Here is a 55939-nt window from a genome sequence, read left to right on the forward strand (position 1 = left end):
CCGCAGGCGGCCCATGGCGGCGACGGCGCTGGGCCCCGAGCCGGTGACGGAGCCGACGGCCAGCCCGAGGGCGCCCTCGGGCAGCGGCAGCGCGTCGTACCAGTCGCCGCCGCCCCGCGGGCCGGTGCGGTGGCGGGCTGCCAGCCGGACACCGGAGACCCGGGGCAGGCGGCTGGGCAGCAGTTCCTCGGCGATGGTGCGCACCTGGGTGCGGGCCCGCTCCACGGCGACGACGCGGGCAAGGTGCTCGCCCGCGTAGCGGACGTACAGCTCGATCAGGTGGCGCTGGCGCTCGCTGGGCTCGGCATGCTCGTCGTACAGCCAGACGGCGGCGCCGAGCCGGCCTGTGGCCTGCGCGGCGAGGGGGAGGGCGTAGCTGGCGGCGTAGCCGAGGCGGGCCGCGACCTCGCGGAGGCGGGGGTCGACGGGGGCGGCGTGGCCGCCCTGGCCGGGGGTGGCGTCAGGGTCGGGCAGCTGTTCGGTGCCGCCGTGCGCGTCCGGCAGGCCGTCGAGGATGCGGCCGTACGAGGTGGCGCTGCGCGGCACGGTCTCGATGTGCCCGAGGTCCGCGCGGCCGAGACCGAGGCCGATGGTGCTGGCCGGACCGAGGCCGTCCGAGGGTTCGAGGACGACGAGTCCGCGGCGGGCGCCCACCAGTGCGGCGCCTGCGCGCAGCAGTTCCTGGAGGGATTCTTCGAGGTCAGCGGCGCGGGTGAGGCGCTCGGTGAGTTCGTGGAGCGTGGTGAGGTCCGAGACCCAGCCGGCCAGGCGGTCCTGGATGACGGTCCCCGGGGCCGGTGCGGCGGGTGCGGGGGGCGCCGCGCGGGCGGGCGAGGGCGCGACAGTGTGCGGGGGTGCCGGAACCGCTGGATCGATTCCAGCCACTTTCGGCAGGTGCGGGATGCTCATGGCAGCCGCCTTTCCACCTGGTGCGATTCGCCATAAAACATCGCGACCCCCAGATCCCTCTGCGCCGCCGTCAATGGATCCACATCTACACGCAGATGTGGATCGATGTCCAGCATTGCCCAGGTGGGAATCCTGGTGTCCGTGGGACGACAACTCGCCGTACACGTAAGGCTCAAAGTTGGCTGAAAAATGCCCGGAGCGGGCGTCTTTTGCGGTCGACTGAACTGGTTCAGCAGAGCGTCATATCGTGCGTGATGGGTACGTAATCGGTGATGGCCAGGGTCAGTTGGGCGGACCCGTGGAACCAGGCGGCGCCAGTCGCGCGTCGGCCACACCTGGGGGCTCCCCGGCGGTTTGCCGGGGGAGTTACCGGCCCCGTAAGCCAGCAAGAACTGCACGAACCGCGTAAATCTCATCAAAGCGGACAGTGACGCGAAACGTGTACGTGTGGTGAAACACCGGATACATGGTGTGATGTGGCCCTCGACGTTCAACGGAAAGGAACGAGCGCTCATGCGCGAGATCCTCGGAAGGCGTCTCCAGCGGCTTCGGCTCTCCCGGCGCGGCGGACCCCCCGCCCTCCTCGGCACGGCGCTGACCTGCGCGACCGAATGGCAGTGGCCGGTGATCCCCGGCGTCGGCCAGGCCCGCGCGGCCGACGGCCGTCCGGCCGAGGACGCGCGGTGCGCCTGCCCCGACCCCGACTGCGTGGTGCCCGGAGCGCATCCGTACGACCCCGGCCTGCTGGCCGCCACGACCGACGCCCGCATGGTGCGCTGGTGGTGGACGAACCGCCCGACCGCCCCGGTGATCCTCGCGACCGGCGGCAGCGCGCCCTGTGCCGTCAGCCTCCCGGTCGACGCCGGCACCCTGGCTCTCGCGCGGCTCGACCGGATGGGCATGCGGCTGGGGCCGGTCGTGGCGACGCCCACCCGGATGTCGCTGCTCGTGGCCCCGTACTCCCTGGAGACGCTCGGCGAGTTGCTGTACGCGAAGGACTGTGTACCGGCCTCCCTGCGGTTCCACGGTGAGGGTGGCTACCTCCTGCTGCCGCCCTCGGAGGCGGCAGGCGGCCGGGTGCGCTGGGAGCGTGCTCCGCTGGCCGGCTCGGCGCGTCCCTGGCTGCCGGACGTCGAGGCCGTGGTCGACGCGCTCGTCGAGGCGAGCAGCGGGGCGCCGGGCGGCGGCAGCCGGCTCGCGTACTGAGCCGCACGCCGGGCGGCGCACCGGGCCACCCGAGGCCTGCGTCCCTCGCCTTGCGTCCCGCGTGCCGCGCCCTGCGTCCCGCGTCCCTGTGCGCGCGTGGCGTCACTCGAACGGGTGTGAGCGGGGCGCCGTTCCAGGGGAATTGGGCGCGCGGCCGGCCGGCGTCCGTTCCCTCCTCGCTATGTTCGCCGGATGAACCTCCGCTTGACCGGTATCGGCGTCGGTGTGCTGATCGCCCTGGCGCTGCCGCTCGCCGCGGCGACGGCAGGGCCGCTGTCCGACGAGGGGCGGGGTGGTCTCCTCACCTCGCTCGGGCTGCGCGACGACGAGCGCGGGGGCGGGGCGCGGGCGGACGGCGCCCGGCCGGAGCCGAAGGCCCCCGAGGCCGACACCCGGTGCGGACCGGAACTCTCCTCCCCCGAGGGCGTGGAGGCGCAGACCTGCGTGCTGGGCGAGGCGGGCCGGGTCTGGGCGCGAACGTACTACCGCAACGCGACGGGGCGCCCGCTGGACGCCGTACTCACTCTGATGGGCCCGGCCGGGCGGACCGTACAGATCCGCTGCCCGCTCACCGCGGGGGACGAACCGGGGACCTGCGAGACGCCCAAGGAGGCTCCGGCCGGGACGGCGCGGGCAGGCGGGCGGGGGCTGGACGAGTACTCGGCGGTGGCGGAATTTGCCGTACCGGATGTGAACGGCCCGCTGTTGCTCCGCTCCGGCAGCAACTCGGAACCTGTGGCCGAGCGTTGAAATGGAAGGGCCCGGTCGCTGGCGACGGGGGATGCACCAGCGACCGGGCTACAAGAACGGTAACAAGAGATCGCGTGTTCGCAAATTCGATCTCGGATATTCGGACACCGATTTGCCGACCATTAGCGGGAGTTGTGACCCGAGTCACCAAACCGGCTGGTCGGACTGCTGACGCCCGCTGATCAGCTGAGCGTCACCTGGCGGTTGGTGAGGCCGCCGCGCGCCCGGCGCTCCTCGGGAGTCAGCGGGGCGTCCGTGGCCAGGGCGTTCGCCAGCCGCTCCGCGAACTCGGCCGCGGGCTTCTCGACGTCCGCCGCCGTGACCCCGGTGGGCAGGTCCCACACCGGCACCATCAGGCCGTGGGCCCGGAAGGAGCCGACCAGGCGGGTGCCCTCGCCGATCGAGGTCTCGCCCGCCGCGTGCAGTCGCGCCAGCGCGTCCAGCAGCTTCTCCTCGGCGTGGGGCATGACCCAGCGGAGGTGGTTCTTCTCCGGCGTCTCGCACCAGTAGGCGGCGTCCACGCCGGTCAGCTTGACGGTGGGGATGGCGGCGGCGTTGGCGCGTTCCAGCGAGGCGGCGACCTCAGGAGAGGCGTTCGCGGCGTTCTCCGTGTCCGGAATCCAGAATTCGAATCCGGTGTGGACAACCGGCTCGAAAACGCCCTCGGGGTCGAGGAGATCCTGAAGTCGGGGACCCTCGGCGGGCACGCGCCGCGGAGAAACCGGATTACCCGGTTCCGTGGCGAGAGCGCGCTCCAGAGTGTCGGCGAGATCCCGCCCGAGGTCACCCGAAGACGTGTCGTTCTGCAAACCGAGCAGCACCGAACCGTCCTCGCGGCGCAGCGCGGGCCACGCCATCGGCAGTACGGTCGCCAGCGTCACCGACGGCACGCCCTCGGGCAGCCCGCCCTTGAGGGACAGCGGCACGGTCGCGGCCGGCACCAGCTCGCGCAGTGCGACCCAGTCGCACTCGCCCGGCAGCCCCTCGAACGGCCGCTGGACGAGCTCGGTCACGGCGTGCGCCGCGGCCCGCCCGTGACAGGCCTTGTAGCGGCGGCCGGAGCCGCACGGGCAGGGTTCCCGGGCGCCCACCACGGGGATCTCGCCATCCGTGAGCTGCGGCTTTCCGGCCGTGGACTGGGGTCCCTTGGTCTGCGGGCGCTTCTTGGCCATCGTGGGTGTCTCCCGGTTGTGGCGTCGTGCTGAGGCTCTGTCGGCGCGAGCCTAGCCGTTCGTGCCGGGATCTCCGGGATGGCTGGAAGCGGAACGCGTGCCTCGGGTCCGGTCCCGTACCGGGGCCGTCGTCAGCCGTCCCGGGTCAGCGGACAGGACTCCAGATCTTCCAGGGCCGCGATGGCCGAGATGAAGTCCAGCGCCGGCGCGGTGACGCGCGTAGCGAAATCCTCGTGACGGTGTCCTGCCGCGACGGTCACCCACACCGTGACCTCGCCCGCCGCACCGTCGCGCACGCCCCAGTCCTGGGCGAGCGCACTGATGATGTTCAGCCCACGGCCGCCGCGCGCGGTGACCGAGGGCGTCGAGGGAACGGGCCGGGTGGGACCGCCCCCGTCCGTGACCTCGACCGTCAGACGGCCCCGGCCGTCGACCCGCCAAGCGGCCCGTACGTCGCCGTCCCCCACCTCGCCCGAGCCCAGCGGCCTGCCGTGCCGGCAGGCGTTGCTGAGCAGTTCGGAAAGGATCAGGACTGCATCGTCGACGACCGATTCGGACACCCCGCTGAGGCGCAGTTGCGCGCGCATCCGGTGTCTCGCCTCTCCCACGCCCGCAGGACCATGGGGTACGGCCATGCTCGACGACGTGGGCACTTCCTGTGCCACCACCAACGCCACCCCCGGAACCTCCTTAGCCCCACGCCATGGTCTGGATGCCCCAATGGCCTGGACCGGAAACCGCGCAGGCGGAGGCCTCTGACGCATTCATGACGACTGAATGCGGAGCGGATGCGCCGGGGCACACCCTGTCACGGAAGTGGGGGGTGCAACCCATGTGATTAGCGCCCGAGTTGGGACAGAACCCGCCCGGGTCGATTCGTAATGATCGCTTCTACACCCAGATCAGCGCAGAGCTGAACGTCTTCCGGCTCGTTCACGGTCCAGACGTGCACCGAGTGGCCCTGTGCCTGGAGCCGCTTCACGAACCCGGGGTGGTTCCGCACGATCCGCATGCCCGGGCCGGCGATCCGTACACCCGCGGGCAGCCGGCCGTCGCGCATGCGCGGCGAGATGAACTGCATCAGGTACACGGTGGGGATGGTCGGCGCGGCCGCCCGCACGCGGTGCAGGGAGCGGGCTGAGAAGCTCATGATCCGTACCGGCGAGTGGCCGCCGGCCGGGGGCGCGTCCAGGCCGAAGCGCTTGAGCAGGAAGAGCAGCCGCTCCTCCACCTGACCGGCCCAGCGCGTCGGGTGTTTGGTCTCGATCGCCAGGTCCACCGGCCGTCCCGCGTCCGCGACCAGCTCCAGCAGCCGTTCCAGGGTGAGCACCGACGTGCGCTCCGGGTCGGGCTCCCCCGCTTCCTCGGCGTCCCAGTCCGGCGACTCCTCCCGGTCCTTCCACGACCCGAAGTCGAGCGCGGCGAGATCGGCGAGCTCCAGCGCGGAGACCGCTCCGCGGCCGTTCGAGGTGCGGTTGACGCGGCGGTCGTGGACCAGCACGAGGTGGCCGTCCGCGGTCAGCCGCACGTCGCATTCCAGGGCGTCGGCACCCTGCTCGATGGCCATGCGGTACGCGGCCAGGGTGTGCTCGGGAGCCTCCTCCGAGGCCCCGCGGTGGGCGACGACCTGGATGGGCCGCTGGTCGGTCGGGTGCGGTGCGTGGGTCACCGCGTCATGGTGCCATCAGAGGGGGGTGCGGCGCGGCCCCGGATGGGGGAAGGCGCCGGAAATGCCGGAGATAAAGATCGGCGTCGGATACACAGGTCCGGCTTACAGTGCTCTGACAGACCATGGGAAAAGCTTTGCCCGGGAACGTGCGCAGACTGACCGTACCCGACAGACCGTGTTTGACGAGGAGAGAGCCGTGAGCACCGAGAACGAGGGCAACGCGGCCCAGCAGCCCCCCGCGGCCCCGTCCGCACCCCCCGTGCCGGCCGCTCCTGCCCCCGAGCCGGCACCGGAGGCTCCGACGCAGCAGCTGCCGCCCACCCCGGCACCGGAGGCTCCGACGCAGCAGATCCCGCCTGCCCCGGCTCCGGAGGCACCGACCGGGCAGCTGCCGCCCACTCCGGCCGCGCAGGGCGCCCCCGCGGCGCACGCTGCTCCGGCCGCCCACGGTGCCGCGGGCTGGCCGCCGCCTCCCCCGGCCATGCCGGCGTACGGCGCCGGAGGCGCGGGCGGCGGAACCCCCGTCTGGGGCGTCCACCCGGCCCCCGCCCCCAAGCCCAAGGGCCGCGGCGGCCTCGTCGCGGCGGTGCTGGCGGCCGCCCTGCTCGCGGGCGGCATCGGCGGCGGCATCGGCTACTGGGCCGCCGAGCGCAACGACGGGGAGATCTCCTCCACCACCGTCGCCGCCGGCGAGACCCCCAAGGACCTCAAGCGCGAGCCGAACTCGATCGCGGGGCTGGCCGCCCGGGCGCTGCCGAGCGTCGTCACGATCGAGGCGCAGGCCGGCGACGGCGAGGGCGGCACCGGCACCGGCTTCATCTACGACCAGCAGGGCCACATCCTCACCAACAATCACGTGGTGGCCTCCGCTGCCAACGGCGGAAAGCTTTCCGCGACCTTCTCCGACGGCCGCAAGTACGACGCCGAGGTGATCGGCCGTGCCCAGGGCTACGACGTGGCCGTGCTCAAGCTGAAGAACCCGCCCGCCGGGCTGGCCCCGCTCCCGCTGGGCGACTCGGACAAGGTCGCCGTCGGCGACTCGACGATCGCCATCGGCGCGCCCTTCGGGCTCTCGAACACGGTGACCACGGGCATCGTCAGCGCCAAGAACCGTCCGGTGGCCTCCGGTGACGGCGGTGGCGGCAAGAACTCGTACATGAGCGCCCTGCAGACGGACGCCTCGATCAACCCCGGCAACTCGGGCGGCCCGCTCCTCGACGGCCGAGGCGCGGTCATCGGCATCAACTCCGCGATCCAGTCGGCGGGCAGCGGCGGCTTCGGCGCCTCCCAGTCGGGCTCGATCGGCCTCGGCTTCGCCATCCCGATCAACCAGGCCAAGAACGTCGCGCAGCAGCTGATCAAGACCGGCAAGCCGGTCTACCCGATCATCGACGCCTCGGTCGACCTCCAGGCCCGGGCCGACGGCGCGAAGATCTCGGAGCAGGGCGTGGGCGGCGCCGCCCCGGTGGGCCCCAACGGTCCGGCGGCCAAGGCGGGTCTGAAGGCCGGTGACGTGATCACGCAGCTCGACGGCAAGCCGATCGACAGCGGCCCGACCCTGATCAGCGAGATCTGGACGCACAAGCCGGGCGACACCGTCAAGGTCACGTACGTCCGCGACGGCCGCAGCAGCACCGTCGACCTGGTCCTGGGAGCCCGGGAGGGCGACAGCTAGGCGGTCTCCTCCGGCCCCGGGCCGGAGCCGGTCCTGAAGTGGAGGGGTCGTGGGCGGGATTCCGCCTACGACCCCTCCCAACGTCCGCTTATGCTTCGGGCGTGTTCGATTCACGGCACATCAGGACATTCCACGAGGTCGTGACGACCGGCTCGTATTCGGCGGCCGCCCGTGCGCTGGGCTATACCCAGCCCGCGGTCACCCAGCAGATGAAGGCCCTCGAACGCGCCGTCGGCACCCCGCTGTTCACCCGGGTCGGCCGGCGGATGCAGCTCACGGACGCCGGACAGTCCCTGGCCCGGCACGCGGAGACCATCCTCGGCAGCCTCTCCGCCGCCCAGCAGCAGATGAAGGCGTACGCGCGCCTGCGCACCGGCCGCGTGCGCCTGTGCGGCTTCCCCAGCGCCAACGCCACCCTGGTGCCGGAGGCCTTGAGCCGACTGGCCAAGGACCATCCCGGCATCACGGTCGAGCTGCTGGAGGGCGAGCCGCCGGATTCCCTGCACCGGCTCCAGCGGGGCGAGTGCGACATCACCCTCGCCTTCACCTACCCCGGGCTGCACGAGGAGGTGCCGGACGAGGTCACCGAGGTCCGGCTCCTGGAGGACCAGCTGACCGTCCTGCTGCCGCACGGGCACCGGCTGGCCCGGCGCAGGGCCGTACACCTCGCGGACCTCGCCGAGGAGAAGTGGATAGCGGGGTGCCCGCGCTGCCGCGCGAACCTGCTGCACGAGTGCGCCGAGCTGGGCTTCGTCCCCGACATCGTGTTCGCGACGGACGACAACCTGGTGGTGCAGAGCCTGGTCGCCCAGGGGCTGGGCGTGGCGATGACCCCCGCCCTGGTCCTGCCGTCACTCTCGCTGAGCAGGGTCTGCGGTCGCGCGCTCCTGCCCGCCGCGCGCCGGCACATCTCCGCGTACGTTCACGCCGACCATCTGAGGATCCCCGCGACCTCGGTGGTGCTGGAGGAGCTGCGCCGGGTGGCGGCGAACCGGGTCGGATGCTGAGCCCGGCTGCCCCCGATCCATAAGCACCGCTTGGGAATTCAGGTCAAAACTGGCGTTGGACGTGATGGAAGGGGCGCAGGACGCTGCCCACATGACCATCACCACGGCATCCCCGGCCTACCGGCCCGCGGCCCGCGTCACCGCGCGGATGGCTGCCCTGATCGGTGAGATCCGCACGGTCGCCGACCGCGGCCTGGCCCCCGACCTCACCGCGTACCTGGTCGGCGAGCGGCTCGCGCCCCATCTGGGCGCGCAGGACCTGCTCACCGCGGAACAGCAGGAGGGTGACCCTGACCGCTACCGGCAGCACATCGTGCACGCCGAGGCGGACGGCAGCTTCTCCGTGGTGGCGCTGGTCTGGCTGCCCGGACAGGAGACCGCGATCCACGACCATGTGTCGTGGTGCGTGGCCGGGGTCCACCAGGGCCAGGAGAGCGAGCGGCGCTACCGGCTGGCGCCCGGGGCGGGCACGGCCGCCCGGCTGGTCGCGACCGAGGAAGTGGTCAACGGCCAGGGGGAGGTCTGCGGCTTCGCGCCGCCCGGAGACATCCACAAGGTGTGCAACTCCTGCGCCGCCACCGCGATATCCATTCACGTGTACGGCGCGGACATAGCCCGCCTGGGCAGCAGCGTCCGCCGCGTCTACACCCTCCCGGCCGACTGATGGCGCTGCTGAACCGTCCGCGCGCCGAAGCGGCCGACCGGGTGCCGGCGGTTGTTTCACGTGAAACACGAAGCTGGCCAGGGCTGTTGACCGCGGTGCTGGGTGCTGGGCTGGCCTTCGGGGTGCACGCGCTGGTGCCTGCCGTGCCGATGCTGACTGCTGCGGTGGTGCTGGGCATCACGGCCGCCCATCTGCCGCGGGTGCGGGCCTTCGTACGGGGCCGCGGCAGGCCCGGGCTCTCGCTGGCGGGGCGCCGGCTGATGCGCATCGGCATCGTGCTGCTCGGCCTCGGGCTCGGGCTGGACCAGGTGCTGCGGCTCGGGTGGGGGACGGTCGCGATGGTGTTCGCAGTGGTGGCGGCCACCTTCTTCGGCACCCTGTGGCTGGGCCGGCGGCTCGGGCTGCGGGGGGATCAGCCGCTGCTGATCGCGACCGGGTACTCGATCTGCGGGGCCTCCGCCATCGGTGCGGTGAGCGAGGTGTCCGGGAGCGACGAGGAGGACGTGGCTTCGTCCGTGGCGCTGGTGACGCTGTGCGGGACCCTGGCGATCGCCGTACTGCCGCTGCTCCAGACGCCGCTGGGGCTCGGGGATCTGGCCTTCGGCCGCTGGGTGGGGGCCAGTGTGCACGACGTCGGCCAGGTGGTGGCCACGGCGCAGACCGCGGGGGCGGGTGCGCTGGGGGAGGCGGTGCTGGTCAAGCTGATGCGGGTGGCGATGCTCGCCCCGCTGGTGGCCGCGGTGGCCTTCGCGATGCGGGCCCGGCGGGCAGGGGTGCGTACGGCTTCGGGGAAGCGTCCGGCGCCGGTGCCGCTGTTCGTGGCGGGCTTCCTGGTCGCCGCGCTCGTACGGGCGACGGGGGTGCTGCCGCCGCTCGCGCTGGAGGTGGCCCACCGTGCCCAGGAGGGGCTGCTGGCCGCTGCGCTGTTCGGGCTGGGGAGCGCGGTGCACCTGCCGACGCTGGTGCGGACGGGTGGCCGGGCCGCGCTGCTGGGACTCAGTGCCTGGGTGGTCGTCGCCGGGGTCTCGTACGCGGGCGTCCTTCTGACCGTATGACCGCGGAGATCCGGCCAATCCCTGGCCGGATCTCAAAGACTGAGACGACGTGCTCCTGACAAGCGACGCGTCGCCGTGGCACGCTGCCGAGCGCAGTACCGCACGCCGATCCGCACCGCTCTTCATCCCCCACCCTGCCCGGACCGCTCCGGTCCCCGGGCACGGCCGAAGGAGTCATGCGTGAGACGCCATCGCACTGCCGCATCCGTCCTGCTCGCCGCCGGCGCACTGATCGCGGGCATCGTCTCGGCCGCGCCGGCCGGTGCCGCCGATGCGCCCACGTCCTTCCGCCCGCAGCACACCGCGGGCTTCTGGACGGCCGAACGGATGCGCGCCGCCAAGCCGCTGGACCTGACGCTCGCGCCCGGGACGGTCCTCAAGAGCCCGAAGACCGCGGGCGTACCGACCACGATCGGCCCCACCTCGGCTGCCGCCGCCTCTCCGACCGCGTTCCCGCAGGCGGGCGGCGCGTGGACGGGCGGCGGGGCGGTCGTACGCACCTCGGGCCGCGTGTTCTTCACCTTCCAGGGGCGTACGGCCTCCTGCTCGGGCGACTCGGTCACCAGCCAGAACGGCAGCACGGTGATCACCGCCGGGCACTGCGTGAAGTACCAGGGCGCCTGGCACACCAACTGGGTCTTCGTGCCGGCGTACGACAACGGCAACGCACCCTACGGCCAGTGGTCGGCGACGAAGACCTTCGCGACCCCCCAGTGGGTCGCCAGCGAGGACATCAACTACGACGTCGGCCTGGCGGTGGTCGCGCCGCTGAACGGACAGAAGCTCAGCGCGGTCGTCGGGGCCCAGGGCATCCAGTTCAACGGCGGCTACAACAAGCCGATGTACGCCTTCGGCTTCCCGGCTGCCTCCCCGTACGACGGGTCCAAGCTGGTGTACTGCTCGGGCAACAGCGGCAAGGACTTCCTGTTCTCGAAGGACCACAGCCTGGGCTGCAACATGACCGGCGGCTCCAGCGGCGGCCCCTGGTTCTCGAACTTCAACGAGTCGACGGGCACCGGCCTCCAGGTCTCGGTGAACAGCTTCGGCTACACCTTCCTCCCGAACCGCATGTTCGGCCCGTACTTCGGTCCCGAGGCGCAGGCGATCTACAACACGGCCCAGACCTCCTGAGCCCCCAAGACCCTCCCCGGACCCGTTAGGCTGTAGCCCGCTCCGCCCCACCGGCGGCGCACGGGTGGGTTGCCCGAGCGGCCTAAGGGAACGGTCTTGAAAACCGTCGTGGCGCAAGTCACCGTGGGTTCAAATCCCACACCCACCGCACCAGGCCAGAGAACGTGCTGGTCAGAAGGGGTGCCCCTCGTGGAGGGGCACCCCTTCGTCGTTCACCGTGTCTCACCCTGAGTCGGCGGTGTACCCCCTCCGACCAGTGCGTGTGGGCCAGCCGTGGGCCAGGATCGCGGCTACTCCTCCGCCTGGAGCCCCTGCTCGATCAGCCGGTTGGCGTGCGCCGAACCGCCCTTGAGGAGCTTGGCGTAGAAGCGGTACAGCACGGCCAGGCTGTGGCCGGCCCGGTAGGCGACCTCCACGGGATCGACGCCCACCGTGATCCACAGGGAGATCCCGGCGTGCCGCAGGCAGTACGGCACTTCCGCGAGCGCCGTCTCGACTTCGTGCGCGGTGAGAACTGCCCGACGGGCCGTCTCCCAGGCCTCGCTGTACTCCGTCGAGGCGAGGCGCCCGCCGCGTGCGGCCCGGAAAAAGAGGCGTCCGTCGTCCGCGACCCCGAACCGGGTGATGTGTGAACGGACCATCCGGACGTAGACCGGCGGGAGCGGTACGGCCCGCACGGTCTTCCGTGCGCGGTGCTACAGGCCGCGCACGTCGTGGGACTTCCCGCTGTCCGTCCACCCCTTCCCGACCTCGGCGTGGCTCTCCGATACGAGGACCTCGCCCCACGCCTCTGGATCGTCCTCCGGCGGGAGTACGAAGTCCTTCTCGCGCAGTGCCGCAGCTTCGCCCGGTCGTCTGCCGGCGTGGTAGACGCAGCCGCAGAAGGCCTCGAGGTGCTCGCCGCGCGGACCCTGGCCGGCCACCGCGGCCAGCAGGCGGCGAGTGAGCGCGGGACCGGGGACGAATCTGAAGTCGACCTCGTCCGAGGTCTCAGGGGCCGCCCAGTCGACCGCGAGGAACGGGTGGCGGACGAGCAGGGCTCGTTCCTCAGCGGCGTACCGAAAGGCGTTGCTCAGCACCATGCGCTTCCGGTTGGCGGTGTTCTCGGCGGCAGGCTGCCGTTCAGCAGCGTGGACAGGGCGGTCAGCGCGGCGCGCACGTGCTCCGGTCGCGCGGCTGCGGCGACCTTCAGGGAATGGCCGGCGACCCAGTCCAGGGCACGCCGGATGTCGCTGGGGGCGTCCTCGACATCGCACCGCGGGGCCAGGTCGCCGTCCGGGCCGACGGCGGCACGGAAAGCCCGCTGACGTGGCCCGGGTCCAGCCCGGCCTCGTCACGCACACGGGCCCCCGGCGTGCGGGCATGAGGAGGACGCAGCAGTGATCACAGGCTGTTCCCTTGTCGAAGCTAAACACCAACTCCAGGTGCCAGAGGGCTGGTTGCTCTCCGACGCCCACTTAAGCGAAACCGAGTCCGAATCACTCATCCCCGTTCCGAGAACTTTCACCGAGCGCCTCAGGGCGGCCACGCAGCCCAAGATCAAGAGCGGGACTGACCGCCTCTGATCAGGCGTAACCCTCAGGGAGGAATAGTCGAATGCCCGCCCGCCGCGGCGAGCTTGTAGCGCACATCACATCCAGGTCATGGCGGGTCCAGCGCTTGGAGCTCTGTGCTCGCAGGCGTGTAGCGGCCGTCGGCGAGCGATGGCCTACGCCTGAGCTGCTGCTCGCGGCGGGGCGAACCGGGGCCCGTCCGAGTCCTGCGCATTGCTCGCTGAAGTGTGGGGAGTGGTCGGCGGCCGCGCTGGGGGTGCGGGCGAAAGGCTCCCTCGGTGGCATCACCTACACGGGGCCTGCTGTGTGGTTTTGGGTGGGTTCATTCTTTCTGTTCTGACCAATATGAGACAGTAAAGATTTGGGAAAGCTCCCAGCTCAGACCCTCAGGCGAACCTCAAATGCGACTACTCAGAGATCTATAAATGGGACCATTCGGACGGGCCTTGGCGAGAAATCGACTACGGGGGTTCCGGTAAAGCCCCTGGCGTCCAAGATCGCCTCGTGCTCTCATGTCTCGCCGGCGCGCTCTATTCGCTGCCGCTTAGGGGAGGGGAACATGACATATAGGGGTGAGTCTTTTATGCCCGGGAAATCTATTCGCGTGTTGCTGACGGCCGCACTCGCGCTAGGTGTCCTGGCAGCACCAGCAGTAGCGGATCAGTCCACCGCATCTGCTGCGACATGTCCGTCCAGGGTGGACACGTATGCGGTGGAGACCAGCACCGCGTCTCCGTATCGATATCTGCACAAGTATCTCGACTGGACCCCGAAGGCGGGTAGTATCGACGATCCACTTGTCGATATGGGACAGAAGGCTTCCATTTCCCGTACCGCCAAATTCTTCGGCGGCGGCAGGGGCGTCTTCTACACCATCGACAATGGTGTGCTCCAGTCCTACAAGGACAACACGGCGACTGGCGGGGCCTTGCTGACGCCGGTCCGCAGTTACGGGGCCGGTTGGGGAACGTACGGGCGGACCTGGTCCAGTGGCGGCGGCTCTCGGATCTTCGCGGTCACGTCTGAGGGCGCCGTCGAGGCCTTCAGCCAGAGCGCACCCACCATGGGCGATGGGACTGTCGCCAAGGGAGACCAGCCCATCGCGGCCACCACCGCATTCGCTGTAGCCCTCAAGACGGCAGACGATGTATGGGGGTTCAACGGTGCCTTCTACACCCTCTCCGACGAGAAGGTGACAAGGTGGAACTACAGCGAGAAAGCGACCGCTAACGGCTTCATCCCCCAGGTGGGATCCCCGACGGTTATCGCTAGCGGCCTCACTGGTGCTACCCAAGCCTGGATGCCGGGCCCCGATACGCTCTATGCCAATGCCGCGGACACGGTCAAGAGCTACACGGGATCACCCCTGGCCCTGGCGGATTCCAAGGTGCAGGCAGCCCTTCCAGCCACCGACATCCTGCCTGACGCATATACCTGCCTTAGTGACCAGACCGTCGACAAGCCACTCGGCGACCTGCCGCAGGATCCGGTGCCGTTGGCCACGATGGAGCCGGCCCCGACCCCCACCGCACCCAGCGGGCCGACGAAGGTGTCCGGCACGTTCACGCTAGGCAATGGCCAGCCCGCCGCGGGGATCACGGTCCGTGTGGAGGCTGCCGACCCGGCTCTCATGAAGGCCGAAGGGTCGGCGACCGATCTTCCCGACCTCGGCACGACGAAGACGGCTGGGGACGGCTCGTGGTCGCTGACGCTCCCTGCACAGCTGCCTGCGGCAGTGCAAGCTGCTGCTGATGCCAACGGTGGCATCGTGCAGGTGTCGGCGAGCGCGGCCGGGCAGACCACCTCCGGCGTCCACATGTTCGGCGTAGACATGATGTCGGCTGCGGCATCCGAATCCGTCAAGACGAGCTCCATCGCCGCGACGTTCCCGGCTCCTCGTAAGGTGGCGCTTCTTCCTGAAGGCAGGCAGGAAGCGGCGCCGACGCAGGCGGGGATGGATAACTCATCCCCCGCGCAGGTCGAAAGTGATGCGGCATCCGGCGATTCGGTTCCTGAATGGCAGAGCGACAGCGGTCCGGAGCCGACGAATTTCAATCCGTACCTGGTGGACGGTGTCGATGTTCGTTCGCAGCAGGTAAGTGACTACGCCGGCTCTGCGAGTGGCGAATGCGAATGGGTCACAACGAATCTTGGTTCTGAAGCTCGCTATACGACGGTTGGTGAGGCCCACGCGAATTGGGACGCCTACGCGAGCTTCGAATATGAAACCAAGGTAAGTTCTGTAATTGACTGGGCCGTCAAGGCGAATGGCAACTGGACGCTCGGAGGGTCTTGGACCCTTAATGGTCCAGCTTCGTCCAGCAGTGGTTACGCCAACCGGGGGCCCTATTTTGCGAAGGCCTGGCGTATTCCTATTCTCTACCTCAAGCAGAGGCGGACGTGGTACTGCGGAGGAATACCTCGGGGCTCCCACGAACGTATTGTTCCTTCGCGCTTCTGGATTCCCGCTGGAGGGGCTCCAGGTATCTTTGGGCACGATGTGAGCCACCTCGATGGGGCCGCTGCATATGATCGATCCAACCCTGCTTTCCGTGGATATGTGGTACCGGGGTCGTTCTTCCAGCAGGCTGTTGGGCGGAGTTATAAGCAGTCCATTGCGGCTACCGCATTCAACGTTTCGCTCGGCGCATACACGCAATATGATCAAGATCACAAGCAGCGCATCACGACAGGAACTAAGAATGGCAGGCACGATATCTGGGGGTTCAAGGCAAGGCCCGGCCAGCCCGGCACCCTCGTCTTCTACTCGTGGTAGGGCGAGGTTCCGTGGGTTCGTCGTCGCCGTGGCCGTCTTCGCGACAGGATGCTCTGGTGGTGCTGCCGAAGCCCCTGCCATCGGAACGGCGCTTGGGCCGGGGGCGTCGTACGAGACCGGTATAGAGAAGGCGCAAGCGGGCGACAGCTTGTGGTTCGCGTTCCCTGTTCTGGTGAACACGTCATCGGACGACATAGAGGTCGTGGGGGCCGAGGTCACGGAGGTCCCCGACTCCATCAAGATCACTCGCTATGCGGCGTTCGACAAGAATGACACCGACGGACTCGCACTGAACCTCCGAGACGCGGACCTGGCCCGCCTCGACCCCAAGGACCAGTGGGGCGAGACGATACGGGTGAAGGCGCACAGCGAGAGCAATATCTTCTACATGGCACGTTTGGCCATGGTGAAGAGCCGGCCCTCGATCGTCGCAGGGTGTCGCGTCAAGTACCGGCAGGGCGGGCGTCTTTACGTACAGGACCAGAGGTGCAAGTTCCTCATGGGCACCACGGGGTGAAAGGCTGGCGCTCGCGCTGAGCGTGAAGCAGGGAGGGCGGTCCGGTGGGCAGGTTTTCGGATCCGCCGGTCCGCCCTTCCGGAGCTGCTGTGGGCCATGCGCGGGCCAGTGAAGTCAATCGGGGTGTGACTAGCCGCTTCTTCCCAGGTCAGGGCCTAGGTCGGGTGAGTCCCGGAGCGCTCTTGAAAACCGTCGTGGCGCAAGCCACCGTGGGTTCAAATCCCACACCCACCGCAGCACACCGGCGCCCGCGCCGGTCCGGAAGGGGTGCTCCTCGTCGAGGGGCGCCCCTTCTTCGTTTCAGGCCGGCGGGGTGTCGGTCGTGCGGTCCGACGGGCTGGTGGGGGTGTTGTGGGCCGTGCGGGTGGTGTTTGTCGGAAGATCGGGGTGGGGGGCGGGGGCGGGCGGGTTGCGGGCACATCATGACGAATGTATGCAGATCCGCCCGTCGGAATTTGGGACCCGAGGAGCAGTCATGACCAGCAGCCGTGCCACCTCGTTCTGGACCGCCTTCTTCGCCGCCGTCGCCGCCGTTCTCCTCGGTCTCTTCCGTGGACGGTCGCGCGGGGCGGAGGCGGCCGCCGTCGCCCCGGCCCCCGCGGCCCGCGTCGCCGCCGGCGTCCCCTCCGTACGGGTCCCGTCGTCCCGGCGCTCCCGCCGCTCCCGTGCCGGCCGCACCGCGCTGCCCCCGACCATCAAGCAGCGGATCCGCGCCGAGGCCCACGGCGCCTCCCCCGCGGTGCGCCGCAGCAGCTCGGGTGTGTCGTCCGACGCGGAGCGGTACGAACTGACCGCCTAGCGGTGCGCCGGGGCGCACAGGGGGCGCATCCCTTACGGGGCGCGGTCCGCAGGCGGTCGCCGGGAGCCATGCCGGGACGAGCGCCGAGGCCCTGGGAGCAGGACGCCGACGGAACGCTTCACCTCTTGCCGCACAAGGGTTTCGAGCACTCGACCGCCCAGGAAGTGCCGGTTTGGGGGCGTGACCGGGGTTTATCCGATGTTGCTCATGCTTGAGAGGGAATCGGGGACAACGGGGTGGTTCGCCGGGGATTCGGTGGGCAACTCTGGTCTCGCGACGTCGTCAGCACGGAAAGACAGCAGGGCGGTCGGCCAACTGCCTTGCGCCACACCGTACTTACGCTCCCTGGAGGATCAAGAACATGGCAAGCATCCGTACCGCCCGCGTCATCGCCGCCGTAGCCTCGCTGCCCCTCGCCGCCGCTCTCTTCACCGGCGTCGCGCAGGCCGACATCGGGGTCGGCTCGTACGCGGACAACGGATCGAACGCGAGCGTCGCGGGCATCCTCGGCAGTGGTGTGGGTGGCGACAACAACGGCAACTCGTCCACCTCGCAGCAGGTCGCGACCGGCTCCGGTGCCTCCAACCAGAACAACACGGCTCAGGTGAACGGCTCCGCGTTCACCGCGATCCACCAGAACAACTCCAACGTGGCGGTCAACTTCCACCCCTGGTGGTAACCCTGTCCCAGCCGTGAGCGCCTGCGGGACCGGACTGGCTGGGGTCCGGTCCCGCGGGCGTTTCCGCGTGCCCGCCTCCGCATGCCCCGGGGCTGCGGGACGGGGAGACTCCTTGACAGCCGGACGGGATCTGACGGAGAGTCAGAAATCCACACCCGTACGTCCGGGAGGCCGCCCGCCGTGCACCTCGCCCCGACCGAGCAGCAGCTGTCCCTGCGCGCGGAACTGCGCTCGTACTTCCGTGAGCTGATGCCGGAAGGTCCCCCTCCGGCCGACGACCCCGAGCGCCAGCGCGCGATCCTGCGCCGGATCGGCGCGGACGGGCTGCTCGGCCTCGGCTGGCCCGTGGAGTACGGCGGCCAGGGCCGTGGCCCCGACGAGCAGTTCGTCTTCTTCGACGAGGCGTACCGCGCGGGCGCGCCCGTCTCGATGGTCACGCTCAACACCGTCGGCCCGACCCTGATGAAGTTCGGGACCGATGAGCAGAAGGCCTACTTCCTCCCCCGGATCCTCAGCGGCGAGATCGTCTTCGCCATCGGCTACAGCGAGCCCGAGGCCGGCACCGACCTCGCCTCGCTGCGCACCAGGGCCGTCCGCGAGGGGGAGAACTGGCTGGTCGACGGCCAGAAGATCTTCACCTCCAACGCCCAGAACGCCGACTGGATCTGGCTCGCCTGCCGCACCGACCCCAACGCGCCCAAGCACAAGGGCATATCGATCATCCTCGTCCCCACCGAGGACCCCGGCTTCTCCTGGACCCCGATCGACACCGTCGGCGGCCTCACCACGACCGCCACGTACTACGACGGGATCCGCGTCCCCGCCACTAACCTCGTCGGCGCCGAGAACCAGGGCTGGGGCCTGATCACCAACCAGCTCAACCACGAGCGCGTCGCACTGGCCGCCATCGGGATGCAGTCCGAGGAGTTCTACGAGGCCGCGCTCGCCCACGCGCGCACCCCCGACCCGGTCACCGGCGAGCGCCCGGCCGACCGCCCCTGGGTGCGGTCCCGGCTGGCCGAGGCGCACGCCCGGCTCGCCGCGGTACGGCTGCTCAACTGGCGCCTCGTCCAGGACGTGGGCGCGGGCACCCTGGCGCCGGGGGACGCGAGCGGGGTGAAGTTCCTGGGCACCGAGTCCACGGTCGAGGTCTACCGGATCTGCCAGGAGATCACGGGCGAGGCCGGCCTCATCCGGGCCGGATCGCCGGGGGCGACCGCCGGCGGCGAGCTGGAGCGCATGAACCGGGCCGCCCAGATCAACACCTTCGGCGGCGGAGTGAGCGAGGTCCAGCGCGAGATCGTCGCCATGATGCGGCTCGGCATGAAGGGGAGGAAGCGGTGAGCGGCGGGGAGCGAGCGGTGCGTCCGCAGGGGGAGACGGGCGGCCCCGGCGGCCTCCACGACCTCCTCAAGGAGTTCGAGGGCAGGCCCGCGGCGGAATCGGGCCGGGGCAAGGACCCCGTCAACGCGGCCATGATCCGCCACTGGTGCGAGGCGATGGGCGACACCAACCCCGCGTACTCCGGGGCCGACGCCATCGCCCCGCCCACGATGCTCCAGGCCTGGACGATGGGCGGCCTGTCCGGCCACACCGACCGTTCCTCCGCCTACGACGAGCTGTTCGCGCTGCTGGACGCCGCCGGGTACACGTCGGTCGTCGCCACCGACTGCGAGCAGGAGTACCTGCGCCCGCTGCGGCCCGGAGACGAGATCACCTTCCACGCGGTGATCGAGTCCGTGTCCCCGCTCAAGACGACCAAGCTCGGCAGCGGGCACTTCGTGACCACCCGCATGGACGTGAGCGCCGGCGGCGAGCCGGCAGGCACCCACCGCTTCCGCATCCTCAAGTACGCCCCCGCACGCCCGAAGGCCCGGGCGGAGCAGGCCACCGAGACCGCCCCAACCGAGGCCGCCCGGGCCACTCCGGAGGACACCCCCCGGCCCCGCCGCCCCCGCCCCGTCGTCAACCGCGACAACCAGGGCTTCTGGGACGGGGTCCGCGAGCACCGGCTGCTCATCCAGCGCTGCACCGGCTGCCGCACCCTCCGCTTCCCCTGGCTGCCGGGGTGCAACGCCTGCGGCTCCCCGGACTGGGACACCGTCGAGGCCGGCGGGACGGGCACGGTCTTCTCGTACGTCGTCATGCACCACCCGCCCTTCCCGGCCTTCGCCCCGCCCTACGCGGTGGGCCTGGTCGAACTCGCCGAGGGCGTCCGGATCATCAGCAACATCACCGGCGTCCCCTACGACAAGGTCCGCATCGGCATGCCCGTCCGGCTGGAGTTCCTGCGCGTGGACGACGACCTCGAACTGCCCGTCTTCCGAGGGAGCGAAGGCTGATGGACTTCACGCCGACCGAGGAGCAGCGCGCCGCCGCGGAGCTCGCCGCGCAGATCTTCGGCGACCTCTCCAGCCACGAGCGCCTTGGTGCCGCCGGCACAGCCACCGACGCGGAACTCTGGAAGGCCCTGTGCACCTCCGGCCTCGTCGCGGCCGTCGAGGAGGTCGGCCTGCTCGGCCTGGTCCTCCTGCTGGAGGAGCAGGGCCGCACCACCGCCCAGGTCCCCCTCGCCGCCACCGCCGTGTACGGGATCCTCGCCCTCGCCCGCCACGGCAGCGAGGCGCAGCGCGCCGAGCTGCTGCCCGCCCTGGGCGACGGCACGGCCGTGGCCACCGGCGCCTTCCCCGCGCGCGGTACGGTCCGCGCCGCAGACGGCCGGCTCACCGGCACGGTCCCGGCCGTACCCTGGCTGCGCGACGCGACGCACGTGCTGGTCCCGGACGACGACCGGGCGCTGTGGCTCGTACGGACCGCCGACGCGCGGACCGAGCCGGTGGAGACGACCGCCCCGTGGGCCGCCGGACGGCTCACCCTGGACGGCACCGCGGCGGAGCCCTTCGGTGGCCCGGGCGCCTACGACGAGGTGCTCGCGACAGCCCGGACCGCCTTCGCCGGCCTCCAGGCGGGCGTCTGCGCCGGATCGCTGGCCCGGGCCGTCGCGTACACCTCGACCCGGGAGCAGTTCGGCCGCCCGCTCTCCTCGAACCAGGGCGTCATGCTGCGCGCCGCCGACGCCCACATGGACACCGAGGCCATCCGGGTCACGGCGTACGAGGCCGGCTGGCGCACCGACGCGGGGCTGCCGGCCCGGGAGCACGCGCTGACCGCGGCCTGGTGGGCGGCGGAGGCGGGCGTCCGCGTGGTCCACGCGGGCCAGCACCTGCACGGCGGCATGGGCGCCGACCTGGACCATCCGGTCCACCGGCACTTCCTCTGGGGCCGCCAGCTGGCCGCCCACCTGGGCTGCGGCGCCGAGCTGCTTGCCGAACTCGGCGAGGTCCTCGCCGCCGCCCCCACCCCCGCGAAGGAGCAGGCATGAAGGTCGGCGACACCCTGCCGCCCCTGGAGATACCGGTCACCCGCACGCTGATCGTGGCCGGCGCGATCGCCTCCCGCGACTACCAGGACGTGCACCACGACGCGGAGCTCGCCAGGGAGAAGGGCTCCCCGGACGTCTTCATGAACATCCTGACGACGAACGGCCTGGTCGGCCGGTACGTCACCGACCACCTCGGCCCCCGCGCCGTGCTGCGCAGGGTCGCCATCCGCCTCGGCGCCCCCAACTACCCCGGGGACACGATGACGCTCACCGGCACGGTGACCGCCGTCCAGGACCGCACGGTGGAGATCAGGATCGTCGGCGCGAACGGCATCGGCCACCACGTCACGGGCACCGTCACGGCCGAGGTGACCGCATGAGCGTCCGCAACCGCGACTCACTCGGCGGCCGCGCCGCCATCGTCGGGATCGGTGCCACCGAGTTCTCCAAGGACTCCGGCCGATCCGAACTCAAGCTCGCCGTCGAGGCCGTGCACGCGGCTCTGGACGACGCGGGCCTGACCCCCGGCGAGGTCGACGGCATGGTCACCTTCACGATGGACACCAGCCCCGAGATCACCGTCGCCCAGGCGGCCGGGATCGGCGAGCTGTCCTTCTTCTCCCGCATCCACTACGGAGGCGGCGCGGCCTGCGCCACCGTCCAGCAGGCCGCCCTCGCCGTCGCGACCGGGGTCGCCGACGTCGTGGTCTGCTACCGGGCCTTCAACGAGCGCTCGGGCCGCCGCTTCGGTTCGGGCGTGCAGCACCGGGAGGCGTCGGCGGAGGGAGCGGCACTGGGCTGGTCCCTGCCCTGGGGACTGCTCACCCCGGCCTCGTGGGTCGCCATGGCCGCACAGCGCTACCTGCACACGTACGGCCTGACACCCGAGGCCTTCGGGCACGTCGCCGTCACCGACCGCCGCCACGCGGCCAACAACCCCGCCGCCTATTTCCACGGGAAGCCGATCACCCTCGCCGACCACGCCGCCTCGCGCTGGATCGTCGAGCCGCTGCGCCTGCTCGACTGCTGCCAGGAGACGGACGGCGGACAGGCCCTGGTCGTCACCTCGGTCGAGCGCGCCCGGGACCTGCGCCGGAAGCCGGCCGTCATCACCGCCGCCGCCCAGGGCGCGGGCCGCCGGCAGGAGGGCATGACCAGCTTCTACCGCGACGACCTCACCGGCCTGCCGGAGATGGACGTGGTCGCCCGTCAGTTGTGGCGGACCAGCGGGTTGCGGGCCTCCGACATCGACGTCGGCATCCTCTACGACCACTTCACGCCGTTCGTGCTGATGCAGCTGGAGACGTTCGGCTTCTGCGGCCCGGGCGAGGCCGCCGACTACGTCGCCGCGGACGCCCTCCCCCTCAACACCCACGGCGGGCAGCTCGGCGAGGCGTACCTGCACGGCATGAACGGCATCGCCGAAGCCGTCCGGCAGCTCAGGGGCACCTCGGTCAACCAGGTCCGGGGCGCCGCCACCACCCTGGTGACCGCGGGCACCGGCGTCCCCACCTCGGGCCTGATCCTGGGCGCGGACGGCTGAAGGCACCGGGACCCTCCCGGCCTCCTCCACCTTCAGGAGGTCGGGAGAGCCCCACCCCTACAACCTGAGACGGACACGGCTTCGGCACTTCGGGCCGATCCCCGCGCGCCTGCCCGCTCCTAGCGTTGAGACATGACCACCCCTGTCTGCACGACCGCCTCCTACCCGTCGTTCTCGTCGTACGTACGAACCCGGGGCACGGCGCTGATGCGGACCGCGCGCTCGCTCACCGCCAACCCGTGCGACGCCGAGGACCTGTTCCAGACCGCGCTCACCAAGACGTACGTGGCCTGGGAGCGCATCGAGGACCACCGCGCCCTCGACGGATACGTCCGCCGGGCCCTGGTCAACACCCGGACCTCGCAGTGGCGCAAGCGCAAGGTCGACGAGTTCGCCTGCGACGAGCTGCCCGAGCCCGAGGTGCTGCCCGCCGCCGATCCGGCCGAGGCCCAGGCGCTGCGCGATGCGATGTGGCGCGCGGTCACCCGGCTGCCCGACCGGCAGCGCGCCATGGTCGTGCTGCGCTACTACGAGGACCTCAGCGAGGCGCAGACCGCCGAACTGCTCGGGGTCTCCGTCGGCACGGTGAAGAGCGCCGTCTCCCGCGCCCTGGTCAAGCTGCGCGAGGACCCGGAGCTGACGCCGGTCCGCTGAGCCGGTCCGCTCCGCCGGCCCCGTTCGCCGAATCCGGGGTCGCCCGATCTACACGGGTGTTTCACGTGAAACACCCCGGCGGGATCGAACGGACGTTTCACGTGAAACATGCGTGACGCGACGTCCCCCGCTGTGCGCCGTGCACCGTCTGAACAGGCCCGATCTGTGCACGGAACCACACATGCTTTCCCGTCGCCGTTTGTACTCCCGGGTAGTGACAGGCCGCGCGCCGCGTGCGCAGAATCGGCAGCATCCACTCTGCCGCCCGCGCAGCGCCCACGGGAGGACGCTTTGCTGAGCACCATGCAGGACGTACAGCTGACGGTGACCCGCATCCTCAAGCACGGGATGACGATCCACGGCCGTTCGCAGGTCACCACCTGGACCGGTGAGGCGGAGCCGCACCGCCGCAGCTTCGCCGAGATCGGCGCCCGCGCCGGACGGCTCGCCCACGCCCTGCGTGACGAGCTCGGGGTCCAGCAGGACGACCGCGTCGCCACCCTGATGTGGAACAACGCGGAGCACGTCGAGGCCTACTTCGCCATTCCCTCCATGGGCGCGGTGCTGCACACCCTCAACCTGCGGCTCCCCCCGGAGCAGCTGGTCTTCATCGTGAACCACGCGGCCGACAAGGTCGTCATCGCGAACGGCACCCTGCTGCCGCTGCTGGTCCCGCTCCTCCCCCACCTGCCCACCATCGAGCACGTCGTGGTGGCCGGCCCCGGCGACCGCTCGGGTCTGGAGGGCCTGAACGTCCGAGTCCACGACTACGAGGAGCTGCTGGCCGGACGCTCGGAGGCGTACCCGTGGCCCGAGCTGGACGAGCGTCAGGCCGCGGCCATGTGCTACACCTCCGGCACCACCGGTGACCCGAAGGGCGTGGTGTACTCCCACCGCTCCATCTACCTGCACTCCATGCAGGTCAACATGGCCGAGTCCATGGGTCTGACGGACGCCGACACCACGCTGGTGGTCGTACCGCAGTTCCACGTCAACGCCTGGGGCCTGCCGCACGCGACCTTCATGACCGGCATCAACATGCTGATGCCGGACCGCTTCCTCCAGCCGGGCCCGATCGCCGACATGATCGTCGCCGAGCAGCCCACGCACGCCGCGGCCGTTCCCACCATCTGGCAGGGGCTGCTGGCCGAACTGTCCGCCAACCCGCGCGACATCTCCTGCATGAAGCAGGTCACCATCGGCGGCTCGGCCTGCCCGCCCTCGCTGATGGAGGCGTACGACCGGCTCGGCGTCCGCCTCTGCCACGCCTGGGGCATGACCGAGACCTCGCCGCTCGGCACCATGGCCCACCCTCCGGCCGGGCTCGGCGCGGACGAGGAGTGGCCGTACCGCATCACGCAGGGCCGCTTCCCGGCCGGCGTCGAGGCGCGCCTGATCGGCCCGGGCGGCGACGTCCTGCCCTGGGACGGGGAGTCGGCCGGCGAGCTGGAGGTCCGCGGCACCTGGATCGCCGGCTCCTACTACGGCGGCGCCTCCGGAGAGCCGCACCGGCCCGAGGACAAGTTCAGCGCCGACGGCTGGCTCAAGACCGGTGACGTCGGCGTGATCAGCACCGACGGCTACCTGACGCTGACCGACCGGGCCAAGGACGTCATCAAGTCCGGCGGCGAGTGGATCTCCAGCGTCGAGCTGGAGAACGCGCTGATGGCCCACCCCGAGGTCGCCGAGGCGGCGGTCGTCGCCGTCCCCGACGACAAGTGGGGTGAGCGCCCGCTGGCCACCGTCGTCCTCGCGGAGGGCGCCACCGTCGACTACAACTCCCTGCGCTCCTTCCTCGGCGAGTCGATCGCCAAGTGGCAGCTGCCGGAGCGCTGGGCCCTCGTCCCGGCCGTCCCGAAGACCAGCGTCGGCAAGTTCGACAAGAAGGTGATCCGCAAGCAGTACGCGGACGGCGAGCTGGAGGTCACCCTGGTCGAGGGCTGACCGCCGGGCGCGGGGACGCGGCTCGGCCCGACGGCCCCGGGTGCCGGGGTCACGAAGGGCTGAGCCAGCCCCGCAGCAGTCTGCTCACCGCAGGCATGGCCACATAGGTCATCAGGGTGCTGAACACGGCGGCGAAGGCCGCCGTGCGCAGCACGAAGTGCAGGTCCACCAGGACCGGCCCGAGCACCGCGTTGCCCACCAGCGAGATCGGGAAGATGGCCAGCCCCGAGCTGATCGCCATCTTCCAGCGGGGCGGCGCGGGCCGGGTCGTGCCCGGCTTCGCGAACCAGGTCTCCATGCCGGTCAGTTCCCGCCGGGCTATCTCGGTGTGGTGGTGGCCCTCGCAGTTCGCGAACCAGCGCGCCCGCTCCGGGGACTCCTGCCACCGCTCGAACGCCGCGTCGTCCACGAACCGGTGGACGAGGAACCAGGGCGCGCCCTCCGACGCCGGGCGGAACAGCCCGTACCCCAGGTGTCCCTCGAACTGCGTCGCGGTCTCCAGGATCCCGCGCGCCCACTCCTCGAAGGCCGCCTCGTACCCCGGCTCCACCTGCCGCGCGATCAGCAGGGTCACCTCGCCGTTGTCGGCGGGCACGGTCGTCGGCAGCTCCTCCCGCGACCCGGTCCGCGCCGTGCCGCGGGCTCCGCCCGGTACGCCGTCCTGCGTCTTGCCCAAGGTCTTCGCCATGGGAGCAGGGTGGCTAATTCGTGCCGATCTTGGCCAGCAGGTCCACGATGCGACCCTGCACCTCGGCGGCCGTCGACCGCTCGGCCAGGAAGAGCACCGTCTCGCCGGAGACCAGGCCCGACAGGTCGTCCTTGTCGATGCCGACGGACGTGTAGACGACCAGCGGGGTGCGGTTCAACTGCCCGTTCGCCCGCAGCCAGTCCACGATCCCGGCCCGGCGGCGGCGCACCTGCATCAGGTCCATCACCACCAGGTTCGGCCGCAGCTGCGTCGCCAGCTGGACCGCATCGGTGTCCGCGCCGGCCCGCGCGACCTGAAGGCCGCGCCGCTCCAGCGCGGCCGCCAGGGCCCCGGCGATCTCGTCGTGCTCCTCGATGAGCAGCACGCGCGACGGGTGCTGCTCGCTGTCACGCGGCGCCAGCGCCTTCAGGAGCACGGCCGGGTCCGCGCCGTACGCGGCCTCGCGGGTGGCCTGACCGAGGCCGGCCGTCACCAGCACCGGCACCTCCGCGGCCACCGCGGCCTGGCGCAGCGACTGCAGCGCGGTACGGGTGATCGGCCCGGTGAGCGGGTCGACGAACAGCGCGGCGGGGAACGCGGCGATCTGCGCGTCTACCTCCTCGCGGGAGTGCACGATCACCGGCCGGTAGCCGCGGTCGCTGAGCGCCTGCTGGGTCTGCACGTCGGGCGCCGGCCACACCAGGAGGCGGCGCGGGTTGTCCAGCGGCTCGGGGGGCAGCTCGTCGTCCACGGGCTGCGGCACGGGCCGGTTGACCACCTCTACGGCTCCACCGGGCCCGTCGAGCGGCTCGGGGCCCTCGGCCGCGCCCGCCTCCGGTGCTCCTATGGCGAAGGCGCGCCCGGGCTCGGACTGCTCGGCCAGCCGGCGGCGCCGGCCCGACCCGGTGTCCTGGGTGCCGACGGGGGCCGGGGTGTCGGCGGTGGCCGGCTGGGCCAGGGCCACGCCCTGCCCCAGCGTGCGCACGCTGATGGGACCGGCCGGGGTGTCCTGCGCCTGCCGGGCGCCGGGCAGCGGTACGGGACCACTGGCATCAGCGTCCTCGGGCGCGGTACGGGCGGCGGGCACCGGCCAGGCCGGGGTTGCGGGCAGCGCGCGGCGCCGCCCAATCGCCGGGGCGGTCCCCGGCTCGGGCAGCGGATGCGGCTGCGGCGGCGTGTGGTCGTCCTCGGCCGGCGCGGTGCCGTGGCTCTCCTGGTTCGGGCTGCCCAGGGCACGGCGGGCCCGGCGCCCGGAGGGCTGCCCGGCACCGGCGGCGACCGGCGCGCCGCGGTCGGCCTCGACGGCCTCGGCGGTGGGCTGCGTCGGCACCGGGATGCCGGGGACGGGGGAGCCGTCGGCCGCGACGCCCGGAACCGGAACGCCGGGCGCGGGGGTGCCTTCGGCGGGCGTGGCGGGCGTACCGGCGGCCTGCTGGGGGGGCAGCGCGAAGCCCCCGCCGGGCGGCGCCGGGGCACCGGGCGGTACGGGCGTTCCGGGCGGTACGGGAACACCGGGCGGCACCGGGGCACCGGCGGGCCCGGATGCGCCCGGAACCGGAATGCCGGCGGGAGGAACCGGAGCACCCGGCGGCACCGGGGCGGGGGGCGCCTGCGGCGCGGACGCGGCCTCCTGGCCACCCGCGTTCCGCACGGCGGGAGTTGCAGGGCCACCGGGCACCGCGAGGCCGGGCGGTACGGGAACACCGCCGGCCGGGACCACCGGCGCGCCCGGGGCGTTCGTACCCTCGGCGCCCTCCGCACGGGGTGTGTTGTAGCCGGCCGGCACCCGCGTGCCCGGGCCCGCACCGTTCGGCGGCACCGGGCCGACACCGTTCGGCGGCACCGGCCCCACACCGGCAGCCGGCACCGGGCCGACACCGCTCGGCGGCACCGGCCCCACACCGGCCGGCGGCACCGGCGTCGGAGCGGCAGCGGAAGGCCCGCCCGGCAGCGCGAAGCCGCCCGGCGGAGCCACCGGCTGCGGGGGTTCGGGCCGCTGCGGCGGGGCCAGGGCCCGGCGGCGGCCACGGGGTTCGTCCTGCGGCGTCTCCGGCTCACCGGAGGACAGGGCCAGCGCCCGGCGCCGCCCGCTGCCACCGGCGGGCACCGCGTCGCCGCCGGCCGCGGGGAGCGCGGGCAGCTGCGGTCCCGCCTCGGCCTCGTCACCGGCGCGGCCCCGGCGCCGACCGGTCGCGAGACCGGCGGGGTTCACGGGCGACTGGGCCAGCTCGGCCGGACCGGAGGCCGCGGCCGGCGCGCCGGGCGCCCGGCGGCGGCCGGAGGGCAGCTCCAGGGCACCGCCCTCCGCGGGGGCCGGCGGCTCGTCCTCCAGGAAGGCGTCGACGCCGCGCCGCGCCCGCTTGCCCTTCGGCTCCGCAGGGGCGGCGGGCTCGGGCTCCGGGTCGGGCAGCGTGACGGTGCCCGCGCCGGCGCCCAGCGGGACCTCCAGCACGTACGCGCCGCCCGGCGCGCCCGGCACCTCGACGGTCTGCAGCACGCCGCCGTGCGCGGCGACGATGCCCCGCACGATCGGCTCGTGCACCGGGTTCCCGCCGGAGTAGGGCCCGCGGACCTCGATCCGCACGACCTTGCCGCGCTGCGCCGCGGCCACGACCACGGTGGAGTCCATGTAGCCCCCGGCGGCCACCGGGGCGTTGCCGGTGGAGTCCACCCCGGCCACGTCGGCGACCAGGTGGGCGAGGGCGGTCGCCAGCCGGCCCGCGTCGACCTCGGCCTCGATCGTCGGTGCGTGGACGGCGAACTGGGCCCGTCCCGGCCCGATCAGCTCGACGGCACCCTCGACACCGGCCGCGACGACCCCGTCGAGCAGCACCTTCTTCTTGGTGAGCTTCTCCATGCCCGCGTCGAGCCGCTGGAAGCCCAGCACGTTGTCGACCAGGGTCGTCATCCGGGAGTAGCCGGCGGCCAGATGGTGCAGCAGCTGGTTCGCCTCGGGCCACAGCTGCCCGGCGTCGTCCGCCGCCAGCGTGGCCAGCTCCCCGCGCAGCTCCTCCAACGGGCCGCGCAGCGCGTCGCCGAGGACCGCCAGAAGCTGGGCGTGCCGGGCGGCTAGGGCGTCGTAGGGACGCCGGTCGGTGAACGTCATCACCGCTCCGACCAGCTGGTCCCCGTCCCGGACGGGCGAGGTGGTCAGGTCGACGGGCACGGCCTGCCCGGCCTTGTTCCACAGCACCTGGCCGCGCACGCGGTGCTTGCGTCCGGAGCGCAGGGTGTCGGCGAGCGGGGACTCCTCGTACGGGAACGGCGAGCCGTCGGCGCGCGAATGGATCGCGAGGGAGTGCAGCTCGCGGTTGCCGAGCTCGGTGGCGCGGTAGCCGAGGATCTGCGCGGCGGCCGGGTTCGCCAGCACGACGCGCCCGTCGGTGTCCGTGCCCACGACGCCCTCGGCCGCGGCGCGCAGGATCATCTCGGTCTGCCGCTGCGAACGGGCAAGCTCCGCTTCGGTGTCCACGGTGCCCGAAAGGTCCCGTACGACCAGCATGAGCAGTTCGTCGCCGGTGTAGCGGTGCTGGTCGGCGTACGCGTCCCGGCCGTCCTCCAGGCCCGCGCTGGTGACCTCGACCGGGAACTCGCTGCCGTCCGTGCGCCGCGCGGTCATCCGCTTCGGCTTGGTGCGGCCGGGCTCCTCGTCGCCGGGGCGGCGCATCGAACCGGGGATCAGCTTGGAGTCGAACTCGGGCAGCAGCGACAGGAGCCCGCGCCCGACCAGACCGGTGCCGGGGGACTCGAAGACCTCGAGCGCGATGGAGTTCGCGTTGACGACCGTGCCGTTGGCGTTGACGAGCAGGAGCGCGTCCGGCAGTGCGTCGAGTATCGCTGCGAGGCGAGCAGCGCCTCGGGATGGCCTGCTGCTCACGTGGACGGTTCCTCCCTGACTACCGGCATGTCACGGGAGGAGTCTAAGGGCACCCGCCCGGCGGGCGGCGGCGGATGAGGGGGAGCTCTCACCGGATCGGCCGGCTTCCGCGCGCCGTGCCTGGTCAGGAGCGCGCCGTCGGAAGGACAGGTTCCAATTCCCTCCACCGATTGATCTCGCAACCGTTCTTCCGGTCGTACGAGGCGTCGATCCGCTTGCCCCGCCAGGTGCCGGTGATCCGGGCCCGGGCCGGCCCGCCGTCGACCATCGTGCAGAACTGACGCTTCGAGACGGGGGCGAAGGGATCCGCCTTCTCGCCCGACAGCCGGTCGAGCCGCGCACAGGCCTCGGCGGCCTTGGGGTGGCTGCCCCCGGGCGGGGCGCATTCCAGGGTGTACGTGCCGTCCAGCGAGCTCCCGCTCCCGGACACGGCGACGGTCAGCTCGTCGGGCGGAGGCTCCAGCAGCCCGAGCGACGGCAGCGGCGGCAGGGGCCCGGCGGCTACGGCGGACGCGAAGGCGGCGAGGGCGAGGTGGCGCAGCATGACGCTCCCGGAGGGCAGGCGGTCGTACGCGTGCCCAACGAGCCGGCGCGGTGGACGTTGCGCGGCGCCCCGCCGCACGCCCCGCCGCGCTTCCGCACCGCCCGGACCCGGCCCGCACTCACCCGCCTAAGGCTTTGCTCTGATCGGCCCGCGCCTAGTACCGTGGGGGTGGATTGGTGACCAGCCAGTGAGCTGTGTCATCATCTGCACGCACCCCCGTACGCGAGGGTGAGCTGGAGGCGTCGCCTAGTCCGGTCTATGGCGCCGCACTGCTAATGCGGTTTGGGTCTTAAAGCCCATCGAGGGTTCAAATCCCTCCGCCTCCGCGCTGTGATCACCGAAGCCCCGGTCCCCAGGACCGGGGCTTCGGTCGTTCCCGGCCACGCGAGTCCGCCCGCGGCTCCGCCGGGTTCACACCTTGACGGCGCTCTGTGGCGCAACCGGCCCCGTCCCATCACCCGTCCGGCGGCGGCCCGGGCCCGCCCCCACATCCGCTCGGTTTGGCGTTTCCGCAGGTCAGGGGTGGTTTGGATAACGGATTTCGCGTCCCGGCGAGGTCCATGTATTGTTGTTCTCGCAAGGCCAACGGGGCGAAAAACCCCGGGAAGCACAAGCACTCGTAGCTTAACGGATAGAGCATCTGACTACGGATCAGAAGGTTGCAGGTTCGAATCCTGCCGAGTGCACCAGCTCAAGAGCCCCCCGGGATCACCCGGGGGGCTCTTGACATCAGCGGGTGACATCAGCGCACCCCTGGCCCGCTCAGGCGGCCGTCGGCTCCGCCGACTCGTCGGTCCCCTCTTCGGGTGGATCATCGAGCCCCAGAGCGTCTTCCATGCGGTCCGCTGCGGCCTTCAGGGTCGCCTGCATGACGTGGGCGTAGGTGTCCAGCGTCATCGTGATCGTGCTGTGCCCCAGCGTCTCCATGATCGTGCGGGCGTCGACCCCCTGCGCGAGCAGCAGCGACGCGCACGTGTGCCGCAGGTCGTGTACCCGTACCCGCCGGACCTTAGCCTTGGCGCACAGCAGCGTGAGCATGCGGTTCAGGCTCCGCGGATCGGTCGGCCGACCGGTCGGGGTGGTGAAGATCAGCCCACTCGGCTGCTGCCCCAGCGGCTGCCACTTCTTCCCTGCGATCTTGTGTTCGCGTTCCTGCGCGGCCCTGTGCACCTTCAGGGCCTCCACGCACCGCTTCGGCAGCGAGACGGTCCGCAGGGACCGGGCGGTCTTGGGCGTGCCGAAGATCAGCTCTCGTCGGATCCGCTGGAGGTTCCGGCGGACCCGAAGCTGACCGGCGGCAAGGTCGATGTCCGACCAGGTGAGCGCCAGCGCTTCCCCGCGGCGCAGTCCGGTGGAGACCAGCAGCAGCCACAGGGCGTACAGGCGGTGCGGCTGCGCGGCCTTGAGGAGCAATCGGGCCTCACCTGCGTTCAGCGGCTGCACTTCTTCCCTCTTCACGGTCGGGGTCTCCACGATCCGGGCGACGTTGCGCGCGATGAGCTCTTCACGGATGGCGTGCTGAAGTGCGGAGCGCAGCACGGCGTGGACGTACTGTACGGTCCGGGCGGAGGGGCTGCGCTTGCAGCACCGGTTCACCGCACAGCAGTTCCGCTCCCCCTCGGGGCGCTCTGCGTCAGCTCCGCGCAGGCAGCACAGGCAGCCGTTCCGGAAGTCGGTCAGGAACAGCCGTACGTCCGCGGGCGACAGCCGGTTTAGCTTCTTCTTGCCGAGTGCCGGCCGGATGTAGAGCCGGGTCAGTCCCTCGTAGCTGCTGAGGGTCGCGGGCTTCAGGCGGTTCGGCGCTACTGCGGAGATCCAGTAGGTCAGGTAGTCCCCGAACGCCATCGTGGACGTGGCGGCAGGGATGCCCTTATGGGTCTTCTCCTGCATCTCGATGAGCTTGGCGTTCACCTCCTCGCGGGTCTTGCCGTAGGCGAACTTCCGTACGCGCGTGCCGTCGGGCCGGAAGACGTAGGCAGCCGCCTGGTAACGGCCGTCGCTGCGCTTCGTGATGGTGCCCTCGCCGTTGGCGCGTCGCTTGGCCATCAGGCAGCCTCCTCAAGTCGTGTGCGGATGTACGTATGCAGGGAATCGGCGGGGATGCGGCGGGCGCGCCCCTCGGTGAAGCTGGCCAGCGCTCCCGAGCGGATCAGGTCGTAGACCTTGCTGCGGCTGTACCGCAGGGCGGCCATCGCCTCGGGGACGGTGAGCGCTTGATGGGTCGTGGGCAGGGCAGAAAGCACGGCTGCCTCCTGGAGATGGATCCGCCGGGGTGGTGGGCGTGGGGCAGGGCTGCGGCGCGTGTGTCCGAGGTTGGGATTTCTGCGTCATGGCGTCACTAGCGTCATTGGGGGCGCTGACCTGCGGGTTTGCGTGACGCAGGGTCCTGGGCGCTGTGTCACCGGTGACGGAGTCGTCTGTCACGGCGTGACGCAGGTGACGAAGCGTGACGCACAAATCTGGGCTCTGCGTCACGCCTGTTGATACAGGTCAGGCCCGGTTTTCGGGGTGGTCGTGACGCAGGTGACGCAGCGTCTTCCTACTTAGGAAAAAGAGGGGGCCTGGGTCTGTTGTTGTGCGCGCCTCGGGCGTGAATGCGGAGCCGCAAGCGGCACGCCCTTTGGGCGGCGGCGCGGCCGCCGAACAGCAAGAGGAGCACCGCCCGCGCCGGGGCGGGGGTGCTCCTCTTGCTTGTGCGGCTGAGCCCTGTGGGGCGCGGGGGCTAGAAGAGGTCCGTCTGCTGGTCCTGCGGGGGCGTGGGGCGAGTCATGGCGATGTAGCGGGCGGCGCGGGTGCGGCCCCAGTCGACGAGTACGCCGCGTGCGGCGAGGACGGGTTGGAGGCGCTTGAGGCGGTCGGAGAGGACTTTTCCGGTGGTGGGCCACCCCTTGGGGAGGGGCCGGCAGTCCTCGCCCGTGTAGAGCTGAGTCAGCGCATGCAGCCACTCTGCCGACGTCATGCGGGTTTCGGTGCCCGGTTGGGTGTCGGCGGCGTGCTTGAGGACGGTCTGGGCGAGGAGGTCGCCTTCGATGACGTCGTCGTTGAGGTCGTCCAGGCTGGCCCGGTAGGCGTCCAGCGCACCGAAGCTGCGTGCGGCATCCAGTTGCGCGCACAGGTGGGCGAAGTCGGCCATGCGCAGGTCGGTGGGGATGTCGGCCTGGGCGGCGCGGACGCTGACGGCGAGGTCGAGCACGGATCCGAGGATCACGGGCAGGTCCCGCGCGAACTCCGTCCATAGCTCTTCTTCGGTCCGCCGCATGCGGGGGCGTTCGAGGCGGAGGGGGAGGAGGCGTTCGGCGAGGTCGGGGCGGATCACGCCCACGTCGATACCGGTCAGGAGGAGCGGGCGGCGGTAGCGGGCGCGGACGACGTCGCCGTCGGTGAACAGGGCGCGTTTGATGTTCTCGGCGCCGGTGACGATGCAGCACATGAGGTCGGAGAGGTCCGGGCCGAGGTGGGAGAGGTTATCCAGCCCGGTGATCCACCCCGCGGCCACCGCGGTGATCAGGTTCTCCTCGTCCTTGGGCGGGCGGCGCAGGTCCCCGCTCATGCCCTCGATGATCCGCACGAGCATCTTGCCCGCGGTGGACTTGCCCGCCCCCTGGGGGCCGGTGAGGAACGGGGCCGGGACGGGGACGTCAGGGCCGAGGCAGCCGACGAGCCAGGCCAGGGCCAGGCCCTCGCTCTGCGCGGAGGAGAAGTTGACCAGGCGCATCAGCAGGTCGATGCCCTTGCCGTCGGTGTCCTTGGCCGGGAGGGGGAGTTCGCCGGTGAGCTGGGTACGGCGCCAGCAGACCTCGCGGGGGTCGGGCGTGCGAATGTCCCAGCCGTTGGGGTGGATGCGCACCGACTGGCCGTCGTCGCGGCCCAGGTCCAGCCAGGTTGCCCCGTCGTATCCGGGGGCGACGCGGATGTGGACGGGTTGGACGTCCTCGGTGAGTGCGAGTGCTTCGATCAAGTCCAGTGCCTCTTTCAGGGCGGTTCCGTTGAAGACGCCGACCCCGTCGCGGAACAGGCCGACCATGAGTTCCTGTCGGTGGCTGCCGGTGGTGCCCTGGGAGCGGATCGGGCGGGCCACGGGGTGGCCGTTGCGCTGGGCGTAGACGGTGCCGTCGACGGTGCGGAAGTACCGGAAGTGGGCTTGGGCGTAGTCGGTGATGACCTCGCGAGCGGGGTTCTTCTCTTCCTCAGGCATGTCACATCCCCAGAGCTGCGGCGGCGTTGGACCAGGCGTCCTCGCAGTGCCGCAGGGATTCACCCCGGGTCTGCGCGGCGGTGAACAAGCGCTTGATGTGGGCGTCGGTGAGGCAGCCGCACCGGCCGTGCGCGGACAGCACCGCCAGGAACGTCCCGTACACCGTGCTGTGCACCCCGCTCCCGGCGTCGGTGATGCGCTGCTCTGCCATGGCGATACCCCGCTCCAAGTAGACGGGCGAACGGTGCCGGCACTCCCCGCCCCCGACCGGCAGGGGTACGGAGCTGGGTGCCGGTCGGACCGCGGCGGGCTCCTTCACGACCAGGGCGCGCACCGCATCCGGCAGCTCTGTGATCGTTCCGGTGCCGGGGCCGCGCCAGCGGGCGTACGCCATGGTCGACTTGAGGTCGACGCCGGGGCGGACGCCGTTGGCCGATCGCATGGCGCCTCGGTAGATCCAGTGCTCCCCGCGGGTGGTGGCCACGGTTTTGGTCGCGGGGAGGTTCTCGCGGGCCCACGCCACAGCGGCGGTGTTGTCGAGGTCGACGACGGTGAGTCCGGCGCCGCCGGGGTGGTAGGCGACCGCATGGGCCTGTCGCCAGGCTCCCGCCCACGCGGCGGAGGTGAGGACGTCCGCGTTGGTGGTGGCTGCGGCCCAGCCGTGGCAGGGGGCGGGGCACTGGCAGGGGCCGGCTGCCTTCATGTGCGGGCGGTCCCCGCACGCGGAGCGGGTGCAGGCCCGGCAGTTCCCGAAGGGGCCTTTGCCCTCTCGCAGCGGCAGGACGGGCAGGCCGATCCCGGCGAGCCAGAGCGCGGTGCGCAGGTGGGCGGGTAAGGCCGTGCGGTGGGGGTCTCGCGGGTTGTCGGTGGGTTGGGTCATGCTGGTTGCCTCCAGTTGTGCTGGATGAGAGCGGCCCCGGTCATTGGCGTGAGGGGGGCCGCTCTCGGCTTGTCTGGGGTGAAACGGAATCTCTTCCGGGTGGCACTCAGGGAGTTGGGCCACCCCCTGCCGGAGTGGCTGTGGAGGGGGTTTCGGGGGTCTGACCTGCGGCGCCTCCCTGCCTCCCTGGCGGATCATTCGCGCAGGTCAGTGCCAGGGAGGCGGCTCAGGGAGCCTGTCAGGGAGTTCTCCCTGCCTCCCTGCTCTGTCGGGGTGCGGATCCCTCTACTCGGCAGCGGAAGCGGAACCGTCGTCCCCGCGGTTGGTGAGCGCGCGGGCGATGCGGTCACGGCCGATGACCATGCGGCCGTCGGACTTGTAGGGCTCGGCGCCGGTGCCGTCCAGGACGCGCTTGAGGTCGATGAACGACCAACGCCCGTACGCCTTCTCGTTCAGCGCGGCGAGCCGCTTGAGGACCTCCTGCGTGAGCACGCGGGCCTCGGCGCCCAGGACGGTCGCGATGTCCGCGAGCGGGTCGTACTCAGCAGCGTCCGCCACCGTGTGGACGGTGACGATGCCGTTGCGCAGGGCCTTGGCCCGGTGGGCCACCTCGCCAGCCTGGTCGGTGTCGATGTAGTGCGTGCGGACCGTGATGGAGGCCTGCCCGGCCGGGATCTTGATGCCGTCGGAGGCGACGACCACAATCCCCTTGTCCAGCCCCTGGCGCAGCAGGTGCGGGGCCGCTCCGCCGTCGACGGCCTTGTCCCCCAGCGCCATGCGGGCCTGAGACTCGGTGCCCAGGGCGAGAGAAATCCGGGTGTGGGCGCCCTCGCGGACCAGCTTGGGGAGGTTCTGGTCGGTGGGGTCCTGCGTGCCCTCCCACAGCAGCACATCCACAGCACGGCCCTGGTTGTGGATCTTCCGCGCGGCCATGAAGTAGCGCGAGGTGGCCTTGGACCCGCCGTAGGGCCGCTTGTCGGCGCCGACGGCCGGGCACATGAACGCCACCTGCGCCTCATCCACGATCAGGACCAGCGGCGGGAACACCGTGCCGGCCGGGGCCTGGATGCGGCGTTCCATCTCCGCGACCCCGGCCTCCAGCATTTCGGTGGCGTCGATGACGTGCTCGTCGGTCGGCCCTTGGATGAGGGTGGTGGCGAGTCCGTCGAACATGCCCCAGTCCCCGACGCCCTTGAGGTCAGCGATCCGGAACTCCACCGTCTTGTCCAGTGCCAGCCATAGGGCCAGTGCGCGGAGGGCGGCGGTCTTGCCTTGGTTGGATAGGCCGGTGATCAGCAGCATCCGCTGATACAGGCTGATCAGCGCGCCGTCCCCGCGCAGGTCCTGACCCCACGGGGCGCGGCCCGACTTGTAGTCGGCCTTCAGGGTGTCGTCGAGGACGAGCGGGGAGGGGCCGATCGGCTCGTCGAGCGCGCCGGAATCGGCGATCCACAGCCGCACGGTGCGGGCGGCGGCCGGCAGGGTGATGAACACTTCGTGCTCGTGCCGGGCCAGGTTCTCGGCAAGCTTCCTGCGCCGTCCCTGCACCTCAGCCGTCGATACTCCCGAGGGGAGGGTGACGTCGACTTCTACGCCGCATCCGGCGATCCGGATCGGCCCGAGCATCGCGGCACCCGCGTCGCCCATGTCCTTGATCGCCTTACGCAGCGGTCCGATGCCCAGGTCCCGCAGCGCGGTGACGACGATGGAGGGGGTGATCGGAGCGCCGGCGTCGTCGCGCTGCTGGGCGGGCAGGGCCCACTGAGGTGCGGTCTGCTGGTGGCGACCCAAGCCCCACAGGGCACCGAGCACGGCCCACGGGCCGACCGTCACCAGCGGCCCCCACACCACCGTGCCGACCACGGTGACCCAGCGGATCAGCTCGATGGCCGCCAGCAGCGGGCCGACCGTGTAGGCGGCGTCCTTGTTCGCTATGGCCAGCACGATCCCCAGCCCCAGCAGACCGCCGACGGCCGTGAGCAGGGCGTAGAGGGCGTTGCGGGCGACGTCCTGGGGTGCCTTGATCAGGTCCATGCGGCGGCGGTGGCGGTCGGAGCGGAAGCGGTGCAGGCGGTCCTCCCACTCCTTGGCCTCCTCCCAGTTCCCCGCCGCTTCCGCGGCCCGGATCATCCGCTGGTAGCGAGACCCGGTCCGCCCGTCCCACGCGCGGCGGAACGCGATCCGGGCGCCGCCCAGGACGTAGAGGCCGTGGCGGACGAACATGCGGGCCGCGGTCTGGGTCCGGTCGTTGACGACCGCGTCGCGCATCGCGGCCAGGGTGCGCTTGAACACCCGCACCGAACGCGCACCGAACGACGACTCCGGGGCGGGCGGAACGAGGGTAAGGGGCTCGGCGGCAGGCTCGGTGGGGGTCTTGAAGAGGGGGACGACGTTCTCGGGCATGCTGAATGTCCTGTCGTGTCTCGTGATGAGCGGGGCAGGGCCCGGGGCGGCCGGCTTCCTTGGCCGGGTGACGGCCGCCCCGGGGCACAGCTAGCGGGACCTACGGCCCTTGTCGGCCTGCGCGGCTTCGCGCTCCTCGCGCTCGCGGGCGCCGTCGATGATGCGCTCGACCCTGCGCTCCAAGTCGCCCTGATAGACGGTCTGCGAGGCGATACCGCGCTTGGCCATCCGGGCGATGTACCAGGCGAGCTGGGCCTTCTCGCGGGCGGTGAACTGCGGGTCCTTCTGGGCCTTACCGGTCATGAGGACTCCCTGAGGGGCAGCGTCCGGTCTTCTTCAGTTCATGGGCGTGGCACAGCACCGGGGCGATCAGCCAACTGATCCCGGCGACGGTCCAGCGGCCGCCGGTCAGCGGGCCCGGGGGAACCTCATCGAGGATCCGGCCCGTGCGGCCCACGGCCCGCGGGTCGTCCTCGCAGGCCACGATCAGCACCCGGTCTCCGGCGGCGAACACGCTCACCGCCGCTTCCGGGATCGGGCCTTGGCCAGGTTCTTGGCCGCGGCCTTGCCCTCGGTACCGCCGACGCTGCGAACGACGGTGACCACGCCCCAGCACAGGACCGCAGCCAGGAACGCGAGCATGGCCAGATTGGCCGCGATCGCAGTGAGTGCGCCGACGAGGAGGGGGCCGAAGTAGACCCCGGCCGCGACCGCGCCGGCACCGACCCCGGAGCCCAGCGCGATGCGCTGAACGGTGCGGTCGGGCGGGGCCTGGTGGATGTGCTGGTGCACCACCTGCTGCCCGCTGTAGGCGGCAGGGAGCTGGTCGGCGTAGGTGTAAGTGCCGTCCGGGAGGCGGACGACCGAAGCGGGTTCAGGCAGGTGATTCACGACGGGCTCCCTTCGGGGTACGCGCAGGTCACGCACATGCCGAGCGAGGTGGGGATGACGTATCCGGCGTCACGCCGGCAGGCGGGGCAGGTACGGCGGGCGAGCATCGCCAGCGCCAGAGCGCCCCACTTGCGGGCGGTCATCGGCCGTACCGGCAGTGCCTGGTCGACGCGGTAGAGGTAGGCGACCAGCGGTGGCCGCCGGTAGCGGGGCCGCTCCACCTGCCCCACCACCGGCTGACCGCCCGGCCGCAGGCCCAGGGCACGCAGTTGGCGGCGGGTGGCCAGGCCGTCCGGAGCTAGGCGCCAGGTGTAGACGGGTATCGCGCTCACGAGACGGCCACCGCCTCAGCCGCGGCGTTCCGCTCACGCTCCGCCCGGAGGGTGTCGCGCAGCATCCGACCGTTCGCCGGAGACGTACGCAGCGTCTGCCGCAGCCGGTCCGCGGTCAGCTCCTTCACCGACCACGACTCCGTCAACGCCCGAGCCTCAGCCAGCAGTTCATCCGCCGTACGGACCGTGCGTGTTGTGCGGGCCGACTCCGGCACCCGACCCGTCGCCCGACGAGGACGCGGCCGATCGGCAGCAGCCACCCGATCCGACTTCATCACCGCAACCGGCACGCCCCCGTCCATGACGAACACCTCGTCGTCACCCAACTCAGGCAGCGCGGGCTCCGGCGCCGGGGCGGGTCCTGCGGGGGCCGACTCGGGCAGGTCAGACATGGACTGATTTGCGGGATCCTGTGTCGATTCCTCCACATCCGATCCGGTGGGCGGTCGGTGGTGGAGGACTTTGCCGACGAGGTCGGATCCGAAGTAGATCGACCCGACCGGCAGCGACGCGGCAAGCAGCACCAGCGCCCAGTTCAGCGCATCCGACTCCGCCAGCCGCGCCCACTCACCCGACGTGCCGTGCAGACCGTGCACGTAGTTCAGCACCAGCGACGCGGCCGTATAGGCGGCCAGCACCCGCAGCGCGAACCGCCGACCGTCGCCGGTCAACACGAGCGCGGCCACGAGTGCGAGGGCCATCAGGCCGTCGACCACGAACGGGTACAGCATGGCGGCGGTGTCATCGGCGCCGATCGTTCGAGCCACATCCCGCAGCGCATTCCACGACACCCGGAACGCCATCAGCACCACGACGACGAGCGCCCCCACAAGGAGATTCCGGCCGCCGCGCCCCAGGGGCTTACCAGTGGCGCTCATACGCCACCGCCCTCGTGCTCGTCGGCCCGGATCAGCAGGTAGTTGACGCCGATGACGATGGCCTCGGCGATGACACCCAGGCTGACGAGGTCCTGGTTACCGTTGAGCGCACCCCAGACCACCGCCACCACGCACGGCGCGACAAGCGCCCAAAAGACGATGCGGTTCACGCGACACCGCCCGGGGCCGCCGCGGCCCGGTTCTCCAGCGCCGTGCGGGCCGCCAGCACCCGCCGGCGCGCCCTCCGCAGCCGGGTGAGGTCCACCTCGGACGGCACCCGGTCCAGCACCATGATCTGCGCGTCCAGCTCATCGCGCTCCGCCAGGATCAGCGGCAGCTCCAGCTCAATCGCGTCCAGCTCCGCGGCCGTCGGCTCAAGGCCGGCCGGCAGCGCGGTAACACCCATGTGACGTGCAACGATGGACTCCATCGGGTCTTGCTCCTCTCACCAGGAACGGGACCGAACAGCGCCCCCGGTGTTCCAGCACCGGGGGCGCACTTCGTAGGTGAAGCAGGTCAAACACCGGCTCCCCTCAACCCCGCCCGTACAGCGCCGACGGCACCAGACGGGCAGAGGAGGCAACCAGCCGCGGCTGATGAGCCGCGGGGGGTTGAACACATTGCTTGTCGTCTCTTTCCGAGAACACGGGCTCTCGTTGGTAGGCAGAGACTGCCGTCCGGTTGCCAAGGGATTCCGGCGCCCTCGACCCCTCTGTGGGGCCTCTTGTCGTGCAAGTTTCAGCAGGTCAACGGCCGCATAGAGTCCCTCGGCAATCGCTGCCTAGGGGGTCTATGCGCTGACCTGGTAGCCAAGGTAGGGACTCCTTGCCGTGGTCGTCAAGCCCCCCTCGCGGTATGGTTGCTAGACCCCCTAAGCGCGGAGGTTCTAGGTGCACGTAGAGATCGAGCAGGTGGCTCAGGTCGAGGTCCCCGTCGAGCGAGCCAAGGCGGCGATTGCCCTGATGGCCGACTACCAGGGCCGAGTCACGGAGTTGTCCCGCATCCGGCGAGAGGCCATTGAGGAGGCCGCTGCTGCGGGCATGTCTCAGTCGGAGATCGCGGCTCTACTGGGCGTCAGCCGCGGACGAGTGGGTCAGCTGGCCGCCCAGGGGCCGCCGCCTGAGCGCGCCTTCTTCGGGACGGACCTCATGACTATTTCCCTAGGTGGGAAGTACGAGGCCGGAAAAGCCCCGGATGAAATGGGTGAGGTGGTCGCTCGCGAAGATCTCGACAATTTCGAGCACCTGCGCAAGCTGTTCGGCACCCTGAAGCTGGACGCGCAGTACGAGGTGATTCCGCCCACGGGAATCGTCAACCTGAATCGGGACAATCACGTCGTGGTCTGCGGCCCGCGGCTCTCGCCGATCGTGGCGCAGGTGCTTGAAGGTGACGACAATCTGCGCTTTCAGAAGGACCGAGCGTGGCACCTGGTGGACCTGAAGACCGAGGAGGTCTACAGATCACCAATGGATGAGGACGGTTCGGCAGGTGATGTCGGGTACCTGGCCCGTCTTCCGCGACTGGACGGGAAGGGAACCTTCATCTACATCGCGGGGATTCACGCGATTGGAGCCAATGGGGTAGTTCATTACCTCGAAAACCATCTTCCGGAGCTTTACCGCGACGTTCGCACCCGCCGCTTCTCTACGCTGATTTCATGCCGCTACGACCCCAAGACACTTGAGGTCCTGGAGAGCACGCGAGTCAGTCCGATCTACCGACACGAGGCGTGACATGTACGTCAGCGTTGCGACCGAAGCTGGGGGGCTGGCGCCCAATGAAGATTGGGTAGCCGGCACCCCAACCCTTGCCGTGGTGCTCGATGGCCTCAGCACCGCCGGGCTGGACACCGGCTGTCGACATGGTGTGCCGTGGTACGTCGCCCAGCTCGGCGGCCATCTCGTGGCGGCGCTGGCGGAGTCCGACCGGCAGTTGACGGATGGGCTGGCCGATGCGCTGGACAGGGTGGCCCGGCTTCACCCGGAGTGCGACCTGAAGAACCCCGGTACTCCGTCCGCGACGGTGGCCATCCTGCGAGAGCGGACGGGTAGCTTCGATCACCTCGTTCTTGCGGACTCGCCCGTGATCCTTGAAGGCGACAGCGGCGTGACGGTACTGACTGACCTTCGGGTGGACGACGTGTGCCGCGACCTGCGCACGGAGACAGAGCAATTCCAGACTGGGACGCCGGAACATCGGGCGAGCGTAGCCAGGCTGGTGGCTGCGCAACGGGCGATCCGGAACACGGAGGACGGTTACTGGGTGGCGGCGTCGACTCCCGAAGCCGCTCTTCATGCGTTGGTTGGCACCACTCCTGCGGACGGCGTCCGGTCCGCTGCCGTCATGTCGGACGGCGTCTCCCGGCTTGTTACCGAGTATCGGATGGCTACCTGGGAAGGGGTTCTCGACAAGCTGCGCGAGGAGGGGCCTGTGTCCCTGATCCGCAGCGTACGAGAGGTGGAGGCGATGGACCCGCACGGCCAGCGCTGGCCCCGCTATAAGGCGGGGGATGACGCGGCCATCGCCTTTTGCCGGCGTGTCTAGCGGGGCGTTGGCAATGGCCGCAGGGATCAGCATCGGAGTGCACCCAGGAAAGTGACACAGTGAGATGCAGCGGCCCACGCGCCACGCGAGCCTCATCAATTCAATTTGTATCTCCGCGACCGTCATTGAGGTAGGTGCGAGCGGCGGTGACGAATTGGCGTTCCGCCCTCTCGTAGTCTTGCCAAAACTGGTCATGGAGGATGGCTGCGGGGCTACTCAATACGTCGACAGGTAGGATATGGGCGCCGTAAACCATCGCCCCAAATCGGTTAAAGGGTTCGAGGAGAGGTGTCAGATCGTCTGGCCCTTCTAGGGCCACTGTGGCCATTGCGTCGTTGAGCGTCTTATACGCAGCGCCCACACTCTCGGCGCGGCTACTCCTCGCCTCTTCTGCGTCGGCCCGCTGTGCATCGGTCACTTCTCTACTTGACAGAACGCGATCCCATCGGTGCGCGTCAGCTCTCACTCTGGCGTAAGTATCGCGCAGGTTGCGAATTGCCCGAAGCAGATCAAGATAGGCCGTACGTTGCGCCGCCAGTCGAGCCTGGGCATGCTGAGCGCGGGCAGTAATATCGGCTGCCGCCACTGGCACGTGTACCGCTTTGGCCGCGTTCCTCGCCTGCCAATAGATGGCTGGGACGCCCACAGCGGTGATAGCGGCCGAAGCCAAGGACGCGAGCTCCGTAGCGTTCATGACAGCTATCCTGCCCAGGCTTCACGGTCTCGTGGGCCTCCATCCTGAAACTCACACCTGACGAGCAAGCAGGTGGGTTGGCCTGTCTGACATCAGTTGCTGACATCAACGTCGGCGGACACGGGCGTACCCTGGTGGGCGTGGGACCTGCGGAGTTCGGCCGCAGACACTTCCCAGAGCGCTCAGGGCGGTAGTGGGCACCCGCCTACGGATCAGAAGGTTGCAGGTTCGAATCCTGCCGAGTGCACCAGCCAGAGGGCCCCGGACGAAAGTCCGGGGCCCTCTGTCGTTGCCGTCAGGCGCGCGTGATCGCCGGGACGGGGGGAGAGATCCGAATGTGGTGGTGCACCGGAATGCGCTGGACGGCGGCCGGACCGGCCCTGACCTGGTCCGCTCCGGGGCGCGGCACCCGCGAGAGCCCGCTCGCCGCCGGACGGCGGCTGGCCTTCACCGCCGAGGGCGCCCGGCGCTGCGTGGGGGTCTGGCGGGCCGGCCGGTGGACGCCCTGCCCGGGCGCGCGGGAGATCCCGGCGGGCGCGGGGCGCGACCAGTGCACCGAGTGCGCGCGGCTGGACCGGTCCTTCTCCGTGGCGGCGGACACCAATGCCGCGGACCCGCGGACGTACCGCGTCTACCTGGCCTGGTTCGGCCCCGGGATGACCAAGGTCGGGATCACCGCGGAGGAGCGGGGCGCCGCCCGGCTGCTGGAGCAGGGGGCCGTCGCGTACACCTGGCTCGGGCGCGGCCCGCTGATGGCGGCCCGGCGTACGGAGGAGCTGCTGCGGGCGGCCCTCGGGGTGCCGGACCGGATCCCGTACGCGCGCAAGCGGGCGGTACGGGCCGTGCTGCCGCCGTTCGCCGAGCGGGCGGCCGAGGTTGCCGGCCTGCACGGGCGGGCCACCGCGCTGCCCGGCTGGGCCGAGACCCTGGAGCGGCTGCCCTGCGAAGTGGCCGACCACACCGACGCGTTCGGGCTCGACGGGCTGCCGCGGCCCACCGGGGTCGTGGCGGGGCTCGTGCCGGGCGGAGCGGTCGCCGGGTGGCTTGCCGGTGCCGCCGGGCCGGACCTGCATTTCGCGGACGGGCTCGTCGTGGACACCCGGCTGCTCAGCGGCTGGGTGCTGGCCGCGGCCGGGGAGGGGGCGCGGACGTCCGTACCGGTGCGGCCTGCCGAGGAGGCGAGGGAGGAGCAGGAGGGGCTGTTCTGAGCGGCAAGGTCAAATCTTGGATCCCTTCGGGCGGCGACCGTGGACACCGGGATCTTCCGCACCGGAAGGTGGTCGGCATGAGCATCCAGCCGCTTCCCGCCTTCGAACCCCCTACCTGATGGCCGTGTTCACCTCGGTCCGCACCGAGGAGCCCGTCGGCTACGCCGAGACCTCGACCCGGATGGGCGAGCTGGTCAGGGCCATACCCGGCTACCTCGGTCACGAGAACGCCCACACGCCCGGCGGCCTCAGCATCACCGTCGGGTACTTCCGCGACGAGCAGGCCCTGCAGCAGTGGCGCACGGATCTGGAGCACCGGCAGGCGCAGAAGCGCGGCCGCGACGAGTGGTACGAGAGCTACACCCTGCACGTCGGCACGGTCGAACGGAGCCACGGCTTTGTGCGGGAGCGCTGAGCCTGCGGACGACCCGGCCGGGTCCACCGCCGGGGCGGTGCGCCGCTTCCGCGACCGCCTCGGGATCCCCGGCCTGGTCGACGTCCACACGCACTTCATGCCCGAGCGGGTGCTGGCCAAGGTCTGGGACTACTTCGACTCCGCCGGGCCGCTGACCGGCGTCGAGTGGCCCATCACCTACCGCCACGAGGAGGACGAACGCGTCGCGCTGCTGCGCCGGTTCGGGGTGCGCGCCTTCACCTCCATGCTCTACCCGCACAAGCCCGACATGGCCGCCTGGCTGAACTCCTGGGCCGCCGGGTTCGCCGCCCGGACCCCCGACTGCCTCCACACCGCGACCTTCTTCCCGGAGGCCGGGGCGGCGGCGTACGTGCGGGGAGCCGTGGAGCAGGGCGCCCGGGTCTTCAAGGCGCACCTCCAGGTCGGCGGCTACGACCCCAACGACGACCTGCTGGAGCCCGTCTGGGGTCTGCTCGCCGAGGCCGGCCTGCCCGTCGTGATCCACTGCGGTTCCGGCCCGGCCCCGGGCAAGCACACCGGCCCCGGGCCGGTCGCCCGGCTGCTCGCCCGCCACCCTCGGCTGCCCCTGGTGATCGCGCACATGGGCATGCCGGAGTACGAGGACTTCCTGGCCCTCGCCGGGGCGTACCCGGAGGTCCGGCTGGACACCACCATGGCCTTCACCGACTTCGCCGAGCGGCTGGCCGGCTTCCCGCCGGGGGCGCGGGACAGGCTGGCCGACCTCGGGGACCGGATCCTGCTCGGCACCGACTTCCCCAACATCCCGTACCCGTACGAGCACCAGCTGGCGGCCCTCGAACGCCTGGGGCTCGGGGACGACTGGCTGCGTGCCGTCTGCCACGACAACGGCGCCCGCCTCTTCGGCCTGCCCGGCGCGGGAGGCCGCTGAGGGCTTTCTCAGGAAATTCACAGACTGGCGCAAGAGGGCTCTCAGCGGCCCGGGCCAGCCTGGGCATCATGACCGCGACCACGCACACCACGTCCGCGTCCCGCGCCACGCAGCTCGTCCGCCCCGACGGCGGGCCCTGCAGGGTCCTCGTCGTCGACGACGAGGCCGCGCTCTCCGAGCTGCTCTCCATGGCCCTGCGCTACGAGGGCTGCGACGTGCGCAGCGCCGGGGACGGCGCCGGTGCGGTACGCGCGGCCCGCGAGTTCCGGCCCGACGTGGTGGTCCTGGACATCATGCTGCCGGACATGGACGGCCTGACGGTGCTCGGCAGGCTGCGCCGGGAGCTGCCGCACGTGCCGGTCCTCTTCCTGACGGCCAAGGACGCGGTCGAGGACCGCATCGCCGGCCTGACCGCCGGCGGCGACGACTACGTGACCAAGCCCTTCAGCCTGGAGGAGGTCGTCGCCCGGCTGCGCGGCCTGGTCCGGAGGTCGGGTGCGGCGGCCGCGGCCCGCAGCGAGTCCGTACTGGTCGTCGGGGACCTCACGCTGGACGAGGACAGTCACGAGGTGACGCGGGGCGGGGACGAGATCCACCTGACCGCCACCGAGTTCGAGCTGCTGCGCTACCTGATGCGCAACCCGAGGCGCGTGCTGAGCAAGGCGCAGATCCTGGACCGGGTGTGGTCGTACGACTTCGGCGGCCAGGCCAACGTGGTCGAGCTGTACATCTCCTACCTGCGGCGCAAGCTGGAGACCGGACGCACTCCCATGATCCACACCAGGCGCGGGGCCGGTTATCTGATCAAGCCGGGGGAGTAGTGCCCGCGAGACCGCGTTCCCGCACGTCACAGGGCCGCTGGGCCGCACGTGCCCGGCGGCCCTGGCCGCTGCGCGCCCGGGGGCCGTGGTCCCTGCGGACCCGTCTGGTGGTCTCCGCCGTGGCGCTGATCGCGGTGGTCGGCGCGGCCATCGGCACGGTCACCACCCTCGCCCTGCGCACCTACCTGGAGAGCCGGCTCGACGAGCAGCTGCGGATCGCCGTCGAGATGTCGTCCCGCGACCGGGACCCCGACCGCCCCCCGCTCCGCTTCGTCTCCGCCCCGGGCAGCCCCCTGGACACCGTGGGCGCACGCCTGGCGGCCGATGGAACGGTCACCGAGGACGGCCGCAGCGTGGCCCGGGGGCCCGCCCCCGGCAGCCTGGTGGCCCTCACCCGGGCCCAGGCCGATGCGCTCAGGGAGGCCGCGGCCCAGGCCGACACCCGGGCGGCCACGGTCAGCCTCCCCGGACTGGGCGACTACCGGGTGCTCACCGCCGCCGACGGCAGCTTCGTGCTCGGCTTCCCGCTCTCCGGCGTCCAGTCCACCGTCACCACGCTCATCGTGGTCGAGGTGTGCGTCACGGCCGCCGGTCTCCTCGCGGCCGGACTCGCCGGCCAGGCCCTGGTCTCGGTCGCCCTGCGCCCGCTCCGCCGGGTGGCGGCCACCGCCACCCGGGTCTCCGAACTCCCCCTGCACAGCGGCGAGGTGGCGCTCCACGAGCGAGTCCCGGCCGCCGAGGCGGATCCGCGCACCGAGGTGGGGCAGGTCGGCGCCGCTCTCAACAGGATGCTGGGGCACGTGGGTTCGGCGCTCACCGCGCGCCAGGAGAGCGAGACCCGGGTACGCCAGTTCGTCGCGGACGCCTCCCACGAACTGCGCACCCCCCTGGCCTCGATCCGCGGTTACGCCGAACTCACCCGGCGCGGCCGCGAGGAGGTGGGCCCGGACACCCGGCACGCCCTCGGGCGGATCGAGTCGGAGGCCACCCGCATGACCGGACTGGTCGAGGACCTGCTGCTGCTCGCACGCCTCGACGCGGGCCGCCCGCTCCAGCACGAGGACACCGATCTCGTCCCCCTGGTGCTGGACGCCGTCAGCGACGCCCGCGCGGCCGGCCCGGAGCACCGCTGGCGCCTGGAACTCCCGGACGAGCCCGCCGAAGTACGGGCGGACGCGGCCCGGATCCAGCAGGTGCTGGTCAACCTGCTCGCCAACGCCCGGACGCACACGCCGCCCAACACCACGGTGCTGGCGCGTGTTTCACGTGAAACGACGGTTTCACGTGAAACATCCACCCGGACTCACGCCGTGCTGCTGGAGATCGAGGACAACGGCCCCGGCATCCCGCCCGACCTCCTGCCCCACGTCTTCGAGCGTTTCGCGCGGGGTGACGCCTCCCGCTCCCGCCAGGCCGGATCCACCGGCCTGGGGCTGGCCATCGTGCAGGCCGTGGTCGGGGCGCACGGGGGCCGGGTCGACGTGCAGAGCGAGCCGGGCCGGACCCGCTTCCAGGTGCGGCTGCCGGCCGCGGACTGCCGCCCGTACTCACAGGCGGGCCACAGTCTCACCACACAGGGGTGACAGCGGGTCTGGCGAGGGTCGGACCATGCGAACCGAACCGGCCGCAGCGGCCCTCTCCCCCGGTACCCTTCCGGCCCGGCGTCACCTGCCCGCCCACCTGCCGGGCGCGCCCGTGCTGGACGTGGTGATCCCGGTCTACAACGAGGAGCGGGACCTCGGGGCCAGCGTCCGCCGGCTCCACGAGCACCTGGCGAACACCTTCCCGTACGCCTTCCGGATCACCATCGCCGACAACGCGAGCACGGACAGCACCCCGGAGGTGGCCGCCCGCCTCGCCGCGACGGTGCCCGGCGTCCGCGTCCACCGCCTGGAGCAGAAGGGCCGCGGGCGGGCGCTGCGCACCGTCTGGTCGCAGTCCGAGGCCCCGGTGCTGGCCTACATGGACGTGGACCTCTCCACGGACCTCAACGCCCTGCTGCCGCTGGTCGCCCCGCTGATCTCGGGCCACTCCGACCTCGCGATCGGCACCCGGCTCGCGGCGTCCTCGCGCGTGGTGCGCGGCCCCAAGCGGGAGTTCATCTCCCGGGCCTACAACCTGATCCTGCGCTCCTCGCTCGCCGCCCGCTTCAGCGACGCCCAGTGCGGCTTCAAGGCCATCCGGCGCGAGGTCGCCGAGCGGCTGCTGCCGCTGGTCGAGGACTCCGGCTGGTTCTTCGACACCGAGATGCTGGTCCTGGCGGAGCGTGCCGGGCTGCGGATCCACGAGGTGCCGGTCGACTGGGTCGACGACCCCGACTCCACCGTCCACATCGTCCGGACGGCGACCGAGGACCTGAAGGGCGTCTGGCGGGTGGGCCGGGCCCTGGCCGTCGGCGCGCTGCCCCTGGACCGCCTCGCCCGGCCCTTCGGGGACGACCCCCGCGACCGGGCGCTGGAGGGCGTACCGCGCGGACTGGCCCGGCAGCTCGTCGGCTTCTGCGTGGTCGGGGCCCTGAGCACGCTGGCCTACCTGCTGCTGTACTCCGCCTTCCGCACCGCCCTGGACCCGCAGGCCGCCAACGCGGCGGCCCTCCTTCTCTCGGCCATCGGCAACACGGCAGCCAACCGCAGGCTCACCTTCGGCGTCCGTGGCCGGGAACGCGCCGTACGTCACCAGGCCCAGGGACTGGTCGTGTTCGGCATCGGCCTGGCCCTCACCAGCGGCTCCCTCGCCGCGCTCGGCGCCGCGACCAGCACCCCCGCCCACGGCACCGAGCTGGCCGTCCTCATCACGGCGAACCTCGCCGCGACGGTCCTGCGCTTCCTGCTCTTCCGCGCCTGGGTCTTCCCCGAGCGCCGCACCACCGACGTGAAGGACTCGATCCGATGACCGCAGTGCTCACCGCACCCCTGCCCGTCCGGGCCGCCCCGGCGGCCGCACGGACCCGCTGGGAGCGGCCGGCGCTGGCCGCGCTCCTGCTGGCCACCGCCGCGCTCTACCTCTGGAACCTCAGCTCCTCCGGCTACGCCAACTCCTTCTACTCGGCCGCCGTCCAGGCCGGCAGCGAGAGCTGGAAGGCCTTCTTCTTCGGCTCCTCCGACGCCGCGAACTCCATCACCGTCGACAAGCCCCCGGCCGCCCTGTGGCCGATGGCCCTGTCGGTACGGCTGTTCGGCCTCGGCTCGTGGCAGATCCTCCTCCCGCAGGTCCTGATGGCCGTGGCCACCGTGGGCGTCCTGTACGCCTCCGTGAAGCGGCAGTTCGGGTCGGCGGCCGGCCTGATCGCGGGCACGGTCTTCGCGCTGACGCCGGTGGCCGCGCTGATGTTCCGCTTCAACAACCCCGACGCCCTCCTCACGCTGCTGATGGCGGTCACCGTCCACTGCGTGCTGCGCGCGCTGGAGGGCGCGTACACGAAGTGGCTGGTCTGGGCCGGCGTCGCGCTCGGCTTCGCCTTCCTCGCCAAGACCCTCCAGGCCTTCGTGATCCTGCCGCCGCTCGCCGTGCTGTACGCCGTCTGCGCGCCCACCCCGCTCCGGCGCAGGCTGGGGCAGCTGGCGCTGGCCGGCCTGGCGATGGTGGCCGCGGGCGGCTGGTGGGTCGCGATCGTGGAACTCTGGCCGGCGTCGTCCCGCCCGTACATCGGCGGCTCGCAGAACAACTCCTTCCTTGAGCTGACCTTCGGCTACAACGGCCTCGGCCGGATCAACGGCAACGAGACCGGCAGCGTCGGCGGTGGCGGCCGCGGCGGCGGTCAGGGCGGCGGTCAGGGCGGCGGCTGGGGCGAGACCGGCATCGACCGGCTCTTCTCCTCCGACATCGGCGGCCAGATCTCCTGGCTGCTTCCGGCGGCCCTGGTGCTGCTGGTGGCCGGCCTGGTGGTGACCTGGCGGGCCGAGCGGGCGACCGACGCGCTCGACTCCATGGCCCGTGCGGCCTTCCTGGCCTGGGGCGGGGCGCTGCTGATCACCGTGGTGGTGTTCAGTTTCATGCAGGGGATCTTCCACGAGTACTACACGGTGGCGCTGGCTCCGTACGTCGCGGCGCTCGTCGCGATGGGGGCGAGCGTGCTGTGGGAGGAGCGCGCGGCCGTGGCCGCCCGGCTGACGCTCGCCGGCACCGTCCTGCTGACCGCCGGATGGTCGTACGTGCTCCTCGGCCGCTCCTCCGACTACCTGCCCTGGCTGCGCTGGGCCGTCCTGGTGGGCGGCGCGTTCGCGGCGGCCGGTCTGCTGCTGCGCCGCACCGGCCTGGCCGCCGGCGCGCTGGGTCTGGCGGTGGCGTTGGCGGGCCCGCTGGCGTACACCCTGACCACGGTGAACACGGGGCACACCGGCTCCATCGTGACCGCGGGCCCGGCGGTGGCCGGCGGCCGGGGCGGCCCCGGCGGCTTCGGCGGCCCGCGCGGTGACGACGGCCGCTTCGCCATGCCCCCGAACTTCCGGGGCGGCCCGCAGGGCCAGAACCAGGGCCGGAACCAGTTCCCCGGCGGCGGCACGGGCGCCATGCCCCCCGGCATGAACCAGGGCGGCCAGAACCAGGGCGGCCCCCAGGGCGGCCTCCCGATGGGCCAGCCCCCCACCGGCACCGGCACCGGCCCCACCGGCACCTTCCCCGGCACCGCGGACCGCGGCGGCGCCGGCGGCCCCGGCGGCGGCATGGGCGGCCTGCTCAACGGCGCGAACGTCAGCGCCGCGGCCAAGGCGGCGCTGAGCAAGGACGCCGGCAGCTACACCTGGGTCGCGGCCGCCATCGGCTCCCAGAACGCGGCGAGCTACCAGCTGGCCACCGAGAAGCCGGTGATGGCCATCGGCGGCTTCAACGGCAGCGACCCCTCCCCGACCCTGGAGCAGTTCAAGAAGTACGTCGAGGACGGCCGCATCCACTACTTCATCGCCGGCGGCGGGATGGGCGGAGGCATGGGCGGCGGCCCCGGAGGCGGCGGCACCAGCAGCTCCGTGAGCGCCTGGGTGACCGAGAACTTCACCCAGGTCACCATCGGCGGCGCCACCTTCTACGACCTGACGTCCCCGAAGGCCTGACGGCACCCGGGCCCCACCCGAAAGCCGCCCCTTCACCTGGGGCACCCTCTAGCATCAAGACGGGCGGACCGGGCATTCCGGGCCGGGCCGGTCCTCCCCGGACCGCACCCGGGTGACCCGCAGGACGGAGGGTGCCTCATGGTGACCGCGGCCGACCGCACCAGCGTGTGGCTGGCGTCCAAACCAGCCGCCGGGACCAGACGCCGCAGCGAGCAGCCCACCGGGCTGGACCGCGAGAAGATCACGGCGGCCTCCGTCCGGCTGCTCGACGCGGAGGGCCTCGCAGGGTTCTCCATGCGCCGCCTGGCCGCCGACCTGGGGGTCACCGCGATGTCCCTGTACTGGTACGTCGACACCAAGGACGACCTGCTCGAACTGGCCCTGGACGCCGCCCTCGGCGAGCTCCCCCTGCCTCCCGAGCCCGGGTCCCCCGCAAGCCCCGTCCCGAGCGCCCGCAGCTGGTCCGACCGGCTGCGGGCGCTCGCCTGTGGGTACCGCCGCCTGCTGGCCGTACACCCGTGGCTGCCGGCCCTGTCGGCCGAGTACCCCAACATCGGGCCGCACGCCCGCGCCTTCGACACCGCCCTGATGCGGTTGCTCGGCGCGACCGGGCTGGCCGCGCCGCGGCGGTCCGGCGCGCACCTCGCGGTCAGCCGGTTCCTGCACGGCTGCGGCACGGTCCGTCAGGCCCCGGAAGGCGACTTCCACTTCGCCCTGGACCTGCTGGTGGCGGGCATCGAGGCGCACGCGAGACCGGCCTGACCCCGCGTGCACCCCCTGGCTAGGCCCGCCGCATCCGCTGGAGCACCCGCGCGCTCTCCCGCTCCACGGCGACCTTCCCGTACTTGTTCACCAGCGCCAGGTAGAAGAGCCCCGGAGCGGTCGGGGACCACAGCCCCGTCCGCTCCTCGTCGAAGATGAACCGCGTCACCGGATCGATCTCGAAGTCGACCAGCTCGTGCCGGTCGTGCTCCCACTTGTCCGAGACCCCGCGCGAGCGGCGGGCGATGAACTCGTCCGAGGTCACCCGCCGCAGCCGCGCCATGAACAGCGCACCCCACTGGTGCGTGCCCTTGTCGATGGTCAGCGCCAGCATGTTCAGCCGGTACTCGTCGGGGCTGAGGGCCAGCTCCTCGCTGAGCCCGCGCCGCGCCACGTTGAAGATGTTCGGCGCCTGCCGGGCCGAGTTGTCCACCACCCTCGACAGCGCCTCGTTCGCCGAGGAGTTCCAGGTGCCCGGGTGCGAGCCGACCATGTTGCTGCGCCGGGAGACGATCAGCTTCTCGTCCCGGGTGATCACCGCGACGTTCGTGCCGAAGGACGAGCCCATGAAGGCGGGCACGTCCAGCGGGTCGTACGGGTCGACGTACTTGGCCCGGACCGTCAGGCCGTCCGGGAGCACCTCGTCGAGCTGCTGCGTGGCCTGGAAGTTGTAGTAGTCGGAGTTCAGCAGCTGGATGTAGATCTCCGGCGCCTCGGACTCCGCGATCCGCCCGATCGTCACGCGGTCGACCGCGTAGTTGAGACCGTTCCAGAAGTACTGCTCGCCCGCCAGCCGCTTCGCGTCCTGCTCGGCCTCGATCCGGGCCCGCACCGCGTACAGGTCCTCCGGCAGCTCGACGTCCTCGTCGATGGTGCGTACGTGGACCGAGTCCTCCGGGATCACGCTCTCGCCGTCGCCCTCGACGACCAGCAGGTCGGTCTGGAGCGGGCCCCAGGTGAAGGGCTCCCAGGACGCGCTGCTGCCGAACGGTGCGAAAGCCCGCTCCCGCCCCCGCACGAGCGCCGGCACCGGCGTGCCCGGCAGGCCCGCGTCGCGACCGTCGGCCGGCCCGGCGAGGGCGCGGTTGCGGACCAGAGCCAGCTGCCCGCCGAGAGCACGGTTGTGCTGGTCCGGCTGCGGATAGCCCTTGGCGACCAGGCTCCGGCTGACCCGCCGGAAGATGGTGTCCATGTCGAGCACCTCGGCGCCGCCCTCGATGCCGCTGTGCAGCGTGTGCACCAGCTCGCCGGTGAAGGCGGTGTACGTGGCCTCGCGCGGGGCCACCGCCAGCCGGGTCGGCGTCGTGGCGGCCCACACGACCGTGCCGTGGACGTCGGTGTTCTCGTCGCCCATCACCACGCCCATCTGCTCGTCGGCCGCCTGGCCGCTGTAGCAGCAGTCGAGGATGACGATCCGGCGGGTGGCGGGGGAGTCGCCCTGGAGCATGGCGCTGCGCACCCACTCGTAGTGCACCGAGTCGTAGCGGGCCGCGAACCGCGGCTTGCGGGTGTTCTTCAGGGCCAGGTACAGCCCGCCCTCGTCGGAGAGGCCGTGTCCGGCGAAGTAGAAGATCAGCGCGTCGGTGGCCCGCTCGGCCGCCGTCTCCAGCACCGTCATCACGTCGTCGGCCCGCTCGGGGTTCCGGATGACGTGGCAGTTCTCCTGCGGCAGCCCCCAGTAGGCGGGGTCGGTCAGGATCCGGCGGAGCGCGTCGAGGTTCCGGTCCACGGACTCGATGTCCGGGTGGAACTCGTACTGCGAGCCGCCGACCAGCACGGCCTGGGAGCGCTCCGGGCGCGGGAGGAGCGAGCTCACCGGGCCTCCTCGGGGCGCGCGCCCTCCTCCAGCACCGCCTGGACCTCCTCCGGCGAGGCGTCCGGGGCCAGCACGCTGTCCCCGCCCTCCTGCCGGATCGTGCGCGTGCGCTGCCGTGAGCGCGAGGCGAGCCAGGTGGCGACCGAGACCGCCAGTCCGGCGACCGCGACCGCGTCGTTGATGATCACGTGCACGGCCTCCAGCGTGCCGCCCATGGCCTCCGGGTCGGGCTCCCCCTCCACGAGCCGGATCGTGGTCCTGCCCCGCAGCGCGGGATCCTGCTTGAGCCACTTCAGCAGGGACTGCAGTTCCGCCTCGTCCTCAGGGCCCGTGCCGACGATCGTGAATTCCACCTGGACACCCCCGTCCGGTGTCGCTTCCCCCCATGACCAGGACAGGATTCAGTCCTGCCGAGTCCATGGTCAATACCCGTCCCCTGGAGGGGTGTTATTCGGCCGCAGCCGCCTGGTCCGGCGCGTCGGCCTTCGACTTGAGGGCCACCTCCCGGATGAAGACGCAGAGCAGCAGCCCGACCAGCGCCGTCGGTGCCGCGTACAGGAACACGTCCGCCACGCCGTGCCCGTACGCCCTCTCGACGATCTCCCGGAACGGCGCGGGCAGCCTGTCCAGGTCGGGGATCCCGCCGCCGGCGGTGCCGCCGTGGCCGAGGGCCGCGCCCCTGGGACCCAGCTCCGCCAGGCCTTCCTTGACGTAGTGCGTGACCCGGCTCGCCATCACGGCGCCCAGCGCGGAGACGCCGATCGCGCCGCCGAGGGAGCGGAAGAAGGTGACCACGGAGCTGGCGGCGCCCAGGTCCTCGGGCGCCACCTGGTTCTGGGTGGCCAGCACCAGGTTCTGCATCATCATGCCCAGGCCGAGGCCGGTCAGGGCCATGAAGACCGCGATCAGCCAGTACTCCGTGTCGTACCGGATCGTGCCGAGCAGCCCCAGGCCGGCGGTGAGCAGCACACCGCCGGAGACCAGCCACGCCTTCCAGCGGCCGGTCCTGGTGATGACCTGGCCGGAGACCGTGGAGGAGACGAAGAGTCCGCCGATCATCGGGATGGTGAGGACGCCGGACATGGTCGGCGACTCGTTCCGGGCCAGCTGGAAGAACTGGCTGAAGAACACCGTTCCCGAGAACATCGCGACGCCCACGAACAGCGAGGCGGCCGACGCCAGGGCGATCGTCTTGTTGCGGAAGAGCCGCAGCGGGATGATCGGCTCGCTCGCGCGGGCCTCGACGCGCACGAACACCAGGCCCAGCAGCACGGCGCCGCCGGTCATGGCGTACGTCTGCCAGGACAGCCAGTCGTACGAGTCCCCGGCCTGCGTGACCCAGACCAGCAGCAGCGAGACGGCGGCCGAGACGAAGAAGGCGCCGGCCCAGTCGACCTTCACGTCCCGCCGCACGACCGGCAGCCGGAGGGTCTTCTGGAGCACGACCAGGGCGATCACGGCGAAGGGCACGCCGACGTAGAAGCACCAGCGCCAGCCCAGCCACTCGGTGTCGGTGATGACCCCGCCGAGCAGGGGGCCGCCGACGGTGGCGACGGCGAACACGGCGCCGAGGTAGCCGCTGTAGCGGCCGCGCTCGCGTGGCGAGATCATCGCGGCCATCACGATCTGCGCGAGTGCGGAGAGGCCGCCGACGCCGATGCCCTGGACCACGCGGCAGGCGATCAGGGTGCCGGTGTTCTGCGACAGGCCGGCGACGACCGAGCCCAGCACGTAGATCACCAGGGATATCTGGACCAGCAGCTTCTTGCTGAAGAGGTCGGCGAGCTTGCCCCAGAGGGGGGTCGCGGCCGTCATGGAGAGCAGCGCGGCCGTGACCACCCACGTGTAGGAGGACTGGGTGCCGCCGAGTTCGCCGATGATCTGCGGGAGGGCGTTGGAGACGATCGTGGAGGACAGGATCGCCACGAACATGCCGAGCATCAGCCCGGAC

The 55939-nt window shown here is 71.4% G+C and carries 53 protein-coding genes and 3 tRNA genes (2 of these 56 running past the window's edge); 31 read left to right on the forward strand and 25 right to left on the reverse strand.

Translation table 11 applies throughout. The annotated features are described in order from the left end of the window. Nucleotides 1–909: the 5' portion of a PP2C family protein-serine/threonine phosphatase gene (locus tag ACIF6F_RS10940; RefSeq protein ID WP_399944276.1), read on the reverse strand. Its footprint begins 507 nt before the window's first position; 909 of the gene's 1416 nt are visible here — the first part of the coding sequence; it begins with the start codon at nt 907–909; the stop codon falls past the left edge of the window. A 513-nt stretch (nt 910–1422) separates the two neighbouring features. Between ACIF6F_RS10940 and ACIF6F_RS10945 the strand changes: the two genes are divergently transcribed. Together ACIF6F_RS10945 and ACIF6F_RS10950 are read left to right on the forward strand one after the other, a co-directional pair. Further along, the gene (locus ACIF6F_RS10945) at nt 1423–2115 is read left to right on the forward strand and encodes a bifunctional DNA primase/polymerase (protein WP_399944279.1); all 693 of its coding nucleotides are present in this window, start codon (nt 1423–1425) and stop codon (nt 2113–2115) included. A 192-nt stretch (nt 2116–2307) separates the two neighbouring features. Next, the gene (locus ACIF6F_RS10950) at nt 2308–2865 is read left to right on the forward strand and encodes a hypothetical protein (RefSeq protein WP_399944281.1); all 558 of its coding nucleotides are present in this window, start codon (nt 2308–2310) and stop codon (nt 2863–2865) included. A gap of 182 nt (nt 2866–3047) precedes the next feature. Here the strand turns inward: ACIF6F_RS10950 and ACIF6F_RS10955 are convergent, their stop codons facing one another. From ACIF6F_RS10955 to ACIF6F_RS10965, 3 genes are all read right to left on the reverse strand, one after another. Next, nucleotides 3048–4037: a DUF5926 family protein gene (locus ACIF6F_RS10955; protein ID WP_399944284.1), complete on the reverse strand. Its 990-nt coding sequence runs from the start codon at nt 4035–4037 to the stop codon at nt 3048–3050. A 131-nt stretch (nt 4038–4168) separates the two neighbouring features. Beyond that, nucleotides 4169–4801: an ATP-binding protein gene (locus ACIF6F_RS10960; protein ID WP_399944287.1), complete on the reverse strand. Its 633-nt coding sequence runs from the start codon at nt 4799–4801 to the stop codon at nt 4169–4171. Between the two features lie 74 nt (nt 4802–4875). Further along, complete coding sequence (locus ACIF6F_RS10965; protein ID WP_399944289.1) at nt 4876–5706, reverse strand: glycerophosphodiester phosphodiesterase; 831 nt, start codon at nt 5704–5706, stop codon at nt 4876–4878. Between the two features lie 196 nt (nt 5707–5902). Between ACIF6F_RS10965 and ACIF6F_RS10970 the strand changes: the two genes are divergently transcribed. From ACIF6F_RS10970 to ACIF6F_RS10995, 6 genes are all read left to right on the forward strand, one after another. Then, the gene (locus ACIF6F_RS10970; RefSeq protein WP_399944292.1) at nt 5903–7381 is read left to right on the forward strand and encodes a S1C family serine protease; all 1479 of its coding nucleotides are present in this window, start codon (nt 5903–5905) and stop codon (nt 7379–7381) included. A 101-nt stretch (nt 7382–7482) separates the two neighbouring features. Further along, complete coding sequence (locus tag ACIF6F_RS10975; RefSeq protein ID WP_399944294.1) at nt 7483–8388, forward strand: LysR substrate-binding domain-containing protein; 906 nt, start codon at nt 7483–7485, stop codon at nt 8386–8388. 91 nt (nt 8389–8479) lie between these two features. After that, on the forward strand, nt 8480–9052 hold the full coding sequence (locus ACIF6F_RS10980; protein ID WP_399944297.1) for a cysteine dioxygenase: 573 nt from the start codon (nt 8480–8482) through the stop codon (nt 9050–9052). Next, nucleotides 9052–10107, forward strand: a complete 1056-nt coding sequence (locus tag ACIF6F_RS10985; protein ID WP_399944299.1) for a YeiH family protein — start codon at nt 9052–9054, stop codon at nt 10105–10107. Before ACIF6F_RS10980 ends, ACIF6F_RS10985 begins: the two co-directional genes overlap by 1 nt. 180 nt (nt 10108–10287) lie before the next feature. Beyond that, on the forward strand, nt 10288–11238 hold the full coding sequence (locus ACIF6F_RS10990) for a trypsin-like serine peptidase (RefSeq protein WP_399944302.1): 951 nt from the start codon (nt 10288–10290) through the stop codon (nt 11236–11238). A gap of 63 nt (nt 11239–11301) precedes the next feature. Next, nucleotides 11302–11386, forward strand: a tRNA-Ser gene (locus ACIF6F_RS10995). Between the two features lie 142 nt (nt 11387–11528). On the opposite strand, the gene ACIF6F_RS11000 is transcribed toward ACIF6F_RS10995, so the two are convergent. Together ACIF6F_RS11000 and ACIF6F_RS11005 are read right to left on the reverse strand one after the other, a co-directional pair. After that, a complete protein-coding gene (locus ACIF6F_RS11000; RefSeq protein ID WP_399944305.1) occupies nt 11529–11915 on the reverse strand; it encodes a hypothetical protein in 387 nt (128 codons plus the stop codon). A gap of 18 nt (nt 11916–11933) precedes the next feature. Further along, nucleotides 11934–12320, reverse strand: a complete 387-nt coding sequence (locus ACIF6F_RS11005; RefSeq protein WP_399944307.1) for a hypothetical protein — start codon at nt 12318–12320, stop codon at nt 11934–11936. Nucleotides 12321–13503: 1183 nt separating this feature from the next. Between ACIF6F_RS11005 and ACIF6F_RS11010 the strand changes: the two genes are divergently transcribed. From ACIF6F_RS11010 to ACIF6F_RS11060, 11 genes are all read left to right on the forward strand, one after another. Further along, nucleotides 13504–15567, forward strand: coding sequence for a hypothetical protein (locus ACIF6F_RS11010; RefSeq protein WP_399944308.1), 2064 nt, complete (start codon nt 13504–13506; stop codon nt 15565–15567). A gap of 28 nt (nt 15568–15595) precedes the next feature. Continuing rightward, nucleotides 15596–16084: a hypothetical protein gene (locus ACIF6F_RS11015; protein WP_399944311.1), complete on the forward strand. Its 489-nt coding sequence runs from the start codon at nt 15596–15598 to the stop codon at nt 16082–16084. A gap of 475 nt (nt 16085–16559) precedes the next feature. Next, a complete protein-coding gene (locus ACIF6F_RS11020) occupies nt 16560–16883 on the forward strand; it encodes a DUF6344 domain-containing protein (RefSeq protein WP_399944314.1) in 324 nt (107 codons plus the stop codon). 361 nt (nt 16884–17244) lie between these two features. Further along, entirely contained in the window at nt 17245–17562 is a 318-nt protein-coding gene (locus ACIF6F_RS11025; protein ID WP_399944316.1) for a hypothetical protein, read from the forward strand. Nucleotides 17563–17742: 180 nt separating this feature from the next. After that, a complete protein-coding gene (locus ACIF6F_RS11030; protein ID WP_399944318.1) occupies nt 17743–18906 on the forward strand; it encodes an acyl-CoA dehydrogenase family protein in 1164 nt (387 codons plus the stop codon). A gap of 17 nt (nt 18907–18923) precedes the next feature. Beyond that, nucleotides 18924–19904: a bifunctional MaoC family dehydratase N-terminal/OB-fold nucleic acid binding domain-containing protein gene (locus ACIF6F_RS11035; RefSeq protein WP_399944321.1), complete on the forward strand. Its 981-nt coding sequence runs from the start codon at nt 18924–18926 to the stop codon at nt 19902–19904. Next, on the forward strand, nt 19904–20944 hold the full coding sequence (locus tag ACIF6F_RS11040; RefSeq protein WP_399944323.1) for an acyl-CoA dehydrogenase family protein: 1041 nt from the start codon (nt 19904–19906) through the stop codon (nt 20942–20944). The genes ACIF6F_RS11035 and ACIF6F_RS11040 overlap by 1 nt, the downstream gene beginning before the upstream one ends. Further along, the gene (locus ACIF6F_RS11045) at nt 20941–21324 is read left to right on the forward strand and encodes a MaoC family dehydratase (RefSeq protein ID WP_399944326.1); all 384 of its coding nucleotides are present in this window, start codon (nt 20941–20943) and stop codon (nt 21322–21324) included. The genes ACIF6F_RS11040 and ACIF6F_RS11045 overlap by 4 nt, the downstream gene beginning before the upstream one ends. Further along, nucleotides 21321–22487: a lipid-transfer protein gene (locus tag ACIF6F_RS11050; protein ID WP_399944329.1), complete on the forward strand. Its 1167-nt coding sequence runs from the start codon at nt 21321–21323 to the stop codon at nt 22485–22487. The genes ACIF6F_RS11045 and ACIF6F_RS11050 overlap by 4 nt, the downstream gene beginning before the upstream one ends. 132 nt (nt 22488–22619) lie before the next feature. Continuing rightward, entirely contained in the window at nt 22620–23141 is a 522-nt protein-coding gene (locus ACIF6F_RS11055) for a SigE family RNA polymerase sigma factor (RefSeq protein ID WP_399944332.1), read from the forward strand. Nucleotides 23142–23432: 291 nt separating this feature from the next. Further along, nucleotides 23433–25085, forward strand: coding sequence for a long-chain fatty acid--CoA ligase (locus ACIF6F_RS11060; protein ID WP_399944334.1), 1653 nt, complete (start codon nt 23433–23435; stop codon nt 25083–25085). 49 nt (nt 25086–25134) lie between these two features. Here ACIF6F_RS11060 and ACIF6F_RS11065 read toward each other — a convergent pair whose 3' ends face one another. The 3 genes from ACIF6F_RS11065 to ACIF6F_RS11075 form a co-directional block, all read right to left on the reverse strand. Next, the gene (locus tag ACIF6F_RS11065; protein ID WP_399944336.1) at nt 25135–25773 is read right to left on the reverse strand and encodes an antibiotic biosynthesis monooxygenase; all 639 of its coding nucleotides are present in this window, start codon (nt 25771–25773) and stop codon (nt 25135–25137) included. 13 nt (nt 25774–25786) lie between these two features. Beyond that, nucleotides 25787–29650, reverse strand: coding sequence for a PAS domain-containing protein (locus ACIF6F_RS11070; RefSeq protein ID WP_399944338.1), 3864 nt, complete (start codon nt 29648–29650; stop codon nt 25787–25789). A 124-nt stretch (nt 29651–29774) separates the two neighbouring features. Continuing rightward, nucleotides 29775–30194 (reverse strand): SSI family serine proteinase inhibitor, encoded by a 420-nt coding sequence (locus tag ACIF6F_RS11075; protein WP_399944341.1) that lies wholly within the window; start codon nt 30192–30194, stop codon nt 29775–29777. A gap of 235 nt (nt 30195–30429) precedes the next feature. Between ACIF6F_RS11075 and ACIF6F_RS11080 the strand changes: the two genes are divergently transcribed. Beyond that, nucleotides 30430–30520 (forward strand) — tRNA-Ser (locus tag ACIF6F_RS11080). Nucleotides 30521–30807: 287 nt separating this feature from the next. Beyond that, nucleotides 30808–30883 (forward strand) — tRNA-Arg (locus ACIF6F_RS11085). A 73-nt stretch (nt 30884–30956) separates the two neighbouring features. Here the strand turns inward: ACIF6F_RS11085 and ACIF6F_RS11090 are convergent. The 12 genes from ACIF6F_RS11090 to ACIF6F_RS11145 form a co-directional block, all read right to left on the reverse strand. After that, complete coding sequence (locus tag ACIF6F_RS11090) at nt 30957–32240, reverse strand: tyrosine-type recombinase/integrase (RefSeq protein ID WP_399944344.1); 1284 nt, start codon at nt 32238–32240, stop codon at nt 30957–30959. Continuing rightward, nucleotides 32240–32437 (reverse strand): helix-turn-helix domain-containing protein, encoded by a 198-nt coding sequence (locus ACIF6F_RS11095; RefSeq protein WP_399944346.1) that lies wholly within the window; start codon nt 32435–32437, stop codon nt 32240–32242. Before ACIF6F_RS11095 ends, ACIF6F_RS11090 begins: the two co-directional genes overlap by 1 nt. 479 nt (nt 32438–32916) lie before the next feature. Beyond that, nucleotides 32917–34389, reverse strand: a complete 1473-nt coding sequence (locus tag ACIF6F_RS11100) for an ATP-binding protein (protein WP_399944348.1) — start codon at nt 34387–34389, stop codon at nt 32917–32919. A 1-nt stretch (nt 34390) separates the two neighbouring features. Continuing rightward, complete coding sequence (locus ACIF6F_RS11105; protein ID WP_399944350.1) at nt 34391–35269, reverse strand: bifunctional DNA primase/polymerase; 879 nt, start codon at nt 35267–35269, stop codon at nt 34391–34393. Nucleotides 35270–35554: 285 nt separating this feature from the next. Further along, nucleotides 35555–37672 carry an ATP-binding protein gene (locus tag ACIF6F_RS11110; RefSeq protein ID WP_399944353.1) on the reverse strand — a complete coding sequence of 706 codons (2118 nt, stop codon included), beginning with the start codon at nt 37670–37672 and terminating at the stop codon, nt 35555–35557. Nucleotides 37673–37762: 90 nt separating this feature from the next. Continuing rightward, the gene (locus tag ACIF6F_RS11115) at nt 37763–37975 is read right to left on the reverse strand and encodes a DUF6257 family protein (protein ID WP_399944356.1); all 213 of its coding nucleotides are present in this window, start codon (nt 37973–37975) and stop codon (nt 37763–37765) included. Next, nucleotides 37965–38192: a hypothetical protein gene (locus tag ACIF6F_RS11120; RefSeq protein WP_399944359.1), complete on the reverse strand. Its 228-nt coding sequence runs from the start codon at nt 38190–38192 to the stop codon at nt 37965–37967. Before ACIF6F_RS11120 ends, ACIF6F_RS11115 begins: the two co-directional genes overlap by 11 nt. Continuing rightward, on the reverse strand, nt 38189–38563 hold the full coding sequence (locus ACIF6F_RS11125) for a DUF6251 family protein (protein WP_399944362.1): 375 nt from the start codon (nt 38561–38563) through the stop codon (nt 38189–38191). The genes ACIF6F_RS11120 and ACIF6F_RS11125 overlap by 4 nt, the downstream gene beginning before the upstream one ends. Beyond that, the gene (locus tag ACIF6F_RS11130) at nt 38560–38895 is read right to left on the reverse strand and encodes an RRQRL motif-containing zinc-binding protein (RefSeq protein WP_399944365.1); all 336 of its coding nucleotides are present in this window, start codon (nt 38893–38895) and stop codon (nt 38560–38562) included. Before ACIF6F_RS11130 ends, ACIF6F_RS11125 begins: the two co-directional genes overlap by 4 nt. Then, entirely contained in the window at nt 38892–39773 is an 882-nt protein-coding gene (locus ACIF6F_RS11135) for a DUF2637 domain-containing protein (protein WP_399944368.1), read from the reverse strand. Before ACIF6F_RS11135 ends, ACIF6F_RS11130 begins: the two co-directional genes overlap by 4 nt. Then, a complete protein-coding gene (locus tag ACIF6F_RS11140) occupies nt 39770–39943 on the reverse strand; it encodes a hypothetical protein (protein WP_399944369.1) in 174 nt (57 codons plus the stop codon). Before ACIF6F_RS11140 ends, ACIF6F_RS11135 begins: the two co-directional genes overlap by 4 nt. Beyond that, nucleotides 39940–40203, reverse strand: coding sequence for a DUF6284 family protein (locus ACIF6F_RS11145; protein ID WP_399944372.1), 264 nt, complete (start codon nt 40201–40203; stop codon nt 39940–39942). Before ACIF6F_RS11145 ends, ACIF6F_RS11140 begins: the two co-directional genes overlap by 4 nt. Nucleotides 40204–40663: 460 nt before the next feature. Between ACIF6F_RS11145 and ACIF6F_RS11150 the strand changes: the two genes are divergently transcribed. Together ACIF6F_RS11150 and ACIF6F_RS11155 are read left to right on the forward strand one after the other, a co-directional pair. After that, nucleotides 40664–41506, forward strand: a complete 843-nt coding sequence (locus ACIF6F_RS11150) for a sigma factor-like helix-turn-helix DNA-binding protein (RefSeq protein ID WP_399944374.1) — start codon at nt 40664–40666, stop codon at nt 41504–41506. A gap of 1 nt (nt 41507) precedes the next feature. Further along, a complete protein-coding gene (locus ACIF6F_RS11155; RefSeq protein WP_399944376.1) occupies nt 41508–42317 on the forward strand; it encodes a hypothetical protein in 810 nt (269 codons plus the stop codon). Between the two features lie 100 nt (nt 42318–42417). Here ACIF6F_RS11155 and ACIF6F_RS11160 read toward each other — a convergent pair whose 3' ends face one another. Next, complete coding sequence (locus tag ACIF6F_RS11160) at nt 42418–43011, reverse strand: hypothetical protein (RefSeq protein WP_399944379.1); 594 nt, start codon at nt 43009–43011, stop codon at nt 42418–42420. Between the two features lie 353 nt (nt 43012–43364). On the opposite strand from ACIF6F_RS11160, the gene ACIF6F_RS11165 reads away from it, so the two are divergent. From ACIF6F_RS11165 to ACIF6F_RS11200, 8 genes are all read left to right on the forward strand, one after another. Further along, nucleotides 43365–44219: a DUF2797 domain-containing protein gene (locus ACIF6F_RS11165; protein WP_399944381.1), complete on the forward strand. Its 855-nt coding sequence runs from the start codon at nt 43365–43367 to the stop codon at nt 44217–44219. Between the two features lie 118 nt (nt 44220–44337). Then, nucleotides 44338–44634 carry an antibiotic biosynthesis monooxygenase family protein gene (locus ACIF6F_RS11170; RefSeq protein WP_399944384.1) on the forward strand — a complete coding sequence of 99 codons (297 nt, stop codon included), beginning with the start codon at nt 44338–44340 and terminating at the stop codon, nt 44632–44634. Continuing rightward, nucleotides 44618–45544: an amidohydrolase family protein gene (locus ACIF6F_RS11175; RefSeq protein WP_399944386.1), complete on the forward strand. Its 927-nt coding sequence runs from the start codon at nt 44618–44620 to the stop codon at nt 45542–45544. The genes ACIF6F_RS11170 and ACIF6F_RS11175 overlap by 17 nt, the downstream gene beginning before the upstream one ends. A 68-nt stretch (nt 45545–45612) precedes the next feature. Next, nucleotides 45613–46365, forward strand: coding sequence for a response regulator transcription factor (locus ACIF6F_RS11180; protein ID WP_399944389.1), 753 nt, complete (start codon nt 45613–45615; stop codon nt 46363–46365). A gap of 104 nt (nt 46366–46469) precedes the next feature. Beyond that, nucleotides 46470–47948, forward strand: a complete 1479-nt coding sequence (locus ACIF6F_RS11185; RefSeq protein WP_399944596.1) for an ATP-binding protein — start codon at nt 46470–46472, stop codon at nt 47946–47948. Nucleotides 47949–47973: 25 nt separating this feature from the next. Then, nucleotides 47974–49257 (forward strand): glycosyltransferase, encoded by a 1284-nt coding sequence (locus tag ACIF6F_RS11190; protein WP_399944392.1) that lies wholly within the window; start codon nt 47974–47976, stop codon nt 49255–49257. Continuing rightward, nucleotides 49254–51410 carry an ArnT family glycosyltransferase gene (locus ACIF6F_RS11195; protein ID WP_399944395.1) on the forward strand — a complete coding sequence of 719 codons (2157 nt, stop codon included), beginning with the start codon at nt 49254–49256 and terminating at the stop codon, nt 51408–51410. Before ACIF6F_RS11190 ends, ACIF6F_RS11195 begins: the two co-directional genes overlap by 4 nt. Before the next feature lie 138 nt (nt 51411–51548). After that, nucleotides 51549–52172 carry a TetR/AcrR family transcriptional regulator gene (locus ACIF6F_RS11200; protein WP_399944398.1) on the forward strand — a complete coding sequence of 208 codons (624 nt, stop codon included), beginning with the start codon at nt 51549–51551 and terminating at the stop codon, nt 52170–52172. Between the two features lie 19 nt (nt 52173–52191). On the opposite strand, the gene ACIF6F_RS11205 is transcribed toward ACIF6F_RS11200, so the two are convergent. From ACIF6F_RS11205 to ACIF6F_RS11215, 3 genes are all read right to left on the reverse strand, one after another. After that, complete coding sequence (locus ACIF6F_RS11205) at nt 52192–53988, reverse strand: caspase domain-containing protein (RefSeq protein ID WP_399944401.1); 1797 nt, start codon at nt 53986–53988, stop codon at nt 52192–52194. Further along, on the reverse strand, nt 53985–54341 hold the full coding sequence (locus ACIF6F_RS11210; RefSeq protein WP_399944404.1) for a hypothetical protein: 357 nt from the start codon (nt 54339–54341) through the stop codon (nt 53985–53987). Before ACIF6F_RS11210 ends, ACIF6F_RS11205 begins: the two co-directional genes overlap by 4 nt. Before the next feature lie 94 nt (nt 54342–54435). Continuing rightward, on the reverse strand, nt 54436–55939 hold the 3' portion of the coding sequence (locus ACIF6F_RS11215) for an MDR family MFS transporter (protein ID WP_399944407.1). The gene runs 89 nt beyond the window's last position; the window shows 1504 of its 1593 coding nt (coding positions 90–1593); the start codon falls outside the window, past its right edge — the gene reads right to left on this strand; its stop codon occupies nt 54436–54438.

The sequence above is a fragment of the Streptomyces sp. NPDC086023 genome (genome assembly GCF_044540325.1).
In the GTDB taxonomy this organism is placed as follows: Bacteria; Actinomycetota; Actinomycetes; order Streptomycetales; family Streptomycetaceae; genus Streptomyces.

Excerpts from the sequence above, each read along its gene's own strand:
- ACIF6F_RS10945 (WP_399944279.1), top strand. The coding sequence starts at position 1,423 with ATGCGCGAGATCCTCGGAAGGCGTCTCCAGCGGCTTCGGCTCTCCCGG.
- ACIF6F_RS10950 (WP_399944281.1), top strand. The coding sequence starts at position 2,308 with ATGAACCTCCGCTTGACCGGTATCGGCGTCGGTGTGCTGATCGCCCTG.
- ACIF6F_RS10955 (WP_399944284.1), bottom strand. The coding sequence starts at position 4,037 with ATGGCCAAGAAGCGCCCGCAGACCAAGGGACCCCAGTCCACGGCCGGA.
- ACIF6F_RS10960 (WP_399944287.1), bottom strand. The coding sequence starts at position 4,801 with ATGCGTCAGAGGCCTCCGCCTGCGCGGTTTCCGGTCCAGGCCATTGGG.
- ACIF6F_RS10980 (WP_399944297.1), top strand. The coding sequence starts at position 8,480 with ATGACCATCACCACGGCATCCCCGGCCTACCGGCCCGCGGCCCGCGTC.
- ACIF6F_RS10985 (WP_399944299.1), top strand. The coding sequence starts at position 9,052 with ATGGCGCTGCTGAACCGTCCGCGCGCCGAAGCGGCCGACCGGGTGCCG.
- ACIF6F_RS11005 (WP_399944307.1), bottom strand. The coding sequence starts at position 12,320 with ATGGTGCTGAGCAACGCCTTTCGGTACGCCGCTGAGGAACGAGCCCTG.
- ACIF6F_RS11020 (WP_399944314.1), top strand. The coding sequence starts at position 16,560 with ATGACCAGCAGCCGTGCCACCTCGTTCTGGACCGCCTTCTTCGCCGCC.
- ACIF6F_RS11025 (WP_399944316.1), top strand. The coding sequence starts at position 17,245 with ATGGCAAGCATCCGTACCGCCCGCGTCATCGCCGCCGTAGCCTCGCTG.
- ACIF6F_RS11040 (WP_399944323.1), top strand. The coding sequence starts at position 19,904 with ATGGACTTCACGCCGACCGAGGAGCAGCGCGCCGCCGCGGAGCTCGCC.
- ACIF6F_RS11045 (WP_399944326.1), top strand. The coding sequence starts at position 20,941 with ATGAAGGTCGGCGACACCCTGCCGCCCCTGGAGATACCGGTCACCCGC.
- ACIF6F_RS11050 (WP_399944329.1), top strand. The coding sequence starts at position 21,321 with ATGAGCGTCCGCAACCGCGACTCACTCGGCGGCCGCGCCGCCATCGTC.
- ACIF6F_RS11055 (WP_399944332.1), top strand. The coding sequence starts at position 22,620 with ATGACCACCCCTGTCTGCACGACCGCCTCCTACCCGTCGTTCTCGTCG.
- ACIF6F_RS11065 (WP_399944336.1), bottom strand. The coding sequence starts at position 25,773 with ATGGCGAAGACCTTGGGCAAGACGCAGGACGGCGTACCGGGCGGAGCC.
- ACIF6F_RS11075 (WP_399944341.1), bottom strand. The coding sequence starts at position 30,194 with ATGCTGCGCCACCTCGCCCTCGCCGCCTTCGCGTCCGCCGTAGCCGCC.
- ACIF6F_RS11090 (WP_399944344.1), bottom strand. The coding sequence starts at position 32,240 with ATGGCCAAGCGACGCGCCAACGGCGAGGGCACCATCACGAAGCGCAGC.
- ACIF6F_RS11100 (WP_399944348.1), bottom strand. The coding sequence starts at position 34,389 with ATGCCTGAGGAAGAGAAGAACCCCGCTCGCGAGGTCATCACCGACTAC.
- ACIF6F_RS11105 (WP_399944350.1), bottom strand. The coding sequence starts at position 35,269 with ATGACCCAACCCACCGACAACCCGCGAGACCCCCACCGCACGGCCTTA.
- ACIF6F_RS11110 (WP_399944353.1), bottom strand. The coding sequence starts at position 37,672 with ATGCCCGAGAACGTCGTCCCCCTCTTCAAGACCCCCACCGAGCCTGCC.
- ACIF6F_RS11115 (WP_399944356.1), bottom strand. The coding sequence starts at position 37,975 with ATGACCGGTAAGGCCCAGAAGGACCCGCAGTTCACCGCCCGCGAGAAG.
- ACIF6F_RS11135 (WP_399944368.1), bottom strand. The coding sequence starts at position 39,773 with ATGAGCGCCACTGGTAAGCCCCTGGGGCGCGGCGGCCGGAATCTCCTT.
- ACIF6F_RS11145 (WP_399944372.1), bottom strand. The coding sequence starts at position 40,203 with ATGGAGTCCATCGTTGCACGTCACATGGGTGTTACCGCGCTGCCGGCC.
- ACIF6F_RS11155 (WP_399944376.1), top strand. The coding sequence starts at position 41,508 with ATGTACGTCAGCGTTGCGACCGAAGCTGGGGGGCTGGCGCCCAATGAA.
- ACIF6F_RS11160 (WP_399944379.1), bottom strand. The coding sequence starts at position 43,011 with ATGAACGCTACGGAGCTCGCGTCCTTGGCTTCGGCCGCTATCACCGCT.
- ACIF6F_RS11165 (WP_399944381.1), top strand. The coding sequence starts at position 43,365 with ATGCGCTGGACGGCGGCCGGACCGGCCCTGACCTGGTCCGCTCCGGGG.
- ACIF6F_RS11170 (WP_399944384.1), top strand. The coding sequence starts at position 44,338 with ATGGCCGTGTTCACCTCGGTCCGCACCGAGGAGCCCGTCGGCTACGCC.
- ACIF6F_RS11180 (WP_399944389.1), top strand. The coding sequence starts at position 45,613 with ATGACCGCGACCACGCACACCACGTCCGCGTCCCGCGCCACGCAGCTC.
- ACIF6F_RS11190 (WP_399944392.1), top strand. The coding sequence starts at position 47,974 with ATGCGAACCGAACCGGCCGCAGCGGCCCTCTCCCCCGGTACCCTTCCG.
- ACIF6F_RS11195 (WP_399944395.1), top strand. The coding sequence starts at position 49,254 with ATGACCGCAGTGCTCACCGCACCCCTGCCCGTCCGGGCCGCCCCGGCG.
- ACIF6F_RS11200 (WP_399944398.1), top strand. The coding sequence starts at position 51,549 with ATGGTGACCGCGGCCGACCGCACCAGCGTGTGGCTGGCGTCCAAACCA.